The organism is Pseudomonas sp. CFBP2511 (assembly GCF_030209255.1).
Lineage (GTDB): Bacteria > Pseudomonadota > Gammaproteobacteria > Pseudomonadales > Pseudomonadaceae > Aquipseudomonas > Aquipseudomonas avellanae.
In genome coordinates, this window is record NZ_JARVSI010000014.1 from 1 (window position 1) to 57,671 (window position 57,671).

Sequence of the window (57,671 nt, forward strand, 5' to 3'; positions counted from 1 at the left end):
CAAATTGGTGCCACGCTGCCGACTCAAGACCGGACGCAGAGCGTCCAGAACGGCACACGACGCGGAGCGTCGCACGATAGTTACAGAACTATCACATCAACCAGATAGCCTTACGCCATGTCACGAGAGTAATACCGGGTATTTCCCGGGCCTGAACAGCTTCGCGTTGGCGGCAGGCATGGATCGTGGCACGATGGTGCGGTTATCGAACGGGACTTCCTGAACATGCCGCACTCCAAACCCAAGAATCTTTCACTGATCGCCGCTATCGACCTGGGCTCCAACAGCTTTCATATGGTTGTGGCTAAAGCCAATCAGGGCGAAATTCGCATTCTTGAGCGCCTCGGCGAAAAGGTGCAGTTGGCAGCGGGTATCGATGAAGAGCGTCAACTGACCGAAGAATCGATGCAGCGCGGTCTTGACTGCCTGAAACGCTTTGCGCAGTTGATCAACGGCCTGCCGCCCGGCGCCGTGCGTATTGTGGGCACCAATGCCCTGCGCGAAGCGCGCAACCGCAACGACTTCATTCACCGCGCCGAAGAAATTCTCGGCCATCCGGTAGAAGTGATTTCCGGCCGCGAAGAAGCACGCCTCATTTATCTGGGCGTCTCCCACACGCTGGCCGACACACCCGGCAAGCGCCTGGTCGCCGACATTGGCGGCGGCAGCACCGAATTCATCATCGGCCAACGCTTCGAGCCGCTGCTGCGTGAAAGCCTGCAGATGGGCTGCGTGAGTTTTACTCAGCGCTACTTCCGCGACGGCAAAGTAACACCCGCTCGTTACGCTCAGGCCTACACCGCTGCGCGCCTCGAAATCATGAGCATCGAACACGCGCTGCATCGCCTCAAGTGGGATGAAGCCATCGGTTCGTCCGGCACCATTCGAGCCATCGGCCTGGCGCTGAAAGCCAACGGCTATGGCGCAGGCGAGGTCAATGCCGAAGGGCTGGCGTGGCTTAAACGCAAGCTGTTCAAGATGGGCGACGTCGAGAAAATCGACTTCGACGGCATCAAACCCGACCGCCGTGCGATTTTCCCGGCCGGTCTGGCGATTCTGGAAGCGATCTTCGATGCGCTGGAACTCAAGCGCATGGATCACTGCGAAGGTGCCCTGCGTGAAGGCGTGCTGTACGACCTGATGGGCCGTCATCACCACGAAGACGTGCGTGAGCGCACCCTCAGCTCGCTGATGGAGCGTTATCACGTCGATCTGGAACAGGCCGCACGCGTCGAAGCCAAGGCGCTGCATGCGCTGGAGCAGGTTGCCGAGAGCTGGGAGTTGCAGCACGAGAGCTACGCCGAACTGCTGAGCTGGGCCGCCAAGGTGCATGAAGTCGGGCTGGACATCGCCCACTATCATTATCACAAGCACGGCGCGTATCTGATCGAGCACTCGGACCTTGCCGGTTTTTCACGCGAAGACCAGCAAATGCTCGCGCTGCTGGTGCGCGGTCATCGCCGTAACATTCCCAAGGACAAGTTCGCCGAGTTCGGCGCTGAAGGCATCAAGCTGATTCGCCTGTGCGTACTGCTGCGCTTTGCGATTCTGTTCCACCACATTCGCGGCACCCAGGAGATGCCACGGGTGACCTTGCGTGCCGACGGCCCGAATCTGGACGCCGAGTTCCCGCAGGGCTGGCTGGAAAACAACCAGCTGACTCAGGCCGACTTCGCGCTGGAAGCGGAGTGGCTGACCCGAGTCGGCATCGTCTTCAGCGTACGCTGAGAACCGGGTTGCTCAGGCGCTCCAGCAGGGTCGCCTGGGCGCTTCGGGCATTCTGATTGCCAGTCGGCGTGCTGCGCACGTAACGCCCGTCTGACTGCAGCAGCCAGCTGTGGGTGTTGTCGGTCAGGTAACTTTCCAGCTCCTTCTTCACGCGCAGAATCAACTTCTTGCCTTCCACCGGGAAACAGGTCTCGACACGCTTGTCGAGGTTGCGCTCCATCCAGTCGGCACTCGACAGGAACATCTGCTCGTCGCCGCCGTTGAGGAAGTAGAACACCCGCGTGTGCTCCAGGAAGCGGCCGATGATCGAGCGCACATGAATGTTGTGCGAGACCCCGGCAATACCCGGACGCAGGCAGCACATGCCGCGCACCACCAGATCGATACGCACACCGGACTGGCTGGCCTTGTACAGCGCGCGGATGATCTTCGGATCGGTCAGCGAGTTGAACTTGGCGATGATGTGCGCAGGCTTGCCGTCGAGCGCGAACTGCGTTTCGCGGGCAATCATGTCGAGCATGCCCTTCTTCAGCGTGAACGGCGCATGCAGCAGTTTCTTCATGCGCAGGGTCTTGCCCATGCCGATCAACTGGCTGAACAGTTTGCCGACGTCTTCGCACAGCGCGTCGTCAGAGGTCAGCAGGCTGTAGTCGGTGTAAAGACGTGCGTTGCCGGCGTGATAGTTACCCGTCCCAAGGTGCGCATAACGCACGATCTCGCCCGCCTCGCGACGCAGGATCAGCATCATCTTGGCGTGGGTCTTGAAGCCGACCACACCGTAGATCACCACCGCGCCCGCGGCTTGCAGGCGGCTGGCCAGTTGCAGGTTGGACTCTTCGTCAAATCGGGCACGCAACTCGATCACCGCAGTGACTTCCTTGCCGTTACGGGCGGCATCAACCAGCGCGTCGACGATTTCCGAGTTCGCGCCACTGCGGTACAGCGTCTGGCGCACCGCCAGCACGTGCGGGTCCTTGGCAGCCTGACGCAACAGATCGACCACCGGTGTGAAGGATTCGAAAGGGTGCAGCAACAGGATGTCCTGCTTGCTGACCACGCTGAAAACGTTTTCGCTGTTCTGCAGCAGCTTGGGGATGGCTGGCGTGAACGGTGGGTATTGCAATTCGGGGTGGCTGTCCAGGCCGGTGATGCTGAACAGGCGCGTCAGGTTGACCGGGCCGTTGACCTGATACAGCTCGGACTCGTGCAGGTTGAACTGCTTGAGCAGGTAGTCCGACAGGTGTTTAGGACAGGTATCGGCCACTTCCAGACGTACCGCATCGCCGTAACGACGCGAGAACAGTTCGCCACGCAGCGCGCGCGCCAGATCTTCCACGTCTTCCGAGTCCAGCGCCAGATCGGCGTTTCGGGTCAGGCGGAACTGGTAGCAGCCCTTGACCTTCATGCCTTGGAACAGATCGTCAGCGTGGGCGTGGATCATCGACGACAGGAACACGAAGTTGTCGCCCGGGCCACACACCTCTTCCGGCACCTTGATGACACGCGGCAGCAGACGCGGGGCCGGAATGATCGCTAGGCCCGAATCGCGACCGAAGGCATCGATACCTTCCAGCTCGACGATGAAGTTCAGGCTCTTGTTGACCAGCAGCGGGAACGGGTGCGTCGGGTCCAGACCGATCGGGGTGATGATCGGCGCGATCTCGTCACGGAAATAGCGACGTACCCAGGCCTTGAGCTTGGCCGTCCAGTGACGGCGGCGGATGAAGCGGACCTGATGCTTTTCAAGCTCCGGCAGCAGAATGTCGTTGAGGATCGCGTATTGCCGATCGACATGACCATGCACCAGCTCGCTGATCCTGGCCAGTGCCTGATGCGGCTGCAAACCGTCGGCCCCTGCCTGCTCGCGGGCAAACGTGATCTGCTTCTTGAGGCCTGCAACACGAATCTCGAAGAACTCATCGAGGTTGCTGGAAAAGATCAGCAGAAACTTCAGCCGCTCCAGCAACGGGTAGGACTCATCGAGCGCCTGTTCCAGTACCCGGATGTTGAACTGCAATTGCGACAGTTCGCGGTGGATATACAGGCTGCTGTCGTCCAGGTTCGGAGCGACGATGGCGGGCAACGAAGCGGCAGGCGCCTCGGTGGCCGGGATTACTTCGATATCAGGCTCGACCACCGGTGCAGCCTCCTGGACATCGACTTCAACAGCGGCTTCGATGAGTGCTTCGGTATTCATGAATGTTCCTGTGAGGCTATTGCCCCTTCAACAGTTGAGCAGCGCGGACGGCGAAGTAGGTAAGAATGCCGTCGGCACCGGCGCGTTTGAAGGCAGTGAGGGATTCGAGAATCACCCCTTCACTCAGCCAACCATTCTGGATTGCTGCCATGTGCATCGCGTATTCACCGCTGACCTGATAGACAAAGGTCGGCACCTTGAACTCGTCCTTGACCCTGTGCAGGATGTCCAGATAAGGCATGCCTGGCTTGACCATCACCATGTCGGCGCCTTCGGCAAGGTCGGCCGCCACTTCGTGCAGCGCCTCGTTGCTGTTGGCCGGGTCCATCTGATAGGAAGCCTTGTTGGCCTTGCCCAGGTTCAATGAAGAACCCACCGCATCGCGGAACGGGCCGTAATAGGCGCTGGCGTACTTGGCCGAGTAGGCCATGATCCGCACGTTGACATGCCCGGCCAGCTCCAGAGACTCGCGGATGGCCTGAATGCGGCCATCCATCATGTCCGACGGCGCGATCACCTGAGCGCCCGCATCGGCATGCGACAACGCCTGTTTTACCAGCGCGTCGACAGTAATGTCGTTCTGTACGTAGCCTTCTTCGTCGAGAATGCCGTCCTGACCGTGCGTGGTGAACGGGTCCAGCGCCACGTCAGTAATGACGCCCAGCTCCGGGAAGCGGTCACGCAGGGCGCGGGTGGCGCGCTGAGCGATGCCGTCCGGGTTCCAGGCTTCGGCGCCGTCCAGGGATTTTTTCTCCGGCGGTGTCACCGGGAACAATGCCAGCGCAGGAATACCCAGTGCGACCCAGTGCTCGGCTTCCTCAAGCAGCAGGTCAACGCTCAGGCGCTCGACGCCTGGCATGGAAGCAATCGATTCACGACGGTTTTCGCCATCGAGGACAAATACGGGAAGAATCAGATCATCAACGGTAACGACGTTCTCACGCACCAGACGACGGGAAAAGTCGTCGCGGCGATTACGGCGCAGACGAGTGAGAGGAAACAGGCGGTTGGCGGGGGTAAAGCTCACGGCGAGACTCCTGAGCCCGCTTACGCGGGCAAGCGCGACAGTTATAAGCCGCCATTATGACCAATGTGTGACAGTCATGGTTCGACCTGCGACTGCACGTCGCGGTCACGACATTGAAGTGGATGCAACCATTGTGGTTGTAAGAATCTTTAACGTCGAGACACATATCGACACTTTCATGATTGCGTTGGGCGCGTTAGGCTGCGCGTTCATTTCGCCAGCATCCAGACAATGCTCCAGAATTTCTTGAACGAATTCGGCTACTTTGCCCTTTTCCTCGGCACCTTCTTTGAAGGCGAGACCATTCTGGTTCTTGCCGGATTTCTGGCGTTCCGCGGATACATGGACCTCAATATCGTCATCCTCGTCGCGTTCTGTGGCAGTTATGCGGGTGACCAGTTGTGGTATTTCATGGGTCGCAAACACGGCCGCAAGCTCCTGGCGCGCAAGCCTCGCTGGCAACTCATGGGCGACAAGGCACTCAGGCTGGTGCGCAAACACCCCGACATCTGGGTGCTGAGCTTCCGCTTCGTGTACGGCCTGCGCACTGTCATGCCCGTGGCCATCGGCCTGTCCGGCTACCCACCCGCACGCTATCTGGTGCTGAACGGTATCGGCGCGGCGGTCTGGGCGGCGGCGCTGGGCTCGGCCGCTTACCACTTTGGCGCGATTCTCGAAGGCTTGCTGGGCAACGTGAAGAAATACGAGCTCTGGGTACTGGGCGCGCTGATACTGCTTGGCCTTTGCCTGTGGATCCGCAGACGCTTCAAGAACGCTCGCATTGCTCGTGAAGCGCGCGCAGAAAAGGACCGTTTCTGTGCATCGGCAGCCGCTTCCGACCTGGATATGCCCGCAGCAGTACCCGTCGATCTGACCAAAAAAACCGACGAGTAAAACGCTACTGCCTACCCCGGGTGCAGGCCGACAGGCCTCGCCCGGCGACAGCGCCCAGCCGCTGTCTGACCTCGCTGACGCCTTGTGCACCTGCTCACCTGAATGTACCAATGAAGTGCCGACTGAACACTCGGCCAGTAAAACGATCAATGCATAAACCAATCAAGACACGTTTCAGGCAGCTCACGCACCAAGGAGCCGAATCGATGCAAAAAAAAGTGGCTGTGATTCTCTCAGGATGCGGCGTCTACGATGGCGCTGAAATTCATGAAAGCGTATTGACCCTGCTACGCCTGGATCAACGTGGCGCGCAGGTCCAGTGCTTCGCGCCGGACATCGCTCAACAGCATGTGATCAATCACCTGACGGGCGAAGAAATGCCCGAATCGCGCAATGTACTGATCGAATCGGCACGCATTGCCCGCGGCGAAGTGAAAGACATTCGCGATGCCAACGCCGGCGATTTCGACGCACTGATCATCCCCGGCGGCTTCGGCTCGGCCAAAAACCTCTCGGACCTCGCCCTGCAAGGTCACGCCTGCCAGGTGGAAGCCGGGCTGCTGGAGCTGGCCGAGGCGTTCGCCGAAGCCGGCAAACCGGTCGGGCTGATCTGCATCACTCCGGCACTGGCCGCCAAGATCTATGGCCCCGGCGTCATTTGCACCATCGGCAACGACCCTGAAACAGCAGCTGCCATTACCAAAATGGGCGGCAGCCATGCGCAATGCGCTGTCGATGACATCGTCGAAGACCCCGCACGGAAACTGGTCAGCACGCCCGCCTACATGGTCGCCAAAAGCATTGGCGAGGCCGCATCAGGCATCAACAAGCTGGTTGACCGGGTATTGGAACTGACTCACGAAGGCGATGCCTGAAAGGACCGCACGCACGCCGCTCGTCAGCCGAGCGGTGTTTCAATGGTCTGTTGGGCGACACACCAAGGCACATGCTTTACTGTACGGATAAACAGTATCCGAGTAATGCCCGATGTCCAGCCCTGCCCCGGTTCGTGGTCGCGGTACCGCCAGCAATCCGCATAATCGTTTCGCGCCCAGCCAGTCTGTGGCCGAAGACGACGGCTGGTATCAGGAAGTCCCGCTGACGCAGGGCACCACCGTCACGCTGGAAACCGCCAAAAGCATCATCACCCGCAACACCTCGCCGGACATTCCGTTCGACCGGTCGATCAATCCTTATCGGGGCTGTGAACATGGCTGCATCTATTGCTTCGCCAGACCCAGCCACGCCTATTGGGACATGTCGCCGGGGCTCGATTTCGAGACCAGACTGATCGCCAAAAACAACGCGGCGACGCTGCTGGAGCAACAGCTCTCCAAGCCAGGCTACCGCTGCGCGCCCATTACCCTGGGGGCCAATACCGACCCGTATCAGCCTATCGAACGTGAACACCGCATCACTCGCGCCACGCTTGAGGTATTGCTGCGCTATCGTCATCCGGTGAGCATCATTACCAAAGGCTCACTGATCCTGCGGGATCTGGATCTGTTGGCAGAAATGGCCAGATTGCGCCTGGTATCGGTATTCATCAGCCTGACGACGCTGGATGACGAACTCAAATGCATTCTCGAGCCCAGGGCCGCAGCGCCCAAGGCCCGTTTACGGGCCATTCGGGTATTGCGTCAGGCGGGCGTGCCGGTCGGTGTGCTGTGCGCGCCAATGATCCCGATGATCAACGACCATGAACTGGAGGCGCTGTTGAGCGAGGCAAAGGACGCGGGTGCATTGAGCGCCAGTTACGTGATGCTGCGCTTGCCGCTGGAAGTCGCACCGCTGTTCGACGAATGGTTGAAAACGCATTACCCGCAGCGCGCCGAACATGTGATGAGCCTTGTTCGCCAAAGTCGCGGCGGCGCACTGTACGACAGTCGTTTTGGCTCGAGGATGCGTGGCGAAGGACCTTTTGCCGATCTGCTGGCGCAACGCTATGCCTTGGCAATCAAGCGGCTTGGATTGAACAAACGTGATGGCTTCACACTCGATTGTGATGCGTTTTGTCCGCCCGGACAACAAATGTCACTCTTGTAACGAACTTGGTACTATCGTGCAAACCCGCGTCCCAGAGCCATCGCATTCAGTTTCGCTTAAGCTTGGGCGATTAGTCTGTAACTCTGAGTGACAGCAGCGATAGCGCTCAAGGGATTTTTTCGTGATGCCCGTTACAGGTGATCACATCCGGCTCTGGTCAAACAGGCATGAAGAATCGACATCAATCCGTCAGAGAGGATGAAGACATGAGAGACACTGATAAACAGCATTCGGCTACGTCGTCCAGCACATCCAGCCACGCGGACAGCGCCGACGTAGCGTTGAAACATATCGTCGATGGCTTTGTTCATTTTCGTAAAGAAGTCTTCCCTCAGCAGGAAGAGCTGTTCAAGAAGCTGGCGACCGCGCAGTCGCCACGGGCCATGTTCATTACCTGCGCTGACTCGCGCATCGTGCCCGAATTGATCACTCAAAGCTCGCCAGGCGACCTTTTTGTGACGCGTAACGTCGGTAACGTTGTACCACCGTATGGCCAGATGAACGGCGGCGTGTCCACCGCACTGGAATATGCAGTGGTCGCCCTGGGCGTGCAGCACATCATTGTTTGCGGGCACTCCGACTGCGGCGCAATGCGTGCCGTGCTCAACCCTTCAAGCCTGGACAAGATGCCGACGGTAAAAGCCTGGCTGCGTCATGCCGAAGTGGCCCGCACAGTGGTCGAGCAAAACTGCAATTGCAGCGGCGAGCTTGAAACCATGCAGGTCCTGACTCAGGAAAACGTGATTTCCCAGTTGCATCACCTGCGCACCCACCCATCGGTCGCAGCGAAGATGGCAAGCGGTCAGTTGTTCATCCACGGCTGGGTCTACAGCATCGAAACCAGCGAAATTCTGGCCTACGACGCAGAGCGTGACACCTTCGTGCCGCTCGATGGCACCGGCCCGACGCCGATGGCTTCCCCGAAAGCACGCTTTTCAGCTGACTGATATCAGTCACTACTGACGGCAAGCTTCTTGTTTTAGCGGGTGGCGGCTACGCATGATGCGAGCCGCCCGCCTTGCTTCGTCTGAAAAATCCCGGAGAAGCGCCATGGGTATTAGAGAATTGAAATCTGCTTTACCGCGTGAGCTGCTGGCTTCCGTGGTCGTGTTCCTGGTTGCACTGCCGCTGTGCATGGGGATCGCGATTGCATCCGGCATGCCTCCGGCCAAAGGCCTGATCACCGGCATCGTTGGTGGCCTGGTGGTCGGCTGGATAGCCGGTTCGCCACTGCAGGTCAGTGGTCCGGCTGCGGGCCTGGCGGTATTGGTCTTCGAAGTGGTGCGCGAGCATGGCATGGCGATGCTCGGACCGATCCTGCTACTGGCAGGCTTGCTTCAGTTGCTGGCGGGTCGATTCAAGCTTGGCTGCTGGTTCCGGGTCACCGCACCTGCGGTGGTTTACGGCATGCTCGCCGGCATCGGCGTGCTGATCGTCCTGTCACAGGCGCACGTCATGTTCGACAGCGGGCCTAAACCTTCCGGGCTGGATAACCTGATCGGCTTCCCCGCCACATTGGTTCAGGCCATCGGGCCAGGCACCGGCATGCAAGCCGGTATGCTCGGTCTGGGCACCATGCTGATCATGTGGGGCTGGGAGAAACTCCGCCCACAATCCTTGCGCTTCGTGCCCGGCGCGCTGCTGGGTGTTGGTATTGCAACCGGTATCAGCCTGTTCATGGCCTTGCAGGTCAAACGCGTTGAAGTGCCCGATAACCTGGCCGACGCCATCGACTGGCTGCGCCCTGCGGACCTGATGAACCTGGCTGACCCGGCGATTCTGGTTGCCGCCATTGTCGTCGCCTTCATTGCCAGTGCCGAAACGCTGCTTTCTGCCTCGGCGGTGGACCGCATGCACAGTGGCGAACGTTCGGACTTCGACAAGGAACTGAGCGCTCAAGGCGTGGGTAATATGCTCTGCGGACTGCTGGGTGCGTTGCCGATGACTGGCGTGATCGTGCGCAGCTCGGCCAACGTGCAGGCCGGTGCCAAGACTCGTTACTCGACCATACTCCACGGTACGTGGCTGCTGGCGTTCGTCTTGCTGCTGTCGAGCGTATTGCAAAGCATACCGGTCGCAAGCCTTGCAGGCGTATTGGTCTACACCGGTCTGAAACTGGTCGATCTGAAAGCGTTTCGCGGTCTGGGCCGCTATGGCCGGATGCCGATGTTCACCTATGCGGCAACCGCCGTCGCGATCGTCTTTACCGACCTGTTGACAGGTGTGCTGATCGGTTTCGGCCTGACGCTGGTCAAACTGGCCTTCAAGGCATCGCGTCTGAAGATCAATGTGGTACCGCTGGCGGGCGAAAAAGAGTGTGAGCTGCGTCTGGTGGGCGCTGCGACCTTCCTCAAGGTGCCGGCGCTGACTCAGGCATTGGCCACTATCCCGCAAGGCAGCACCGTGCATGTGCCACTGGGCAACCTGTCTTACATTGATCACTCGTGCCTGGAACTGCTGGAAGAGTGGGGCCGCTCCAACGCCGCTAACGGAACCCGGCTGCTCATCGAGCCGCGTGGCTTGAAGCGTCGTCTTGAAGGGCGGGTCTACACGACCACGGGGATTGGTTCGGGCGCAACCTGATCGTCGCAACACAGGGTAATTGAAGGAGCCGGATGGGTCTTCGCGTAGCAGCGGAGCGATATCCGGCTCCTTCCGTTGCGGGCGAAGACAATGACGCGGGCGTCTGAATCAGACGATAGAGCGTTCCAGCTCCAGGCCGATGCCCAATTGACGTGACAGGCTTGGCCAGCGCTTCCAGGCTGCACCGGTTTCAGGGCTGCTCAGTTTCTCGCGATAGGCTTCGACAGAGTCCAGCGCAAAGCTTTCATCGTCGAGAAGCTGATCGACCGCATGATGCACCGCTTCGTCCAGCTCGTTGGCAAATTGCTCGCCGACCAACTGGTGGGCGATCACGCTGGCAACCGTGGTATTGGACGGTATCAGCGGCTGGCCGAAATGCTTGATGTACAGATCATTCACTTCCTCCACCAGCCGGTGCGCCAGGTAAGCCTCATCCAGCAGGCTTTCCAGCCCCTCGTGCCCGGCCATGACCGGCGGCGGCGCGGCAAAAAAGTGCTCGGCAATTTTCAGCACCGGTTTTATCTGCCCTTCGATCCCGGCTTCCACCGCAACCTCGTGAGCAACGTCCAGCAGGTCGGGCACCAGATCAATGTAAGCGGTTACGAAACGAGTCAGCACTTCTCTCGCATCGACATCCGGCAAGTGGATGGCGGGGTGAAGATGGGGCAGCTTTTGTTCCAACTGTTGCAACAGGTGGCCGGTCAGGGCCTCATGTTGATGGGCTCGTTGTATCTGCTCGCGCAATGCGGCGGTGTTCATGGCAGTTGGAACTCCTGAGGGCGTTACGCCCTGTACTGCAGTTAGTGAAGATCATACGTTAGCTCGGTTAACTAAATGCCTAAGACATTTTTGTCATAACCGATTCACATTTATATGTATTGGCTATATCAAAGGGGGTTTTGCCGGTTTTTTGATCATTTGGTCAAAAAACAATCATTGCCCGCACACACTGGGGTGCGTGAAGATCGACGCGCCGAGCACCTTGTTTTTGTGATAAGCCGACTACTCTGAAGGTGATCACCCTCTTCCCGACACATTGCCCGACGCAAAAGTGAGCCATTCATGACTCAGCCCATCGCCTCTGAACGGCTAGTTTTCCGCCTGCTCATGCTGGTGGCGATCATGTTTGCGTGTGGATTTGCGCTGACACCGATTTATCACTCGCTGCGTGACATTACGGACGAACAGCCGGTCGATACCGCGCGGCAGATCGAGGTGCAGTTTACGTCGTCCAATTCTGCCGGCATGGTCTGGGCGTTCTATCCCCGCGCAGGCCGCATGTATGTCCATCCGGGCGCGGTCAACGAAATGATTTTCGTGGCCCAAAACCCTACAGAAAGACCGATGAAGGCCCAGGCTGTGCCGGGTATTACCCCGGGAAAGGCGGCGCCCTGGTTTCACAAGACCGAATGCTTTTGCTTCACTCAGCAGACGTTACAGCCGGGCGAAAGCATCGAAATGCCGGTGCGCTTCATCGTGGATCAGGATTTACCTGACGATGTGAAGCATCTGACCCTGGCGTATACGCTGTTTGACGTCACCGCGCCCTAGGCTCGGTGCGCGATATAGGCGATCATCCCCGGCTGAATACCGATCATTACCTGCGTTGATGCCATGAACCGCACCCAGAAAACCGTTTTTATCGTCGCCGCCATTGTGGCCCTCGTTCTTGGCCTGGTCCTCAGCGGCCTGCTGCCTGGTAGCGGGCCGAGCAATCAGACTGCGCTTAATGAGGCAGGTATTGTCCTGCTGCCGAAAAGCCGTCAGTTGCCAGCGCTGAGCATGATCGACCAGAACGGTGCGGCGGTGGCCCTTGATGGCCTGAAAGACCAGTGGACGCTGATGTTCTTCGGCTACACGTTTTGCCCAGACATCTGCCCGACGACGCTGGCGCAGATAAAGCAGATTCGCAGTGAATTACCCACAGCAGCGGTCGAGCGAATGCGCGTGGTGCTGGTCAGCGTTGACCCCAACCGCGATACCCCGCAGCAACTCAAGGAATACCTGAGCTATTTCGACCCCCAGTACATCGGCCTGACCGCGCCGGTGGCCGACATCCAGAAACTGGCCAACAGCGTGAGCATCCCGTTCATACCCGCCGATACCAGCAAGCCGAATTACTTTGTCGACCACAGCGGCAACCTGGCCCTGATCGGCCCGGACGGCACCCAACGAGGCTTCATCCGCGCCCCGCTGAATAACCAGAAGCTGGTGAAGCAATTACCAGGGTTGCTGGCGAGGGATTAGGTGGGGCATTTTAACGGGCGGCATCGGGCTCTGATCCGCACAGCGATGAGCTGCGAAGCGGCCCCAAAACGGGCCACCTCGGTTGTGTCTGGCACTCCGAGGCGGCCGGCTTTGCGTGTATGACGCAGCGCAGTCAGATCAAAACGCCGGAACCACAGCGCCTTTGTATTTCTCGGCCAGGAAGGTTTTCACTTCGGGGCTTTGCAGGGCTGCGACCAGTTTCTTGATGGCGTCCGAGTCCTTGTTGTCCGGGCGGGTAACGAGGATGTTCGCGTAAGGCGAATCGGCACCTTCGATGACCAACGCATCCTTGGTCGGATCGAGCTTGGCGCTCAGCGCGTAGTTGGTGTTGATCAGCGCCAGATCGACCTGGGTCAGCACGCGTGGCAGCGTGGCAGCTTCCAGCTCGCGAAATTTCAGGTCTTTCGGGTTGTTCACGACATCCGACGGCTTGGACAGGATGTTGCTTGGGTCTTTCAGCGTGATCAGACCCGCCTTGGCCAGCAACAGCAAGGCACGGCCTTCGTTGGTGGCGTCGTTGGGCAGCGCGACGTTGGCACCGGCAGGCAGCTTGTCCAGCTCCTTGAACTTGTCCGAGTACGCGCCGAAGGGTTCCACGTGAACCTTGGCCACTGCGACCAGATCAGTACCTTTGCCCTTGTTGTACTCATCCAGATACGGCTGATGCTGGAAGAAGTTCGCGTCCAGACGCTTCTGCGACACCTGTGCGTTGGGCTGGATGTAATCGTTGAATACCTTGATCTCCAAGTCCACACCCTCTTTGGCGAGGGTTGGTTTTACGAACTCGAGGATCTCGGCGTGCGGCACGGCAGAGGCCGCGACGGTCAGTGTTTCGTTGGCCTGCGCGGACAAGGCGGTAACAGCGGCAAATATGGCCAATAACTTCTTCATGCAACAACTCCTTTGAGGCCCGCAAAAGGCGGGCCGATGCCAACTGATTCGGTCAACGGTGGGTGAAGTGTGCGACCAGTCTGTCGCCGATGGTCTGCAGAATCTGCACCAGTACCAGCAACAATACGACCGTCACGAACATCACATCGTTCTGGAAGCGTTGATAACCGTAACGAATGGCCAGATCGCCCAGCCCGCCAGCACCTACCGCACCCGCCATGGCGGTGAAGGACACCAGCGCGATGGCAGTGACGGTAATCGCCGCCAGAATGCCGGGGCGAGCTTCGGGCAGCAGTGCCTTGACGATTATTTGCCGGGTAGTGGCGCCCATTGCCTGTGTGGCCTCGATGATGCCGCGATCCACTTCGCGCAATGCAGTCTCCACCAGGCGCGCAAAAAACGGCGTGGCGCCGGCAATCAGCGGCGGCAGCGTGCCGAGAATGCCCAATGATGTGCCAGTGATGATTTCGGTCAGCGGCATCATCACGATCAGCAGAATGATGAACGGCAGCGCGCGCAGCATGTTCACGATCAAACCGACCGTGGCGTACAGCTGTTTATGCTCCAGCAACTGACGCGGCGATGTCAGGAACATCAGCACGCCCAGGGGCAGCCCGAGCAGGATGGTGAAGCCCAGCGAAATACTAAGCATGATCAGGGTATCGCCCGTGGCGAACCAGATCTCGTACCAGTCGACGTTGGAAAACAGGTTCAGGAAAGCGTCCATCAGCGCAGCACCTCCATATGAACATCGGCAGCGGTGAAGCGCGCAAAGGCAGCGTCCATATCGCCGCCGGTGATCGCCAGCGTCAGTTGCCCGTAAGGCGTGTCCTTGATGCGGTCGATGCGCCCGGCCAGGATGCTGTAATCGACGCCGGTTTCCCGCGCCACAGTGCCGAGCAAGGGCGCGTAGGTCGCGTCGCCCTGAAAGGTCAGGCGCACGATGCGGCCTTGCACATGGGCGAAGTCGTCACGCTGCTCGTTTTCATCAACCTGATCGTCTTCCTGCACAAAGCGCTTGGTCGTCGAGTGCTGCGGATGCAGAAACACGTCAGCGACCTTGCCCTGCTCGACGATCACGCCTGCGTCCATGACCGCGACCTGGTCGCAGACGCGACGAATCACGTCCATTTCATGGGTGATGAGCACGATGGTCAGCTTCAGCTCGCGGTTGATCTCGGCCAGCAGTTGCAGGACCGACGCAGTGGTCTGCGGGTCCAGCGCGCTGGTGGCTTCGTCACAGAGCAGAATCTTCGGCTTGGTCGCCAGCGCGCGGGCAATACCGACGCGCTGCTTCTGGCCGCCCGACAATTGCGCCGGGTACTTTTTAGCGTGATCGGACAGCCCGACCCGCTCCAGCAACTCGGCCACACGCTGGTCGATCTGCTTGCGGGGCATATCGCCCGCCAGGGTCAGCGGCATTGCCACGTTGTCGGCGACGGTCCTGGAGGCCAGCAGATTGAAGTGCTGGAAAATCATCCCCACCTGCTGCCGGAAGCGCCGCAGGCCATTGGCGTCGAGCGCGGTGACGTCTTCGCCATCGACCACGATCTGCCCGCCGCTTGGGGTCTCGAGGCGGTTGATCAGGCGCAGCAGCGTGCTTTTGCCAGCACCGGAATGGCCGATGATGCCAAACACCTGGCCGTCGTCGACGCGCAGGTAGGTGGGGTGCAGGGCCGGTATTTCCTTGCCTGCCACCCGATAGGTTTTGTGGACGTTATGAAACTCGATCACGGAGCGAACCTTGTGGGGGCGCGTTAAAAAATCAGCGCAGTGGCAGGACGCCACTTGCTTCGTTACCTCGGCCAGATTGAGCCGGGCGCGCATTTTAGCCTGTCCGGCCGACTGTGCTTAGCATTTATTTGCAGGCTGTCCTGTGCAACGGGCATAACGCGACCGCTGATGCCAACGACTGCAAATCCGACTGAACGGCTGTTTATACGGCCGGTCACTTTCTGGATACCGTGATTTCCCGCTTACGGCAGGGAAGTCGTATTCAGCGAACCCAACTCAACGATTGGGTCGAGATAAGGAGTTTCTGATGGCTAGCAAGAAAGCACCACCTGCGACCGATACGTCAAAAAGCCAGATGGCCGGCACTGATACACCGGACCGCGGCAACACCAACGCCAAGCTGGAGAGCCTCGAGCAATTTCGCTCGGACGCCACCGGCCAGGCGCTGCGCACCAACCACGGCGTAAAAATCTCCGATAACCAGAACACCCTTAAAGTCGGCAGCCGTGGACCTTCGCTGCTTGAAGACTTCATCATGCGTGAAAAAATCACGCACTTTGACCATGAGCGTATCCCGGAGCGTATTGTTCACGCCCGCGGCACCGCAGCCCATGGCTATTTCCAGACGTATGAAAACCACGGCGCACTCAGCAAAGCGGGTTTTTTGCGTGATCCGGCCGAGAAAACGCCGGTTTTCGTGCGTTTCTCGACTGTTCAGGGGCCACGTGGCTCGGGCGATACCGTGCGCGATGTGCGTGGTTTTGCGGTCAAGTTCTACACCGGCGAAGGCAACTTCGACCTGGTGGGCAACAACATGCCGATCTTCTTTATTCAGGACGCGATCAAGTTTCCCGACTTCGTGCACGCGGTAAAACCTGAACCGCACAACGAAATCCCGACTGGCGGCTCGGCGCACGACACCTTCTGGGACTTCGTCTCGCTGGTGCCGGAATCTGCACATATGGTGCTGTGGACCATGTCCGACCGCGCGATCCCGAAAAGCCTGCGCACCATGCAGGGCTTTGGTATCCACACCTTCCGCCTGATCAACACCGAAGGTAAATCCAGCTTCGTCAAATTCCACTGGAAGCCCAAGTTCGGCGTGTGCTCGCTGGTCTGGGACGAGGCGCAGAAGCTGGCCGGCAAGGACACTGATTTCCACCGCCGCGACCTGTGGGAGTCCATCGAGATGGGCGACTACCCGGAATGGGAACTGGGCGTGCAGATCGTTGCCGAGGAAGACGAGCACAAGTTCGACTTCGACCTGCTCGATCCGACCAAGATCATCCCGGAAGAACTGGTGCCGGTCACTCCGCTGGGCAAAATGGTGCTGAACCGTAACCCGGACAACTACTTTGCCGAGACCGAGCAGGTTGCCTTCTGCCCGGGCCACATCGTGCCAGGTATCGACTTCTCCAATGATCCGCTGCTGCAAGGTCGCCTGTTCTCTTACACCGACACGCAGATCAGCCGTCTTGGTGGGCCGAACTTCCACGAGATCCCGATCAACCGTCCGATTGCGCCGAACAACAACGGTCAGCGCGATGCTCAGCACCGCACCACCATCGACAAGGGCCGCGCTTCCTACGAGCCGAACTCGATTGATGGCGGCTGGCCGAAAGAAACCCCTGCTGCTGCAGTGGATGGCGGTTTCGAGACTTACCCTGAGCGCGTCGAAGCGCACAAGGTGCGTGAGCGCAGCGAATCGTTCGGCGACCACTTCTCGCAGGCTACCCTGTTCTTCCAGAGCATGAGCCACCACGAGAAAGAGCACATCATCGCGGCGTACAGCTTCGAGTTGGGCAAGGTCGAGCGCGAGTACATTCGTGCCCGTCAGGTCAACGAGATTCTGGCCAACATTGATCTTGAGCTGGCCAGCCGTGTGGCTGCCAACCTTGGCTTGCCTGCGCCGACTGCTGGAACCGTGCCTGTTCGTAACACCTCGGTAAAAGAGTCGCCGGCGCTGAGCCAGGTCAATCTGCTGTCGGGTGACATTGTTTCGCGCAAAGTCGCCATCCTTGTCGCCAATGGCGTGGACGGCAAAGCGGTCGAGGCCATGAAGAAGGAACTGACTGCAAAGGGCGCACATGCCAAGGTTCTCGGCCCGACGTCTGCACCCGTCAAAACTGCTGATGGCGCCAGCCTGCCGGTAGATGCTTCTGCTGAAGGCTTGCCTTCGGTAGCGTTCGACGCGGTGTTTGTGCCGGGCGGCAAGGACTCGGTGAAGGCGTTGAGCACCGATGGCGTGGCGCTGCACTTTATCCTGGAAGCCTACAAGCACCTCAAGGCCATCTCCGTTGCCGGGGAAGCCAAAGAACTGCTGACGTTGCTACGCCTGGAAGAAGATGCAGGCTTGCTGGTTGTGTCCGATAGCAAATCGTTCGAGGCGTTCTTCAACGCGATTGCGCAACACCGCGTCTGGGACCGAGAAGTGAAGGCCAAAGCTGTTCCGGCTTGATCTAAACGCCAGAGCCGGTCTCGTTCTGGCTGGATTATCGTCCCCACGCTCCAGCGTGGGGACGCATTTCTGGACGCTCTGCGTCCGATCTTGAGTATGCGGCGCGGCGCAGATTTGTGACGCGGAGCGTCACGCACGGCATTCCCACGCGGAGCGTGAGGAACGATAGCTGTCCAAAAGTCCGCTTTTGAAAAATCAGTTCAGGACCTGGCTGGCGTCAAAACGATGTGCGCTTTTTCATTGCGCTCGATTTCCCGACGCAGTTGCAATTCAAAATCCGGATTGGCCTTGACCACCCGTTTGGTCAGCAATGTGGCCAGCCACGGATAATCTTCGGTGCGCGGCACCACCAACAGCACGTCACAATTGAACGCCACGGTATCCGCTGCAATATCGTCCAGTTGGTGACGCAATGCGCGCATATCGCCGATTTTCAGCTCGATGGTCGTGCTTTCTGCCGACGGATCAACCAGTTTGGCCACCCTTCTGTCTTCAGCCGCTTTGAGGTCCGCTTCGGCTTTTTCAAGCTCCGCCTTGCGTGCATGAGCGATGGCACCGTTGACCCCGCTGGTCAGCGCTGGCGCTTTGGGCATCAGTGCGCGCGCACGCGACAATGCGCTGGCCGCCGCATTCATGTCGCCCTTCTGCAGGCTTATCTGGCTACGGCTCAGGTAGGCCTCTGCCAGACGTCGCTGAAAGGGCTCCAGGCGGATGTCGCCAGCATTGGCGGCCTGTAACGTTGCGAGTTGATCCTCGGCCGTCGCCAGCTCGTTGCTGGCGATGTTCTGTTCAAGCTGCGCAAAGGCATCGGGCTGAACCTGCGAGGCAGGCGTTTCTAACGTAGGCGCGCTCTGACAGGCACCCAACAGGATGGAAAATGCGACAAGCAGCAGATAGCGTGGGGCGAACGGCTTCATTCCTGCGATTCTCTAGTTTGCGCAAAAAACGAGCAAGTCTACACCGCTCGCCTGGGTAGAACAAAGCTGAGCAAGAACAGCGCAGCCGCAGATACCACTATAGACGGTCCGGCCGGGGTGTCTTTGAACCATGATAACGACAGCCCGACGCACACGGCTATCACGCCCAGCACGCTTGCGCCCAGCGCCATCTGCTCCGGCGAGCGGGCGTGACGTTGTGCCGCAGCGGCAGGGATGATCAGCAGCGAGGTAATCAGCAAAACCCCGACGATTTTCATCGCTACGGCGATTACCACGGCGATCAGCAGCATCAATGCCATGCGTAATGCGGCAACGGGCAGGCCTTCGACACGGGCCAGTTCTTCATGCACAGTCATTGCCAGCAGCGGCCGCCAAAGCGCCACGATCAACACCAGCACCAATGCGCTGCCGCCCAGAATCCAGGCCAGGTCGGTCGGGCTGATCGCCAGCAGGTCGCCGAACAGATAGGCCATCAGGTCGATACGCACTTCGTGCATGAAGCTGAGCACCACCAGCCCGAGCGACAGGGTGCTTGGCGCAAGGATCCCCAGCAACGTATCTGACGCCAGCGGCTGACGCTGCTGCAAGGTGACCAGCAACACCGCCAGCAGCAGGCAACCGCACGTCACCGCGATGGTCGGGCTGATATCCAGCAAAAAGCCCAGCGCCACGCCGAGCAATGCGGCGTGGGACAGCGTGTCGCCGAAATACGCCATGCGCCGCCAGACCACAAAAGACCCCAACGGGCCGGCAACCAGCGCCAGGGCAACGCCTGCGAGCAAGGCATACAGTAGAAAATCAGCCATGCTTGCAGCTGTCTCCATGAACATGAGTGTGAGGGGGCGAAGCCGTTGGCGCGTCGTTCACTACCGCGCCATGCAGGTCATGCGCGTGGTCGTGATGGTGGTGATAGATCGCCAGGCTCTGCGCATTCTTGCCGAACAGTTCGACGAACGCCGGGTCATGGCTGACCTGCTCGGGATGACCGGAGCAGCAGACGTGGCGATTCAGGCACACCACCTGATCGGTGGTGCTCATGACCAGATGCAGATCGTGGGACACCATCAGCACGCCGCACTGGTGGCGGTCGCGCAAACGGGTGATGAGGCTGTACAACTCGGCCTGCCCGGCGACATCGACGCCCTGCACGGGTTCGTCGAGCACCAGCAGCTCAGGCTTGCGCAACAAGGCGCGGGCAAGCAGTACGCGCTGCATCTCGCCACCGGAAATACCCTGTAGCGGGCTGTCGATGACCTTTTCAGCGCCGACTTCTTCAAGCGCCGACTGCGCGGCTACGCGGTCCACACCCGGCACCAGGCGCAGGAAACGCAGCACCGACAGCGGCAGGGTCTGATCCACATGCAGCTTTTGCGGCATGTACCCGACACGCAGCTTCGGCTTGCGCCAGACCGTTCCCGAGTCTGGCTTGAGCAAGCCCAGCACGGCACGCACCAAGGTGGTCTTGCCAGCGCCATTGGGGCCGATCAGCGTGACGATCTCGCCGGGGCGCACGCTCAGCTGGATGTTGTCCAGCACGCTCTGCCCCGATAACGTGACGGCGACCTGTTCCAGGCGTATCAGTGCTTCGGCCATCAGGCTGCCTTGCAACCAGCGCACACGCCGACGATTTCGACCGTCTGGCCTTCGACCGCAAAACCAACGCCGGCAGCCGCATCGACGACGGCATTACTGATCGCTGGGTGCTGCAATTCGATGGCGGCGTGACACAGGCGGCAGATCAGGAACTGGCCCTGATGCGCGTGGGTCGGGTGATTGCAGCCGGTAAATGCGTTGAGCGACGCGATGCGGTGCACCAGGCCGTTTTCCAGGAGAAAATCCAGAGCCCGGTAAACGGTGGGCGGCGCAGCACGACGACCGTCTTCTTCACTGAGCACTGCAAGGATGTCGTAGGCACCCAGCGGCTTGTGGCTTTGCCAGACCAGTTCCAGCACGCGGCGGCGCAATGTGGTCAGGCGCAGACCCTGTTGTGTGCACAGCGTTTCAGCTTCGGCGAGGGCCGAATGCACGCAGTGCGAATGATCATGGGGGCGACTGGCCAGGGGAGTATTGGGCATGAGCAGCGACGATATTGGCTAGAGACGTTATTATGTTACCTGTTCCTGGCTTATATGAGTGATTCGAGTGCGCCGTCTTTTCAATCTTGTTGCTGTTTTCTGGGTCAGCCTGCTGATCATCGCCCCTGCCCAGGCCGAGGTTCGGGTGCTGACCAGTATCAAGCCATTGCAGCTGATTGCAGCGGCTGTGCAGGACGGCGTGGGCAAGCCCGAGGTGCTTTTGCCGCCAGGTGCTTCCCCCCACAACTACGCGCTGCGCCCATCCGACGTACGGCGCGTGGGGGAAGTCGAGTTGCTTTACTGGATCGGCCCGGACATGGAAACCTTTCTGCCGCGCGTCATCAAAAGCCGCACACTGCCTTCGGTGGCTGTGCAATCGCTGCCGGGCATGCATTTGCGTCACTTTGGCGGAGACAACGCCTCGCATGATGATCACGAGCATGACCACGATGCCGACGAGCATGACCACGATCACCGCCCCGGCAGCCTGGACTCGCACCTGTGGCTGTCAACCGTCAACGCACGGGTCATCGCCGCAAAAATGGCCGCTGACCTGAGCGCTGCGGACCCTGCCAATGCAGCCCGCTACGCCAGCAACGCCGATGCCTTCAGCAAACGTCTGGACGCACTGGACGCGCGCATCAAGGGCCGCGTCAGTGTGGTTGCCGGCAAACCGTACTTCGTGTTTCACGAGGCGTTCGATTACTTCGAAGAAGCGTACGGGCTCAAGCACGCAGGTGTATTCGCCATCGCCGCCGAGATCCAGCCCGGCGCGCAGCACGTGGCCGCAATGCGGGAGCGCTTGAAGGCTGCAGGCAAGACCTGCGTCTTCAGCGAACCACCCCTGCGCCCCCGCCTGGCAGAAACGCTGAGCGCAGGCCTGCCGGTGAAACTCGCAGAACTCGACGCACTGGGCGGCTACACCCCGGCCACCGCGCAAGGTTACGAGCAGGTACTGGAAAAGCTGGCTAATGACCTGACGGGCTGCCTGAGCAGTCTTTGAGTGCCCACAACTATCGTGCGACGCTCTGCGTAGGGAACGATAATCTCAATCACGCCCCCTATCGTGCGACGCTCCGCGTCGCATGCCGTTCTGGACGCTTCGCGTCCTCTTTTGAGGCAGAGCGTCACCTACTGCATTCCCACACGCGTGAGGAACAATAAGTGCGCTCTGCGCCCAGCCCCTGTCAACGCACCAGATGCAGAAACTGCATATGCCGTTCGTACTGGTCGAGCACGTCGTTGATGACTTGCTCCTTGGTGTAGCCCACCAGGTCGTAGTCCTGACTGCCTTCGCTGAGGTGAACCTCGGCGCGGTAGTAGCGGCGGTTGTTCAACTGTTTGGAACCCATGCCGCCACGCGCAAACGACGGGGTGAAGAAGCCTTTCATCTGCACCTGGTAGATGAACGGGCGCTCTTCCCCGTGGCCGATTTCCAGGGTCACCGAGTCGTTGGACGGGTCGGGAACGTTGACCACGTTCAAGCCCTTCTCGACAAACACCGCCGTCACTTCATCAATGGCCGGACGCACGGTCTGGTCGAGGAAGCGATACACCTCGTCTCGCGACGGGTAATGCACGGCCTGGCTCAGGCGCTGACGCCAGCCGCCACGTCGTGAGCCGGACACTGGCGCCAGCGAATACAGCTGCGCAATCTGGCGCTGGGATTCCATGACGAACGCCTTGTGCAGGCCCCACATCATCAGCAGCAGGATCAGCGAAAACGGCAGCGAGGTCAGCACCACCGCCGATTTCAACGCATCGATACTGCCCGAGAACAACAGGCCGCTGGTGATCAGCGCCGTCGCCACACCCCAGAACACGCGCAGCCATTTCGGGCCGTCTTCGTCGGGGTTGCCGCCTTTGGCCGAGAGCGTCGACAGCACCACAGTGCCCGAATCGGCCGACGTAACGAAGAACACGAAGCTGATGAACACCGTGACCGCGATGACCGTCTTGCTCCACGGGTAGGTTTCCAGCAGCAGGTACAGCGTCATCGACGGGTCATCGATAGCCGACTGGCCCAGCGCAGCCATGCCGTGGTTGAGCACCTGATCGATGGCGCTGTTGCCGAAGATCGACATCCACGCCAGGGTGAAGCCCAGCGGAATCAGCAGCACACCGAAAACGAATTCACGGATGGTGCGGCCACGGGAAATACGCGCGATGAACAGGCCCACGAACGGTGCCCAGGCAATCCACCAGGCCCAATAGAACACGGTCCAGCCGCCCAGCCAGTCACTCGGCTTGTTATAGGCGTAGACGTCGAAACTCTTGCTCGGTAGCGCGCCCAGGTAGTCACCGATATTCTGCACCAGCGTGTTGAGCAAATGCTGAGTGGGACCTGCAAACAACACGAACAGCAGCAGCGCACAGGCCAGCAGCATGTTGATGTCGGACATCACGCGCACGCCCTTGTCGACACCGGCGATGGCAACCAGAATCGCCGCGCCCATCATCAGGGTGATCAGGCCGACCTGAATCCATTGAGTGTGCGGTACGCCAAACAGGTAATCGAGACCGGAGTTAAGGTGCAGCACCCCGAAACCCATGTCTGCACCAAGCCCGAAGATGGTCGCGATGATGCCGAAGCCATCGACGGCGTAGCCGATAGGGCCGTTGATGCGCTTGCCGATCAGCGGGTACAGCGCCGAACGCAGGGCCAGCGGCAGGTTGTGGCGATAGGCGAAGTAGGCCAGCGCCATACCGACAAAAGCAAACACGCCCCAGCCATGCAGGCCCCAGTGCAGAAACAGCAGTTGCATGCCCTGGCGCGCAGCCTCAGCCGTGCCCCCTTCACCCTGCGGCGGTTGCAGCAAATGCGTCAGCGGCTCTGAAACGCAGAAGAAGAACAGCGTGATGCTGATCCCGGCGGCGAACAGCATGCCGGCCCATGACAGGTAACTGAACTCGGGTTCGTCGTGGTCGGCACCGAGCTTGATCTTGCCGAAGCCCGACAAGGCGGTGACCACCACGAAGACCAGGTACAGGGTCATGACCATCATGTAATACCAGCCGACCGTGTTGGCCGCCCAGTTCTGCGCGGCCAGCAGCCAGGCGCCGCTGGCTTGCGGGAAGGCGATGACAATGATGCCGAAAATCAGGATGAAACTCGCAGCGAAGTAGAACACTGGAGCGTTCATGCGGACGGTGCCACTTGAAGAAGTACTCGGAGAACTCATCGTTTACAGACCTCCGGACTGATAAAACCAACTGCAAAAAGCGGATACGGCAAAGGTAAGCCTCCTGTTGTGAGCGGGCAGCGAACCACCGGTTTAACTTGAACGAGCGTTCAATTTAAACATGAAAGTGCCCGCAAAGACTAATCGCCGGCCAGTGAATGCTCGCTCAGGCCTGGGTATGACGCTTGCTTGAGCGGGATCGTTCCCATCCCCAGGCAAGACAATCCAGGCCCTTCAGGCGACGATTTTTGCAGGTGTCGATGAACCCATGATGTTGCCTTGCGACCCTGTGCACATTTCCCGCACCATTCTGTTACCTGCTGCCCCAAAAGCGCGCAAGCCACGCCTCAGGTAACAATGTTCACCTCGCCTTACACGCCATACGCCTGTCACGCAAAGTCCGCAGCACCCCCGAAAATACAGGGCCTCCGAGCCTTCGAGTGCCCAATAAATCGCTGTTCGGCAAAGTTGGTCTTTTGATTGCATATGCTTGTATGTACAAGTAGAGACAGGCTAGACACGCTGTCTTCTGTCGGACTGAACCAGCCTGCTTCGCCAGGCGCTGCTCGCCCGCCATCGGGCTGGTTGGGATTGATCGCTGAGGATTTTTTTGTGACCGAGAATAATCAAGACCTGAAGCAGAACTGGACCCGCCACCGCGAAGGCGTCGTGCGGGCTGCTCGCGGCACTCAATTGACGGCCAAGAGCTGGATGACCGAAGCGCCGCTGCGCATGTTGATGAACAACCTCGACCCGGAAGTCGCCGAGAACCCCAATGAACTGGTGGTTTACGGTGGCATCGGTCGCGCAGCGCGCAACTGGGAATGCTACGACAAGATCGTCGAGAGCCTCACCCGGCTCAATGATGATGAAACCCTGCTGGTGCAGTCCGGCAAGCCGGTCGGCGTGTTCAAGACCCACAGCAACGCCCCGCGCGTGCTGATCGCCAACTCCAACCTGGTGCCGCACTGGGCCAGTTGGGAGCATTTCAACGAACTGGATGCCAAGGGCCTGGCGATGTATGGCCAGATGACCGCTGGCAGCTGGATCTACATCGGCAGCCAGGGCATCGTTCAGGGCACCTACGAAACCTTCGTCGAAGCCGGTCGCCAGCACTATGACGGCAACCTCAAAGGTCGCTGGGTGCTGACCGCAGGCCTGGGCGGCATGGGTGGCGCACAACCGCTGGCCGCGACACTGGCCGGGGCCTGCTCGCTGAACATCGAATGCCAGCAAAGCCGTATCGACTTCCGCATCAAGACCCGCTATGTAGACGAGCAGGCGGCTGATCTGGACGACGCACTGGCACGCATCGCCAAATACACCGCCGAAGGCAAAGCCATTTCCATCGCTCTGTGTGGCAACGCAGCAGACATTCTGCCGGAAATGGTCCGTCGCGGCGTGCGCCCGGACATGGTCACCGACCAGACCAGCGCCCACGATCCGCTCAATGGCTATCTGCCCAAAGGCTGGACCTGGGACGAATACCGCGCCCGCTCGGTGAGCGAGCCGGCCGAAGTGGTCAAGGCTGCCAAGCAGTCGATGGCCGAACACGTCGAAGCGATGCTGGCGTTCCAGCAAGCGGGTATTCCGACCTTCGACTACGGCAACAACATTCGCCAGATGGCCAAGGAAGTCGGCGTCGCCAATGCCTTCGACTTCCCCGGTTTCGTTCCGGCCTACATCCGCCCGTTGTTCTGCCGTGGCATCGGGCCGTTCCGCTGGGCCGCGCTGTCGGGTGACCCACAGGACATCTACAAGACTGACGCCAAGGTCAAAGAGCTGATCCCGGACGACGATCACCTGCATAACTGGCTGGACATGGCCCGCGAGCGCATCAGTTTTCAGGGCTTGCCAGCACGTATCTGCTGGGTCGGCCTGGGTCAGCGCGCCAAGCTGGGCCTGGCGTTCAACGAAATGGTCCGCAGCGGCGAGCTGTCGGCACCGGTGGTGATCGGCCGCGACCACCTGGATTCCGGCTCGGTCGCCAGCCCCAACCGCGAAACCGAATCCATGCGTGACGGCTCCGACGCCGTCTCCGACTGGCCACTGCTCAACGCCCTGCTCAACACCGCCAGCGGCGCGACATGGGTGTCACTGCACCACGGCGGCGGCGTCGGCATGGGCTTTTCGCAGCATTCCGGAATGGTCATCGTCTGTGACGGTACGGACGAGGCCGCCGAACGCATCGCCCGCGTCCTGCACAACGACCCGGCCACCGGCGTGATGCGCCATGCCGATGCCGGTTACGACATTGCCATCGACTGTGCCAAAGAGCAGGGCTTGAACCTGCCGATGATCGGACGTTAAGGGGTCTGCGGTTATCAAACCGACAGACTCGGGGAACGGGCATGAGCATGCCCACGGGCCGGATGCCTGATTGAAGCTGCCGTCATCCATTTCAAGCTTGGGAGCATCGACAATGAATATGAAAAAGGCCCTGTTGACCACCTTGGTATCCGCAGGCTTGCTCGCCAGTGCAGGCGCAAGTCAGGCTGCCGGCTGGTGCGAATCAGGCAAGCCGGTGAAGTTCGCTGGCCTGAACTGGGAAAGCGCGATGCTGCTGACCGACGTGCTGCAGGTCATTCTGGACAAGGGTTACGGCTGCGCCGTGGACGCCCTGCCCGGCAACTCCATCGCCATGGAGAACGCCCTGAGCACCAACGACATTCAGATTTTCGCCGAAGAATGGGTCGGCCGCAGTGAAGTCTGGAACAAGGCCGCCGCTGCCGGGAAAGTGGTGGGTGTCGGCGCGCCTATCGTCGGCGCTGTCGAAGGCTGGTACGTGCCGCGTTACGTGATTGAGGGCGACGCCAAGCGCAAGCTGGAAGCCAAGGCACCCAACCTGAAATCCATCAGCGATCTGGCTCAATATTCCGCGGTGTTCAAGGATCAGGAAGAGCCCGGCAAAGGCCGTTTCTATAATTGCCCGGCGGGCTGGACCTGCGAGCTGGAAAACAGCGAAATGCTCAAGAGCTACGGCCTGGAAAACAAATACACCAACTTCCGCCCCGGCACCGGCCCTGCGCTGGATGCGGCTATTCTGTCCAGCTACAAACGTGGCGAGCCGATCCTGACCTACTACTGGTCGCCAACGCCGTTGATGGGCCAGGTGGATCTGGTGCGTCTGGAAGAGAAAGCCGGGGTCAACAAGACCATCGACATCAAAGTCGGTGTGTCCAAAGTGTTCCACGAACAGGCACCCGAGCTGATCGCGATACTGGAAAAGGTCAACCTGCCGATCGATTTGCTCAACCAGAACCTGGGGCGCATGGCCAAGGAACGCATCGAATCGCCGAAGCTGGCGAAGATTTTCCTTAAAGAGCACCCGGAAGTCTGGCACAAATGGGTCAGTGAAGACGCCGCGAAAAAGGTGGACGCCTCGCTGTAAACGACGGGGCAGCCAGCCTGACGAGCCGTCTGCCCTGACCGTTGACCCGACACACCTCATTTGAGAGCCGCTTATGTTTCCTGAAAGCTTCACTTTCTCGATCGCCAACTGGGTAAACGACGGGGTCGACTCGCTGGTGACTCAGTATGGCGACGTGTTCCGGCACATCTCCGAGACCCTGCTGTGGGCCATCGTCAACCTCGAAGGCCTGCTGCGCATGGCCCCGTGGTGGCTGATGCTGATCATCGTCGGCGGTATCGCCTGGCACGCGACGCGCAAAATCATCACGACGCTGGTGATCGTCGGCCTGCTGTTTCTGGTCGGTGCGGTCGGGTTGTGGGACAAGCTGATGCAGACCTTGGCGCTGATGCTGGTCGCCACGATCATTGCGGTGCTGATCGGCATTCCGCTGGGCATTCTCTCGGCGCGCAGTAATCGCCTGCGCTCGGTGCTGATGCCGCTGCTGGACATCATGCAGACCATGCCCAGCTTCGTTTATCTGATTCCGGTGCTGATGCTGTTCGGTTTGGGCAAGGTCCCGGCCATCTTCGCCACCGTGATCTATGCCGCGCCGCCGCTGATTCGCCTGACTGATCTGGGCATTCGTCAGGTCGATGGCGAAGTGATGGAAGCGATCAACGCCTTCGGCGCCAATCGCTGGCAGCAACTGTTCGGCGTGCAATTGCCGCTGGCCATGCCGAGCATCATGGCCGGTATCAACCAGACCACCATGATGGCGCTGTCGATGGTGGTCATCGCCTCGATGATCGGCGCACGCGGGCTGGGCGAGGATGTGCTGGTGGGCATTCAGACCCTCAACGTCGGACGCGGGCTGGAAGCCGGCCTTGCCATCGTCATTCTGGCGGTCGTCATCGACCGAATCACGCAGGCCTATGGCCGCCCACGGCATGAGGCGCACAAATGAGCAGCGTGGAACCGAACAAAATCGTCGTCAAAAACGTGTTCAAGATTTTTGGCAACCGCTCGAAGGAAGCGCTGGCGCTGATCAAACAGGACCAGAGCAAGGATCAGGTACTGGCGCAGACCGGCTGCGTGGTGGGGGTCAACGACCTGTCGCTGTCGATCGGCAGTGGCGAGATTTTCGTCATCATGGGCCTGTCCGGCTCCGGCAAATCGACGCTGGTGCGCCACTTCAACCGGCTGATAGACCCGACCAGCGGTGAAATCCTGGTCGATGGCGAAGACATCCTGCGCTACGACATGGAGGCGCTGCGCCAATTCCGTCGGCACAAGATCAGCATGGTGTTTCAGAGCTTCGGCCTGCTGCCGCACAAGACTGTGCTGGCCAACGTCGCGTACGGCCTGAAAGTGCGCGGCGAGAGCAAGGCGCTGTGCCAGGAACGCGCGCAGCACTGGGTCACGACCGTTGGCCTGAAGGGCTACGAAAACAAATACCCGCACCAGCTTTCCGGTGGCATGCGCCAGCGCGTCGGCCTGGCGCGAGCACTGGCGGCCGACACCGATATCATTCTGATGGACGAAGCGTTCAGCGCCCTCGACCCGTTGATTCGCGCCGAAATGCAGGACCAGTTGCTGGAACTGCAAGCCAGTCTGCACAAGACCATCGTGTTCATCACCCACGACCTGGACGAAGCGGTACGCATCGGCAATCGCATTGCGATCCTCAAGGACGGGCGATTGATTCAGGTCGGTACGCCGAAAGAAATTCTTCACTCGCCCGCCGACGATTACGTGGACCGTTTCGTTCAGCGCCGCGTGGCCACCCTTTAAGGACTGTTGCAGATGTCGCGAGCAGAACAGATCGTCTTCGGTGAAGCCCCGTCGGGCTGGCAGGACGTGGTCGCAGTGGCCCGACATGGCGCGCAAGTGCGCCTGTCAGACGCCGCCTGGGCGCGGATCGATAACGCCCAGGCCATCGTCCGGCAAATCGTCGCCAGCGGCGAACGCGCGTATGGCGTGAACACTGGGCTCGGGGCGCTGTGCAACGTTTCACTGCAAGGCGACCAGCTCAGCCGTCTGTCGCGCAATACCCTGCTCAGCCACGCCTGCGGTGTCGGCGCGCCGTTGGCCGACGAACAAACCCGCGCAATCATCTGCGCCGCAATCCTCAATTACAGCCAGGGCAAATCGGGCATTCACCGGCAGGTGGTCGAGGCGCTGCTGGCCTTGCTCAACCGGGGCATTACTCCGCAAGTGCCGTCGCAGGGGTCGGTGGGTTACCTGACGCACATGGCGCACGTCGGTGTCGCGTTGCTGGGCATCGGCCAGGTCAGCTATCGCGGGCAGATCGTCGCGGCTGAGCAGGCCTTGAACGATGAAGGTCTGGCTCCGGTCATTCTCGGTGCCAAGGACGGCTTGTGCCTGGTCAACGGCACGCCGTGCATGACTGGCCTGAGCTGCCTGGCTATCGCCGATGCCGAGCGTCTGAGCCAATGGGCCGATGTGATCGGCGCCATGACTTTTGAAGCCCTGCGCGGCCAGCTGGACGCGTTCGATGAAAGCATTCTCGCGCTCAAGCCGCATCCGGGCATGCAGCAGGTGGGCAAGAACCTGCGCACGTTATTGGCGGGCAGCGACGTGCTGGCCAGCAGCCAGGGCATTCGCACGCAGGACGCGCTAAGCATTCGCTCGATTCCCCAGGTGCACGGCGCAACCCGCGACCAGTTGGCCCATGCCACTCGCCAGATCGAGACCGAACTGAACTCGGTCACCGATAACCCGATGCTGCTCGGCACGCCCGATGCCTGGCGCGTGGTGTCCCAGGCCAACCCGCATGGCCAGTCGGTGGCGATGGCGGCGGATTTGCTGTGCATGGCGATGGCCGAACTGGGCTCGATCGCCGAGCGTCGGCTGGATCGCCTGATCAACCCGATGGTCAGCGGCCTGCCGGCGTTTCTGGTCAGCCAGCCGGGCGTCAACTCGGGAATGATGATCGTCCAGTACGTCGCCGCCTCGCTCTGCGCCGAAAACCGCCAGTTGGCGCAGCCCGCAGTGGTCGACAACTACGTCACCTCAGGCCTGCAGGAAGATCACCTGAGCCTGGGCACCAGCGCCGCGCTCAAGCTGCACAAGGTGCTGGGCAATGCCACGCAGATTCTGGCCATCGAATATTTGCTGGCAGCCCAAGCGTTTGAATTTCTCAAGGCGCAGCGTTTTGGCGTCGGTACGGACCTGGCCTGGCGGTTGCTGCGCGAGCGGGTTCCGGCCTACGAAGAAGACCGCTGGCTGGCCCCCGACATCGCCAGCAGCGCTGCCCTGCTCAAAGACGAAACATCGCTGGAAAGGGTTTTCCAGCACTGTCGCGATCACGCGGCAAACCTATAAAAGCAGCTGACGGCCACACGCCGTTGCTGACATCAATCAAGGAGTAGCTGCATCGTGACCACCTTATCTGCCAAGACGCTGAACCTGATCCCTGGCCAGTTGACCCTCGCGCAATTGCGCGCCATTCACCAACAGCCGGTCAGCCTGACGCTGGACAGCAGCGCCAACCAGCAGATCGACGACAGCGTAGCCTGCGTCGAGCGCATTCTGGCCGAGAACCGCACCGCGTACGGCATCAACACCGGTTTCGGCTTGCTGGCCTCGACGCGAATCGCCAGCGAGGACCTGGAAAACCTGCAGCGTTCGCTGGTGCTGTCGCATGCGGCCGGTGTCGGCCAACCGATCAGCGATGATCTGGTGCGCTTGATCATGGTGCTCAAGGTCAACAGCCTGAGCCGCGGCTTCTCGGGTATTCGTCGGGTGGTGATCGATGCGTTGATCGCGCTGATCAATGCCGAGGTCTATCCGCATATTCCGCTCAAGGGTTCGGTCGGCGCTTCGGGTGACCTGGCTCCGCTGGCGCATATGTCGCTGGTGCTGCTGGGCGAAGGCAAGGCACGTCACAAGGGCGAATGGCTCAACGCTGTCGATGCACTTGCCGTTGCTGGCCTGAAACCGCTGACCCTCGCCGCCAAGGAAGGGCTGGCACTGCTCAACGGCACCCAGGTTTCCACCGCGTATGCACTGCGCGGCTTGTTCGAGGGCGAAGACCTGTTTGCCGCTGCGCTGACCTGCGGTTCGTTGACCGTCGAAGCGGTGCTCGGCTCACGCTCGCCGTTCGACGCACGTATTCATGCCGCGCGCGGTCAGCGCGGGCAGATCGATGCGGCGGCCTGCTACCGCGAATTGCTGGGCGAAAGCAGTGGCGTGTCGGAGTCGCACCGCAACTGCGACAAGGTTCAGGACCCCTACTCGCTGCGCTGCCAGCCACAGGTGATGGGCGCGTGCCTGACCCAGTTGCGTCAGGCCGCCGAGGTGCTGGAAGTCGAATCGAATGCGGTGTCCGATAACCCGCTGGTGTTCGCCGCCGAGAACGACGTCATATCCGGTGGCAATTTTCACGCAGAGCCGGTCGCGATGGCGGCGGACAATCTGGCGCTGGCCATCGCCGAGATCGGCTCGCTCAGCGAGCGCCGTATTTCGCTGATGATGGACAAGCACATGTCGCAACTGCCGCCCTTCCTGGTGGCCAACGGAGGCGTCAATTCCGGCTTCATGATCGCGCAGGTCACGGCCGCCGCGCTGGCCAGTGAAAACAAGGCATTGGCCCATCCGCACAGTGTCGACAGCCTGCCGACCTCCGCCAATCAGGAAGACCATGTGTCGATGGCACCGGCTGCTGGCAAGCGGTTATGGGAAATGGCAGAAAACGTTCGCGGGATTCTTGCCGTAGAATGGTTGGCTGCCTGCCAGGGGCTGGACTTGCGTGAAGGCCTGAAAACCTCCGCGAAGCTGGAGCAAGCCCGCAGCCTGTTGCGCAGCAAGGTCCCGTTCTATGAAAAGGACCGCTTTTTTGCACCGGACATCGAAGCTGCCAGTCAGCTGTTGTCCTCCACTTGCCTGAACCCGCTGGTTCCTGCACGTCTGCTACCGAGTCTGTGATGCACCGCGAGCCTGGCAGGGCTCGCTTTGGTCATCGCTGCGGGAAGCCGGATGCAGGCGTCCTCGCGGCTTTTGCCATACCTGTAATGAAATGGACCTGAAATGACGTCACAAGATGGTTTGAAACGCGGGTTATCCGCCCGCCACATCCGCTTCATGGCCCTGGGCTCTGCCATCGGCACAGGGTTGTTCTACGGCTCGGCCTCGGCGATTCAACAGGCCGGTCCCGCTGTATTGCTGGCGTACCTGATCGGCGGCGCGGCGGTGTACATGGTAATGCGCGCACTGGGCGAAATGGCTGTTCACGACCCGGTGTCCGGTTCGTTCAGCCATTACGCCACACGCTACATGGGGCCGCTGGCCGGTTTCGTGCTGGGCTGGACCTACGCGTTCGAGATGATCATCGTCTGTCTGGCCGATGTGACAGCCTTCGGCATTTACATGGGCTTCTGGTTTCCGGAAGTGCCGCGCTGGATCTGGGTGCTGGGCATCGTGTTCCTGATCGGCGCGCTCAACCTGTGCAACGTCAAAGTTTTCGGCGAAACCGAATTCTGGCTGTCGATCCTCAAGGTCAGCGCCATCGTGGCGATGATCGTTGCAGGCTTCGGCATCATGATCTTCGGCATCGGCAGCTCGACCAGCGGCACTGAAATCGGCATCAGCAACCTGTGGGCGCATGGCGGCTTCATGCCCAACGGTGTCACCGGCCTGATCGCTTCGTTTGCAGTGGTGATGTTTGCTTTCGGCGGCATCGAGATCATCGGCATCACGGCCGGTGAGGCAAAGGACCCGCAACGCAGCCTGCCGCAGGCAATCAACGCGGTGCCGCTGCGTATTCTGCTGTTCTACGTGCTGACCCTGTTTGTGCTGATGTGTATTTATCCGTGGCCGCAAATCGGCACCCAAGGCAGCCCGTTCGTACAGATTTTCGACAACCTGGGCATTGCCTCGGCGGCGACCATTCTCAACATCGTGGTGATCTCGGCGGCGGTGTCAGCTATCAACAGCGACATCTTCGGCGCAGGCCGCATGATGTACGGCCTGGCCCGCGACGGTCAGGCGCCGGCGAGCTTTGCACGCCTGTCGCGTCAGGGCGTGCCGTGGATGACCGTGCTGGTAATGGGCGTGACGCTGCTCGGTGGCGTGCTGCTCAACTACCTGATCCCCAAAGACGTGTTCCTGCTGATCGCGTCGCTGGCAACCTTCGCCACGGTCTGGGTCTGGCTGATGATCCTGCTGACTCAGGTCGCCATGCGCCGCTCGATGAGCCGCGAAGAGGTCACACAGCTCAAGTTTGCGGTGCCGTTCTGGCCTTACGGGCCTGCCGCCGCCATTGCCTTCATGCTGTTCATCTTCGGCGTTCTGGGCTATTTCCCGGACAACCGTGCAGCCTTGATCGTCGGCGCAATCTGGATTGTGCTGCTGCTCATCGCCTACGGGTTGTGGGTCAAGCCAAAGGCGCTCAACAAAACCCATTGATCAAAGAGGCCCGGAATGAAAACGCTCTGGAAACACTGTCACATCGCAAGCATGGCACACGGCAAATACTCGATCATCGAGGATGCCGCCATCGTGACCTCCGGAGCGCTCATCGAGTGGATCGGGCCTCAGGCTGATCTGATCGAGCCGGAACATGACAACTGCATCGATCTGGGCGGCGCGTGGGTGACGCCCGGCCTGATCGACTGCCACACGCACACGGTGTTTGGCGGCAACCGCAGCGGCGAGTTCGAGCAGCGTTTGCAGGGTGTGAGTTATGCCGAGATTGCCGCAGCAGGTGGTGGTATCGCCAGCACGGTGCGCGCGACCCGTGCCGCCAGTGAAGATGAACTGTACGCCAGCGCCGAGCGTCGTCTGCGGCATTTGCTTAAGGACGGCGTCACCACCGTCGAGATGAAATCGGGCTACGGGCTGGACCTGGAAAACGAGCGCAAGATCCTCCGCGTGATCCGCCGTCTGGGCAATACCCAGCCGGTCACCGTGCGCGCCACCTGTCTGGCCGCCCATGCGTTGCCACCGGAATACGCTGACCGTGCCGATGACTTCATCAACCACATCTGCAACGAGATGCTTCCGGCACTGGCGGCCGAAGGGCTGGTGGACGCGGTAGATGCGTTCTGTGAATACCTGGCGTTCTCGCCTGAGCAGGTCGAGCGGGTATTCATCACGGCAGGGCAATTGGCGTTGCCGGTGAAACTGCATGCCGAGCAGCTTTCTTCGCTGGGCGGGTCGAGCCTGGCAGCGCGCTACAACGCGCTGTCGGCGGACCATCTGGAGTTCATGACCGAAGACGACGCCATTGCCATGGCCGCTGCCGGAACCGTCGCCGTGCTGCTGCCGGGAGCGTTTTATTTCCTGCGGGAAACTCAATTGCCGCCGATGGACGCGCTGCGCAAGCATGGCGTGCCGATTGCCATCTCCACCGACCTGAACCCCGGCACCTCGCCTGGCCTGTCGTTGCGCCTGATGCTCAACATGGCCTGCACGCTGTTTCGCATGACGCCTGAAGAAGCGCTGGCGGGCGTTACGTTCAATGCCGCCAAGGCACTGGGCATGAGCGCGACTCACGGTTCGCTGGAAGTAGGCAAGGTGGCGGATTTCGTCGCCTGGAACATCGAACGACCGGCTGACCTGGCCTACTGGCTAGGCGGCGATCTGGACAAACGCATCGTGCGCCACGGCGTCGAATCATCGATCTGAAGGAGTCTGCCCTGTGGATAACGTTCTGACATTCAAAGGTGGCCGCGTCCCGCTGCTGATCAGCATGCCGCATGCAGGCCTGAAGCTGACACCGGTGGTCGAGGCGGCGCTGGTGGACGAGGCGCTTAGCCTGCCGGACACCGACTGGCACATCCCGCGCCTGTATGACTTTGCTGCCGAACTGGGCGCGAGCACCCTGGCCGCCGAGTATTCGCGTTTTGTCATCGATCTCAATCGGCCATCAGACGACAAGCCGATGTACGTGGGCGCGACCACCGGATTGTTCCCGTCGATCCTGTTTGACGGCGTGCCGTTGTTCAAGGAAGGCCAGACGCCGAGTGCCGAAGAACGTGCTCGGTATCTGCAGCAGATCTGGACGCCCTATCACCAGACGCTGGAGCAGGAGCTGCAGCGGATGCGCGATGAGTTTGGCTATGCGCTGCTGTTCGACGCCCACTCGATTCGCGGGCACATTCCGCACCTGTTCGAGGGTCGCTTGCCGGATTTCAACCTGGGCACTTTCAACGGGGTCAGTTGCGACCCGGAACTCGCCAGCCGAATGGAGCAGGTCTGCGCAGCGGCCAAGGATTACAGCCATGTGCTGAACGGACGCTTCAAGGGCGGCCACATCACCCGCCACTACGGCGACCCGGCCAACAACATCCACGCGGTGCAACTGGAACTGGCGCAAAGCACCTACATGGACGAGTTCGTGCCCTTCCACTACCGCACGGACCTGGCCGAACCGACCCGCGCCGTGCTCAAACCGTTGCTGGAGACCTTTATTGCCTGGGGGCAGGAGCGGTTTGGCTGATGAAGGCGGACGCAGAGCGTCCAGAAAGGCGCTACCACGCAAAGCGTGGGAGCCATAGCCGATAGCCGCGCCGATTATCGTTCCCATGCTCCGCGTGGGAACGCCGTTCTGGACGCTCCGCGTCCGCCCCTCAAGGTTCCCGACTGATCACTTCTTGAGCAATCGCAAGCCGTTGAACACCACCAGCAGGCTCACGCCCATGTCGGCAAATACGGCCATCCACATGGTCGCCAGGCCCGCGAAGGTGATGCCGATGAACAGCACTTTGGTCGCGATGGCCAGGATAATGTTTTGCTTGAGCACCGCCGAGGTCTGACGGGACAGTCGAATGAACGTCGGGATCTTGCGCAGATCATCGTCCATCAGGGCGACATCTGCCGTTTCGATCGCCGTGTCAGTCCCCGCAGCCGCCATCGCAAAGCCAATCTCGGCCCGAGCCAGTGCCGGGGCATCGTTGATGCCGTCACCCACCATGCCCACTCGACGGTTGCGCGCGTAAAGCGCTTCGATGGCACTCAGCTTGTCGGCAGGCAGCAGGTTGCCCTGCGCTTCATCGATCCCGACCTGATCGGCAATTGCCTTGGCGGTGTGCGGGTTATCACCCGTCAGCATGACAGTCTTGATGCCCAGTTCATGCAACTGAGCAATGGCTTCACGGCTGGTTTCCTTCACGGTGTCGGCTACCGAAAACAGCGCGATCGGACCGGACGCATCCAGCAACAGCACTACAGTCTTGCCCTGCATTTCCAGCGCATCAAGCCTGGCTTCCAGCGCTGGCGAGCACAGGCCCAGCTCTTCGACCAAGCGGTGGTTGCCCAAATGGTACATCTGGCCGTTCACTTCGCCCTTCACGCCACGCCCGCCCAAGGCCTCAAACGCTGTGACCTCGTACAGCGTCAGGCTGTTATCAGCGGCTTTGGCAATCGCCTGAGAAACAGGGTGATCGGAGCGCCCGGCAAGGCTCGCGGCAATCGCCGGCGCGCTGTCGGCGACTGTGGGGTCCAGCGGCACGTAGTCGGTCTGCACCGGCTTGCCGTGGGTCAGGGTGCCGGTCTTGTCGAGGGCCAGGTAATCAAGCTTCTCGCCCATCTCCAGATAAACGCCGCCCTTGATCAGAATGCCTTTGCGCGCCGCTGCTGCCAGGCCGCTGACAATGGTCACCGGCGTAGAAATCACCAGCGCACACGGGCACGCGACGACCAGCAACACCAGCGCCCGGTAGATCCAGTCAAACCATTGCCCGCCAAAAAACAGCGGCGCAATCAGCGCCACGCCCAACGCGACAACGAACACTACTGGCGTATAGATGCGCGAGAAGCTGTCGACGAAACGCTGAGTCGGCGCGCGTGAACCCTGGGCCGCTTCCACCGCATGAATGATGCGCGCCAGCGTCGAATTGTTCGCCGCAGCGGTGACGCGATACTCCAGCGACCCTGCCTGGTTGATAGTGCCCGCGAAAACTTTATCGCCAATGGTTTTCTCGACCGGCAGGCTTTCGCCCGTGATAGAGGCCTGATCAATGGTCGAGTTACCAGACACCACTTCACCGTCCAGCCCGACCCGCTCACCCGGCTTTATCCTGACGATAGCGCCCAGTTCGACATTTTTGGCTTCAATTTCCTGCCAGCTGCCATCAGCCTGCTTCACGGTCGCCAGTTCCGGCGTCAGTTGCATCAGGCCGCTGATCGCGTTGCGGGCGCGGTCCAGGGATTTGGCTTCGATCAACTCGGCCACGGTAAACAGAAACATCACCATCGCCGCTTCAGGCCACTGACCGATCAGAATCGCGCCGGTCACCGCAATGCTCATCAGGGCATTGATGTTCAGGTTGAAGTTCTTAAGCGCGATCCAGCCCTTTTTATAGGTGGTCAACCCACAACTGAAGATCGACACCAACGCCAGCAGCGCAACGACCCAAGTCGGGCCGAGTGAAGCCAGATGGACCACTTCGGCACCCAGCGCTGTGACGCCGGACAATGCCAATGGCCACCAGTGTTTCGCCGGCGCAGGAACCGATGCAGCAGGCGCAACACCCTCCTCGACCGGCTCGGCCTGCATGCCCAGCGAGCTGATGGCCTCGCGAATCGGATCGGTGGACGGCAGGTCATGCCAGACGCCCAGCAGGCGGTTGATCAGGTTGAACTCGAGCTTCTGCACACCGGCCAGCTTGCCGAGCTTGTTCTGGATCAGGGTCTGCTCGGTCGGGCAATCCATCGCTTCGATACGGAAGTTGCTCAAGCGGCTACCGGATGTCGGCGCGTCGGCAAACGTCACCACGGCAGGTTGCGCATCACTGGAGCAGCACGAATGCGCAGGCTCTGGGGATTTATGCTCGTGTTCGTGCGCCCCGTGATCATGGTCATGATCGTGGTCATGTGCGGAGGGATTCTTGATTGTCGTGCCCATTCGTTGTGCTCCAGGATTCTGCTTGTTGCCAAGTGAACACCCTGTAGCCACTATAGGGTCAAGCACTCAATCGAGATGAGCCCACATGAAAATCGGCGAACTGGCAAAACTGACCGATACCCAGGTCGAAACCATCCGTTATTACGAGCGCGAAGGCCTGCTGCCCGCCCCCGCCCGCAGTGATGGCAACTACCGGCTGTACACCCAGGCGCACATGGAACGCCTGTCGTTCATCCGCAATTGCCGCAGCCTGGACATGACCCTCGAAGAGATTCGCAACCTGCTCAACCTGCGCGACAGCCCGCAGGACCAGTGCGAAAGCGTCAATGCGCTGATCGACGAGCACATCGAACACGTCAACGCCCGCGTCGCGAGCCTGCAAGCGCTCCAGGAGCAACTGCTCGACCTGCGCCGCCGCTGCAGCGATGGCGTGGCGGACCACTGCGCGATACTGGAGAGGCTGGAAGTGACAGGCGCTGTTGCGGCGCCCGAGGGTGAGCCCTCGCATGTGGGCAGGAGTCATGGGCATTGAGGTGGGTTTGACATCTCTCGTTTAACGCTGCGCAGCCTGCACCACCGCCACAAGCTCAGTGATCGCCTTTACGAGCTGATCTTTGGCAGCTTTCTCTTTCGCAGCATCTTCACCCGCCCGCTCAGAATCAACGCGCTTGAACGCTTCGTGTACTTCCTCGCTGAATACGCTGATCGAGACGATATTTTCCTGCCGAAAACCAATAGGCCTGAGCGGTGTATCGCTTGGATAATCGGTCGGACAGTAAGAAAAGCCCATAGGGCTGGCATCACAAAGGTCAGTAAACCTGACAAGGCATCGTGGGATCCTTCAGGCACACCAAAAAACCGCTGACGAGTAGTGGCAACAGAAGTAAAAAAGCCATTTATCAGGATTCGTTTTGCGCAGTGACCAGTTTTTTAGCCTTGTCGCGGGAGGAGCGAACCAAATCTTCGATTTCTTTGGCGTCCATGGACATGCGACCACCCCTTACCACAAGAGTGTCGATGCTCTTGATTGCCTGCATGAGGGCCGCGTCTTCAGCCTTCTTCGTATCACTACGATGTCCAATCCGATTGAAAAACATAGTCGATTCCATTGAACAGGGTCAGGGGGTGTGCGCTGAAACTATAGCACAGCGCTAGATTCGCTCCCTTACGGGCTCAGACCGCCATCGGCGCGGTCATCGCCGGGTGATGCTGATAGCCTTCCAGCGAAAAGTCCGACGGCTCGATCAGCTCCAGCCATTCAGGCTGATAAACGCCGGTCTTGGCAAACTCCGGCACGCGGTCGGAGATCACCAGTTTTGGCATCGGATACGGCTCGCGGGTCATTTGCTCGTTGAGCATGTCCAGGTGGTTCTCGTACACATGGGCATCGCCGATGAAGTAGGTGAACCAGCGCGGCGTGTAGCCGGTCAGGCGGCCGATCAGGCTCAGTAGTGCCGCGCCTTCGGTCAGGTTGAACGGCGTGCCGAGTCCATTCCTGCGATGCTTTTTTTGCACACTCAGTCGTTTTTACTGGCTTCCAGGGAACAAATCCCTATGTGCGATTTGGATTATGCACATTTCGAGAGGCGATGTCTATCTTCCTCATATAGGTCAGCCACTTAGCTCCCCTCCCGCTTACTGCGCGGCCTGCGGCACGTACGCCCAGGCAGCCACGCCAAAACATTCGTGAAGCAGATACACTCGACTATCGGCGATCAGCCATCACGACTATCAGATTTCGCAACGGACTCAACATGGACTACAGACGCATCAGAGGCATGGATTCAGGACAGCGCCTCGCCTTTGAGGAACTCGTATGCCAGCTTGCAAGGCGTGAACCACCAGGCGCTGATGCGGAATTTAGGCGAATAGAAGGTGCCGGGGGCGACGGAGGTATTGAGGCGTACTGGTTGCTAAGTGACGGCAGTGAGGTCGGATATCAAGCCAAATACTATCTAAAAACAGGCGAGATAGATTGGGCCAATATCGACGATTCTGTTAAGCGCGCCCTGCAGTCACATCCAACGCTGACAAAGTATGTTGTGGCCTTAGCTTGTGACCTGACTGATAAAACCGGCAAACAAGGTGGAGGCAAAAGAGGCTGGGAGCACTGGGAGACGCATAAGGCAACTTGGACGTCTTATGTTGCACCGGGCCATACAGTCGAATTCATTCCTTGGACAGCTTCCGACCTAACTAATCGGCTATCCCACACAAATGCCGAAGGGCTGAAAAGGTATTGGTTTGGGGACGTCGAGTTCTCCCCAAACTGGTTGTCAGAAAACGTAGATTGGGCCGTAAGGTCACTCGACGAAAGATATCATCCTGACGATCATGTGGAGGTCGAAATTGAAAAGCTGTTCAAAATAATATTGCGCGACCAAGGCATCATCTCAGAACTTCAGGCCAAGATAGATGAGCTACGTGCCCTGGCCAAAATCAAAGATATAAAAAAGCTACTTGGAGATGCCAGTACCGCCCTGACAGAAAAAATTACGTCTCAGGTAACAAATCTTGGAGGACTGAGACATAAACTTACCACTGATGCCTGGCTTAGTTGGCCGCTGACAGAGTGCCTTGACTGTATTGAGAAAATTTCGGACGACGTTCACTCTTTAGAAAGGCTTGCTTGGAAACTAAAGGAGGAAAACCGAAAGAAAAAAACGCTAGATGACAACTCTATAGAATATCTACGACATCAGCTGAGCAAGCTGAGTGACGCATCCTACGTATTCAGATCATTACTCCAGGACAGATACTTCACCGCAGAGCCTAGCCGCAGCTTCTTTCTTTTCGGAGAGGCTGGAATTGGAAAGTCTCACTTACTCGGCAGTATTGCGCAGCAAGCGATATCGGACGACAGAGTTGCCATCCTGATACTAGGGCAACACCTAGCCGATGATAATATCTGGGATCAGATCACCAGTCGACTAGGCCTTGCCGATATTGACCCTGACGTTTTCCTTCAAGCGTTAAGCGCTGCTGCTGAGGCTACCGGGAAGCGCGGGCTGATTTTGATTGATGCATTGAATGAAGGGGCCGGTTTAACTCTCTGGCGTAAAGAGCTTGCAGCGTTCATCGGTAGGATTGAAAAGTACAAAAACCTGATCGTTATATTCAGTTGCAGATCAGAATATACTGCATACGTTATACCTGCCAACATCCATGAGCTAACCCCATCATTTAAAGTTCACGGATTCGTGACTCGTGAAGAGCAAATCCGCGCCGCGCGTATATACCTTGGGAAACGAGGCATTTCACAACCCAACGTTCCTTGGTTGGCAGCTGAATTCGTCAATCCGCTATTCTTGAGAAGTGCCTGCATCACACTTGAGAAAGAGAATCAAAAATGGTTCCCCAGAGGCTTAACAGGTACAAAGCAGGTTTTTTCTTTCTACCTGAAAAGTATCGCTCGAAACTTAGGTGCAGGAAGAGATGGAAGTGATGACCTTGTAAAGCCAACCAACCAAGCACTTCTTTCAATTGCTACAGAGATGGCGGCAAAGAGGCAAGACTATGTTCCACACTCCGAAGCCATCCGGATCGTTGCTGAAAAATTTCACGCCTTTCCGGCTCCACTTGGAACAACCTGGTTTGAGGTACTTCAGCGAAATGGCTTGTTCCGGATGGATCCACCCCTAAGAAGTCGTGATGCTGACCCGTTTGACTCAGCCGAAGACATTGTTCGCTTTAGCTTCCAAAGACTGCAGGATTACTTGATGGCTGCAGGGCTCTTGGATGAAGTTCAAGACCTCGCTGAAGACTTGAAAAGCGGTGTTCTTCAGTTCATTCACAGTGGAAAGTGGGTGCATAGTCAGTGGGTCGGACTGACAGAAGCGCTATCGGTACAGTTACCTGAACGCTTCGGACAAGAGTTGCTGGACGTCCTGCCTGGGGGTGCGGATCGCTGGAAAAATGAGCATTCGGTAAGCGGCGCGTTCATCGAGAGCCTTCGGTGGCGGGCTAACGACTCCTTCACCAATCGCACACTGGAGCTCTTCAACACTTTCCTGTCGGAAAGCGAAGAGCATTTCGACATCATCCTTCAAGTCAGCGTAAGTGCTGGCCACCCATGGAATGCGAAATCCCTACACAGCCGACTCGTAGCGCTCAGCATGCCCAAACGGGACTCTACGTGGACTGCTCAACTGAATTTCCTGTCCATGGACGAAGAAGATACGGCTCGGCGATTAATCGAGTGGAGCGCCTTTGAACAGACAGAACAAACTGATCCGGAGGTTCAGTATCTCTGCGCGATAACGTTGACGTGGTTTTTCACCAGTTCCAATCGGGAGTTACGAGACAAGGCCACCAAAGCGCTTACGTCGCTAATGATTTGGAACCCCACCTTATATGGGATGCTCTGTAAGGACTTCCGCGCCGTAAACGACCTCTACATCCTCGAGCGCCTACACACAGCCGCCTTCGGAGCATGCTGCATCGATCCAGAGCAGCATCGACTGCGCACCTATTCGGAGGTCGCGTACAACGAGGTCTTCGACAGAGAGGATGTTCCGCTCTCGATTCTACTCAGGGACAGCGCGCTGGGCATTATCGAGCACGCACTGCTAAATGATCACCTGCCCAAACAGGTCGATATCGTGAAAGCAATGCCGCCTTATCAGTCCAAAAACATCAGGCTGTCAGTGTCCGAAGAGGCCCTCGAAAAAGTGGCGAAGCGGGCTGGAGACTCGCAGATCCAAGATTCTTGCGCAGGATGGGGTGGCGATTTTGCCAGTTATGAGATCCAGCCGAGGGTCAGCTCATTCTTGAATGTAGCACTGGATTTGCCTGAGCCTCTGAGCGCCACACAGGTATATGAGCGGTTCGAGGATGAGGTCATTAATCACTCCGACCTACGGATCGACATCCTCAAATTGATGAACGATTTCAGGCCTAATGCCTTCAGGGATCTCAGGCTCAAGCTTTCTGAGCAAGATGTTACTGAGCGCTCAACCTACTTCACGAGAGCTGAAAACCTGCTGCTGGATGTTTTGAGCCCTGAAGAGCGGGCAAGATATAGAAAGGAGTATAAAAAACGTTTCAAACCCTCGGCGGCTGGGGTTGAAAGGCTACCTCACGTCGACATACAGGCGGCACAGCGCTGGGTGGCCAAACGAGCATATGGGCTGGGTTGGACAAAAAAACTGTTTCCAGATGATCGTTCGGGTCGGTCTGACTACAGTCGCAATCGACCATTGATCGAGCGCATCGGGAAAAAATACCAGTGGCTTGCCCTCGATGAGCTTCTCTGTAGCCTTGCCGACAACAAGTGGTTATCTGAGACGAGTGAACAGGGGGCACGTCGTTATGCCAGCCCTCTAGACATCGGCACTCATCGCGACATAGATCCAACCATCCTGCTCACTGACCAGCACAGCCGTGCTGATGTACGCCATCCGGTGATCGATGAGTTTCGGATATCCATACGGGAGACCGTCGAAAACGACGTGGGGAAATGGCCATTCGAGGAGGAACCCTCCGACGGCATGGCAGACCTGGTAATCCGTACTGATTCAACCCATGCGGCATGGGTAGTCCTACACGAACATCGCTCTGTGACAGTGAAGTATCCAGAGAAAGAAAGCGGTGATCACGGCTCCAGGCAACAACAGTGGCGGTTCCTGTTGCCGGTGTTGGTGAGGCGGGAGGACGAACAACAGCTTCTCGATTACATTCGGGAAAAGCAAAAGCTGGACGTGGACTCATGGACAGCCCGTGGTTTCACGAACGATGGCTATCTCAGAGAGGCGCCATGGCGCTCGACATGGGCTCAAGAGCAATGGTCAACCTACGAATTTTACGACTTAGGTGAAGTAAATGTTGCCTATCCGTGCTTTCGCCACTATTGGGAATCTCACTTGGATGTCTCAATGCCCGAAGGCGCTCAAGCTTTGATACCGGCGCCTTGGTTTGCACTGAGGCTCAACTTAAAGCCCCATCGTGAAGATCCAAACATTTATGTGGATCAAGCAGGGGAAACGCGCTTCGTGTGCGGCAGAAGCCCAGGTGATGGCTCACACGCGTTTATCGACCAGCAGCTTTTCCAGACACTTCTGGAGGAAGACGGGCTTGCTTGCGTATGGGTTTTTGTGACGGAACGTAGCGCATGGCCGGGCGGTGATAATGAACATGCATCCCGGCGACGTTCAGAAGGTGTGGTGTGGCAAAAGCACGGCAAAACGCAGATGGTTCAGTGGAGCGATGATTGGGCCAGGGGCAGATCAGAGCGTTATGTTCCAGTAAAATCGTAGCCGCTGGCTCAGTAGGGGTGGGCTGAAATTGGGCCCTCCCCTCAATAAATCCGGCCCACCTCAAGGCTGCCAGCAACCTTGCTAGTTCTTAAAATAAGCGGCCAATTCCTAGCATGGTAAGTCGGCTTCTTCCATTTGCGAGAGAATTTGCTTTTTGAAGTGGCTTCGCCGTGTTGTGTCGTGCATGTATATGTCGATGAGTCTCTCTGCGATCCTGGGAGTATTGTTCAGCACGTGCTTCACTATCTCCCGCATTTCACCCAATGGCTTGCCTTTTTGGGCAAGGTACTTCTCAAGCACCTTGCGCAAATTCGCTTTAGATAATTGAGGCTGCTCAGCTACCAGCGCTTCAGGGTTAAGCCGCATGAAGGCTACCGGCCCGACCATTCTCGCCGCATGGTCGTACTCGTTGAAACTTGAAATCTCCAGAGGGCGGGAGTTTAGAACTTGGCCTCCATCGTTAATCAGCGATTCGTAGATGATCTGTGTTTCATCCTCGACTACCGAAGTGAGCACCTCGTCCTTGTAGCCAAAGTAGAACCCGAAGGGTAGTTTTCCATCCTCATTTGCTGCCGTCGCGATGAACGCAAATGAGTGGCAGAATCCTGCGACCACCGTTAGCTCGCCACGGGCCGCGTCCATAATCGCCCGCAGATCCTGACCATACTGTTGCCAGCCAATAAAGCCGCCACTCGGCATGGCCAAGCCTTTCTCGGCATCCCCATGGCCATCAATGAAAACCAACGGAAGCATCCCCACCTTGCAAGAGTCCCGGATCGTTTTCATGGCGGCAGACCAATTATCTCGATGCTTGCATTGCACGTGATAGACGCGCGATGTGTCATGGATAATGTTTTGCGCCGACAGAGCCATCAATGAGTCGCAGATCCCTTCATGGCGAGTACGAGCAGATTGCTTATCATCCTCTTTGAGGCAATCGATGAGAAAGATGGTGTTGGCGTCGGAGGCGATCTTCTGGTCGTAGTTAAGCGTTATCTCTTCCATCACAGAGGCCCTCATAGGCAGGTGGGCGCTTAGCATGGCCCACCTGCATCATGGCAGCACTGCCTTACAAAGTGCGATAGCAAGAAGCCACTTAATCCCGTGACACTGCGCCAGAGCTGAGGCAGGATTATCGCGCGCAAGCACCATCGTGCTCGCCCTACGAGGCGGGGCCTTGGAACGCACGGAGCGCTCAATTCCCAGCAGTTGTACGCGTAAATGGAGTTCACATGGCTGTAACACTGAAAAAATCGCATCTTCAAACCAACGTTTACACATACATCTGGACTCGAGACGATGACGACCAGCCATACGCAGGCCTGGAAGATCGTAGGCAGGTTGATAAGGATGAAGGGTACGAAGTTCTGTATTTCTTGGAAAAGCTGCTGAACAAGCACGACAAGAAAACGCTACCCGATGTAAATGCTGCCGAGGATGCGCTTCATAGCGAAGATCTGAGCGACGTCACTGACCGAGTTAAACTCACTACTGCGGTCGAAAAAATTCTGGGCTGGTAAAGAGAGCGGCCTTGTCAGATTGGCATGACTGATGCCTTTGTGGCTCGCAGCTTGAAAGGGGCTCAAGGTATATCTGTTTTGGGCTTGCCTCGGCTGTCGTAAACCAAACCCTGGCTTCGCCAGGTTTTGGCCCTCCGGGCTTCCATCCTCAAGCCTTTGGCCCACAGGGCCGGCGCGCTCCGCTTGCGTCAGGAGTTTACCTTGCAAGAAATCAGGAACGGCAGGCTGAGACACTGAAGGAAGAAATGATCGCGCGCTTGGGCACCTGCCGTTGTCTCAGAAAATTAAATCGGATTACTTGCACGATATACATCGCGTGATCGAAGAATATCTCAGGGCAGTATCAATGCACACAAACCCAGAGGTTTTCTATGATCCGTAAATCCGCTTTCACTGGCTGGTCTGCCCTTAAAGACTCCTACCACCTCCAACAGGCTCGCCAGAACCACTCTGAGCCCGACTACCTGAACGCCCTCGCTCAGGCGATCCAAGAGGTGAAACCCGAAACCTGTTTCCGTGAAGCCATGCGCCAAGCCATTACCGTGGATGAGTACACTGTTGGCGTACTCGGCAACCAAGAGTTAGGTAAACGCACTCGTGCAATCCTCGAAGCGCAGCCTAACGCCGTGCCTGCCCGTTAACCCGAAATGGAAGAGAACATGAACGACAAAGGACAAGAGAGGCTTGACGAAGGTTTTCTGGCTCGTAGAGATCGAGCTCTACAAAGCATCCAAGAAATCCTAGGGCTCGACAAGCAAGCGTATCAAGACTGGCTAGATGGCATGACCTCGGAAGAACGCTCTACCCACGACCATGAAGTCGGACGGTATATGGAGCTCTGCACGATCATGTATACCGAGCATATTCAGTGGTCAAGCCAGCTTCTACTTACCGCGCCAGAGGTCTCATCGGGGAACGGGCAGTCTAGCTACATTGGCCCGCTGGGAAAATTTCTGCAAGGGGCCATCAAGGATGGTAAACCTCTTGCTCAGCATCTGCGTGATGCGGCTGATCAAATCTCCAAGCTGAATGGCGCGAGGCGGCGCTTCCTCGTCGAGCTTTTTGATCAGTTGCGTCCGGAGGAGCGGCGTGATTACGGCGATCTATTACGCGATTGCGAGGCCATGTTGAGTGCCTTACCTAACATCAAGCTCTGGGACACCTTGGAACGGCTGGATCTGTGCTGGAAATTTCGCTACGAAGAAATTAACGAACTCATGGAACACGTGCCGGTCTTTGATCGCATGGCTGAAGCCAAATGGAGACACCAGCGGGTCACTGATAAAAGTAACAAAGCTGTTCGCCACATTCTGAAAGAAGTCATAGAAAGTAGCGACTCCCTAGCTGCAAAGTTAATGCTAGCCAGCATGGTCAATCGCTATCACTGGGAATTTTTGGAACTCGAGCGTTTTGAGGATATCGCTGTACCAAGCCTGCTGCGCTTGATACGGGGGCTTCATTCGGCAGGCAATGGTCGTGTTCCAGCTGACCTTCATGAAGAAGCTTTCAGGGACTGGATGATGGATCACCTTTCAGGCCCTACCTTCGGGGAGGAGCATGCTTGGCGTCCACTGAAATCTGTGCATTTAAATAGAGTCTACGCGCAAGCAAAGTGGATTTTGAGCTGGGAGAGAATCGACTTCGTAGCGCACGAGGCCACCGAGAACGAGCTGCAGAATATATGCGCGTTGAACCTCGCCTGGAGCTACTGCACTCGCGAGAAGCACGACATCAGAATTGCTGACATCAAGGATTACGATCTGGTGAATTTGCGAGAAATCCAGACCGGCGAGCAGGTGCCGCTGACCAGGATCAAATACCAACAGAGGCAGCTGAACACAATGCTCCGGAGCCTGCAGCATCAAGCGCTGGATCCCGAAAAGATAAGGATGCAGACCGAAAGCAACAGGGACTTGCGCAACCACCGGATGCAGTTCATTCGGTCAAATTTCAAGAACACTACTTTAAGCCAGTGGAAAGCATTGACTACCGGTGTTTTCAAAATTGTATTCCCTCAGCTTTCCGGGTTTTGACTCCTGAGCTGCATCACGCTGATTCGGCTCCACTCACCAGGGGCAGCCATTGAGCTGCCTCGGGGCTAATGGACGCAAAATGGATCTGGCGTATGGGCAGATAAGCACGGCTTAGCAACCTACATTCGTGCCTCTGCCCATACTGCCGACATTTGCCAAACCGTATTAAGCGGTAGCTAAAAAGCCGAACTTTGAATAGCCCATTGTCTTGATCTCATTGAAAAGACGTAGGTCGCCTTCCTTGCCCTCAGGATGAGGTGCGAGTGTTAAATAGTGGTTCTGGTCATTATGCTTAGCGAAGACAATCCATTCGCCAGTGAGCTGGGAGTTAGCTTCCCGCTCCAAAAAAGCGTCTGTGGTGATCGCCTCCACTAAGTCATTGAGCATCTTGGGGGTAATGATTGGCTCAGAGGGATCACAAATTCGGTCAACAGTTTCGGAGACTCGTTTAGGCGTCATATGTGCAGCTATATTTTTTTCAGTAAATCTTGACGCAAAAAAGTGCTGGTGCCACAGGCCCTTCAGGGGCTCCCTTGTAAACTGAGTTGGTGGCTTGGTGAAGGGTGCCGAATTGTTCAGCCCTTCAAGCGCCTTGATTTCCTCAAGGATAAAGTCTGGCTCGACACCATCGAATTCAGTAAAAAGAAAAAACTTGAACACGAACAGATCCGTGTATCGGCCAGGCGCGATTTTATCTAGACCTAGGTCAGAGGCATATTTCAAAAGGGCTGTGTCATCCATCTCAAACGGGCGCCCATCGGACATCTCAGTCTTGTAGACAGCCATTACATCTCCTCAGAATTTATCGATTGAATCGCCAGACCAGCTAGAGTTAACCCCTGCCAAACGTATCGCTGCCTGGTAATCAGAATTTAGCTGGCGGCATTAATTTACCACGTCGATAAGCCGTATCGCAGGTTTGAGCGCTGAGGGAGAGACAGGCAGCGACTACCGAGCCAATTGCGACGGTGCAGTGGTGGAGCCGGCACTGTGCTAGGCCTGCTCGCCTTGGCAGTAGCCCGCAGGTTGGACTTTAAAGCAGATCAGCTAGCAGAGCTCTCGGCCACACAGAAACTAGCCAGCTTTATTCAGCTAGGCTCCGGTGCTTGCGTTTGGGCTTAGGCGCCGCCTGGGGAGATAAGGCTCTACTAGGGCGCCTGCAAAGGTCTGGGGTAAGCTAATTCCATGCAGCCATTGAAAATCAGTAGCATGGCGGCAGGTGAATTAGCCTTAAGCGACCGCTGTCGGGCGTCCGGCTCGCTGCACAAATGCATCAATGCGGCGACGGATTTGCTTCATCTTCTCCGGGCTGAATTTCTCGCCCCCCTCTCCGAACATGTCAGAGTGATCGAGCATGAAGCGAATACTGGCGACGTGGGTCACTTTACCGTCCTCATCCTGCTGCTCAAAGACCACCACAATTAGGGGATCATGCTCATCGTTATTAACAATTCGAGCATGATAGAGGCCGGTATACCAAGGGGTAGAGCCGGGCACCGAGTTAGAATCCTTGATCCGCCCCCATTTTCGATCCGCAGTCTCGGAATAAATCTCGATGAACCCCTGGTTCGACCAGAGTTCGATCAGATCTGCGAGGTGTTCTAGGTAGGTCTCAGCAATTTCGGCGGTGTAGCCGATTTCTTCGCTGATAACGAGGAACAAATCGTGGAGGTAGACGCCCGTGATGAGCTGCTTGGTGACGCGAGAATCAGTTGGGTACGCAGGCATACTGGAGAGAACGTTCCTTCGAAATAGCGAATGCTTTCCGGAGGTTCTCTCTAATAGCAGCTCGATCCGGTGCGCTGACTTTTGTGCCGCCCACACCATTACCCAGTTCAACCAGGGTCATCACCTCAGGTCGCAGTGTCTCGGTACGGTTGGTCATAGCGGTTAACCTCTCAAAAGGGAAATTAAAATCTGGCCCTTACCCTTTAAAACTATCAAATTTGATTAACGGATGCAATTAAATCGGATTTCTTGAGCGACTGACTAGCGCTGAATTTGTCAGCTGATGGCCGGCTTGAACACCGTGCCTGCTACCCGCAACCTCGCTCTGGCGTCCGTAGCTGGCCAACCTTCGTCGTAGAGCTCTGGCTCATCAGGTCTACGCACATATCCAGGTGCGACAGGGACGGCGGCTAAACGAAGACAGCCTTAACGGCATCAGGCTCCTTCCAGGCGAATCAGACAGAGCGAAGGATTGTGATGGCCAAATAACACCAAAAAGCCAGTTAGCGCCTACGCTCAGGAATTCCCCCGTGAGATGAGCACACCATGACTAAGATTGAGGCTGGGCCGGCAGTAGCTGATGATTTCGAGACATGGCTGAATGCGCGCCCCAAATGGTTGCAGACTGCAGCTCGAATGATCATCGACTCGAAGCGGCAACTGAACAAGGACGAGATCAAAACGCTAGCTAGGCTTTGCAAGCTCGAAGCCAAGGATGAAGCTGATCCAGGTTTTTTGACCGTAACCCCCGGCACGTTATCGCAGGTTGCCAATAGACCGTTGCTCCGGATTGAAGAGATCCTGGATGTGCATGGGCTGAATGCCATCAAGGCTGGCGCCAACCTCCCGTTTGGCAAGAGCAATCTCTCGGTGATCTACGGGCAGAACGGAACTGGCAAGAGCGGATTTGCGCGGCTGTTGAAGGAAATCTGCGGATCACGCTCCAAGGACGAGATACGCAGCAACGTCTTCGATCCAACGCCCACGCCCTGCCGTGCTCATTTCAAGGTGTCTATAGACGGTACGCCAGCGGATGTTCACTGGGACGTCCCAAGCGGCCCTCACAAAGCTTTACGGCACGCACAGGTGTTCGATAGCAAGGCCGCGCAGCAGTACATGGGCAGGACTGAGGCATGCTATGAGCCCAGTCGGATGAAGTTTGTATCGGCACTGATCGTCACAGCGGACGCTGTTAGCGCAGAGCTTTCAACAGAGAAGGCGCTACTCAGCAAAGCGTTACCTGCCATCCCAGAAACGCTAAGTCACACCGCCGAAGCAAAATGGCTTCAGGGCCTGAAGAGTACGACTACTGCCGCGAGTATTGATAAGGAATGTCTGTACACGGATCTGCTTGATCGGGAGCGCATAGAGAAGGAGGCCCTACTCGCAGAGAAGGACATTGCAGGCCGACTGCTGAGCATTAACAAAGAAAAAACTGCGCTGAAGAGTATTGAAACAGCAATGTCGACTCTTCAACAGGGATTGAACGATGCGACGGCAGGTACGCTAGAGACCCTGAAAAACGCCGCTGTTAAGGCCAGGAATTCGAGCGAAGAAGCAGCGGCAGCGATTTTCGGTAAAGCCGAGCTCGACGGTGTTGGCTCTGCGACCTGGCAGGATATGTGGGAGCACGCACGCGCATACTCCAACGGCACGGCCTACACAGAATCTCAGTTTCCCAATATTGCAGCTGACTCACGCTGCGTGCTTTGCCATCAAAGCCTTGATGAGGATGTCAAAGCCCGCCTGGCTGGATTTGAGAAGTTCGTCACTGACGGCCTTGAGACAGCCGCCAAGAAGGCCGAAAAAAGTTTTACTGATCAGAAAACCTTGTTGCCAGCTCTTCCTGGGGAAACAAGCTGGATCGTTCACATGTCCACCTTAGGCTTCGAGGAAACAGATGCGATCACCTGGCTTGGCATACTTAAAATGAGGCGTGATCAAGTCGTAATGGGAAGCCCTGTCGGCACCTTGCAAGCTTTCGACTGGACGAGCATCAATGAAGCGGTAAAAACGAAGTCTGCAGACTTGATTGCCGAAGAAGAGAGCCTGTCTGCCCTGTTACAGGATGAACATCGTCAGGCAGTGCAGAACCGAGTCCAGCAACTCCAAGCCAAGCAATGGCTTTCACAGAACAAAGCGTCAATCACTGCTGAAAGGGCTAGGTTGATCACTGTTGCGGCAATAGACAAAGCCTCCCGTTCAGCCGCTACCAACTCCCTGACCTCCAAGAAAAATGAGTTGGCCAAGACTGAGCTGGACGCTGGTTATCAGACCCGATTCCTAGAGGAGCTGAAGCTTTTGGGCGGCCACCGCATGCCAATTGCTCCGCAGAGTAAATCGGGTGGTAAAGGGAAGATCACCTTCGGTTTGAACCTCGTAGGTGCGCATGGCTCACATGGCCTGGATTACATCTTGAGCGAGGGTGAAACTAGAATTGCTGCACTGGCTGCGTTTCTAGCGGACACCACTGGCTCGAACCAACTTGCCCCCTTCATTTTTGATGATCCAATTTCGTCGCTTGACCAAGATTTTGAGGAGAGAGTCGTCGAGCGTTTGGTGTCCTTATCAGCGACGCGACAAGTCATAATTTTTACTCATAGGCTCTCTCTAGTGTCATTAGTCGACGCAGTGACGGAGAAATGGAACAAGATGCCAGGGATGCCATCCGTCAAGCCGACCCTGACCTCGCTTAGGAGAATGGACAAAGTGGCAGGCATTGTCGCCACCGCTAGCGCTCGAGACCTGAAGCCTGAGAGTGCTGTTCGCGGATTGATCGACAACACGATTACGCGGCTTAAAAAACACCAGGAAAAGGCAGAGGTCGACGATTACGAGACGCTCGGTAAAAGTGCATGCAGTGACTTCAGGGTGATTGTCGAAAAGACGATTGAGCACATTCTATTGGCGGATGTGGTAGGCCGGTTCAGACGTGCAATCAACACCCAAGGCAAGCTCCATAAGGTCGCCAAGGTGACGAATGAAGACTGCGTGTTCATTGATGACCTGATGACTCGCTACTCAGTGTTTGAACATGCGCAGTCCGATGAGAAGTCCAGCGGCACTCTTGAGCTCGATGTCTTAGAGGCCGACGCCGTGGCCTTGCAAAAATGGATAGCCGAGTTCGGATCAAGAACCAGCTAACGTGCTTTATTGAGCAAGGGTCAGGATCCAGTCGAGCACTCTGGTTCTGACCCGCCCCAACACTCGAATCGAACCGAAATGACGACGTTAATACGGCCTTATCACTCCTCTTCCTGATGACTCAGGAAATCAAAGGTTGTCAGCGTGTCGCAATTTAGGCAGTGATACATACTCGATGCGTCTTGCAAGTGCATGCCGCAGAAGCTTCCGCAGAAAGGGCAGCACTCGTTCCATTCCAGGTTGCCCCAACTCCAGACGCCGAGATACTCGGGCACGCCATCTCGATCATTGCCGATGACTTCGAAAGAATCGCCGGTGGTACCGACAAACCCATCGATCCCGAAATGCTCGAGGATCGGCAAGATGTCCGCAGGATCCAAATCGAACCATTCGCCAGTACCGCGAAGGTGGGAGAAGTTCTGATGGATCTCTTTCTCCAGTCGTACGTCATCATCCGTACGAATCCAACCCAGAAGTAAAAGCTTCCTTGGATTCCCAGTTTGAAGGCCTTTTCTGCGGCGCTCGATGTCCTTAGCCCGACCTATCTTCACCTGCTCATTACTGTCTTCAATAAAGAAGTAGATCATCGCCGCGCTTCTCGTACATCCACCATCCTGTGTCCATTCAGTAAACAGCCAATGTATCGTCTGCCTTGATGACGTAGCCGTAATTGCCGGGGTAGCCAACCAACTGAGATAAATAGCAGGTGGTATCAGGCTACTGGCCGCGAGCCTCAGCCAGATCACTGCTTGAACAACTCATCCAGCGGTACGAACGCAGCGCCTGTCTCTGCGGCAGCCCTTACCTTGCGCTCAATCACATCGGCGATGGGAATCCGCTTACCGAGCGCCTTGTAGATATCTTCACCGGAAATGCAGATCACTTTTCGGCCCCTGCCAAACGCATGAAGGCCCTCCTGTGTGAAACCTCCATAACTGATGAAAACCCCACGCGCCCAGGCGGCCTTTTGATCCAACTTGCCGTGGAACGTATGTAGCTCAGCTGCGCCGATTGGATCTCTGACCCATTTTGCCTCGACCAAATAGGTTTCGTTTCCGAGTTGGAAGCTACCATCGATTTGTTCGCCGACCAGTCGAAATGGCGACCTCGCCTGCAGCTTGGACGAGTCAAAGAGATCCTTGAGAAAGACCTCAAACTCATAGCCACGTTTATGGGGCGGTAGGCTGCGCAGCGCCTTCAGCCGCTGCTTCATAGCATCACAAATTTGCTCCTGATCAACAATTGCTGCCGCCGCGAATGGATTTACTACAACTTCTGCGGGCTGCCCTGGCGATCTTACAGACTCGAGCAGGGAGAGGAATCGCCCCTCAGCGTTAACGACAGCTTCCTCAGCCTTGGTCTCCTCCCGCATAGATTGCCGGTACTTCCAGAGAGCTTCGAGCACTCGAGCTACCGTAGGGTGATCGGCGTTTTGGAGGAGGTATCTGACACGTCTGGCCTTGGAGGTTCCGTCTTTGGAAAACATCTCGTGCGAGATGTCGATTTCAAGCTCCTCCATGAAGAACTCGTCCATCGTCCGGTTGGAAAAGTCGAGAACGTAACCTCCACCCATGTCGAAGATCGAGTCTAGAAACCGCATCTCAGTCGATTTAAAGTTCGCCACGCTTTTCCTCAATTTTCACTTGCCCGATATCTGATACCGAGCCCAAATCCAGAAGAAAAAATCAGCTGCCAATATGCCCTATAAAGTGTGGTCACGCAGTTCCCTGATCGATGAACCAGTCCAATATCTCGGAACTTTCGTAGACGCTTCGCAGATTGCCATGCTAATTTCGCCGCCTCTGATCTGCCTGGATCAAACGGTCGGCTCGTGAAGGCTCAAACGCCACAGGTTGCAACACCCTCTTTATCGCACGCATTTCGACGATAGTCAGCGGGCAGCCGACACCCTGACGCTACCGGAGAATTGCTATGCGCGTCCCTGTCTACCCACGAGACTTGATCCGGAATCGTGGCTTCAAAAGCCTGTCCAAGCAGTTGCAAGAGCGATGGTTTGGCTCGACCCCAATCTCGCTTGCAGATGCTCAGAAAGCGCTCGCGCGAGGTCTGGGCTATCAGAACTTCCACGATCTCAGCGAAACCTCAAAGGTCTGCCAACCAGATGAGCCTGTGCCGCTTGAGGCCGACGTTAGGAAGGCAATTCGTTCAGCGATTAAAGGTTCGCTGCAGCCGGAAGCATGGCTGTCTACAGATCAACAGAAGCTGGAACAGCTCGTAACCGATCTTCCCCTAACAAACCTTGTAGCTTTCAAGCGTGTGCAGGCTTCTCCCGATGCTGGTCATAGCACCTTACTTAAAGTGGTTAGGAGGGATCAGCCGGGATTGACCAAAGAACATGTTTGGAAACTGGAAAACCTCCTAGCCAAATCTGACAACTTAAGGGATCGGGCACTGTTCGCATGCATGCTGGGAGCGCTGCGGCGAAGTGAGCTCCTTTCGGCGAGAATGCGGGGCGGTACTGCGGTTTTTGGGGTGAAGGACATCTACGCTGCTACCAACGTTCATGAAGCGATCCCTCCTAGCCACCGTTCAATTTATAAGCAGTATGTGTTGGCCTCCAAGCTGTCGGACGGGGACTATCTTTTCCATGCTGCTAATGACCGTAAAAGCCCACTGTCAAACGCCGCGCTGAGTAGGATTTGTGCCTCTTGGGCTCGCGAAGCGAGTATCAATGTGAGTCTGCTTACACCCAACGGTATCCGCAAAACCACGGATAATTATGCGGATTGGATGCGCCTCATAAGCGAGAGAATGGGGCACCATCCAAGAAACATTTCCTTGGCATACGTAGTCGGATTACCGACGACCAAGATCCCTTAATTTAACCAACCGATAACCAATTCAACGCGCGCAATGTTCGCATCCAACTGCTGTTCGGCCCTCAGGGAATGCTGATGGCAACCAGCACACGAACGAGTTCATAGCCAGAATATGATCGATCTACACGGCAGCCTGCACCCGCGCCGGTGAATCGGTTTTGGGCCGACGTGAACGATGGCTCGCACGTCAGACGCCCCGCCAAAAAATGTAAGCCGAACTGAGCCTCCGAAACGGTCAATGTCGCGAGAAAGTGCGACTGGGGGGTTGTTACCAGTTCTCTTGGCAACAACCCTTCTCCGCCATCAGGCCTCTAGAATCGTAGGCTTCAACCTGGGGACTTCATCCGCCAGGATCTGGGTGAACATTAGCTCACCAAACGAGAGGTTATTGCCCTGCCTTCTGATCGAATCAAAATGCCCATTGATATAGGTTATCTCGTACGGCGCCACCATTCCTTCTCCATACAACTCAACAGAGCCCGTCGCAGTAGTGAGGCTGCCGTCTACCTTGAAAAGTTTCGGGGCGATCAATAGCGATGTGTCGGCGAACGATAAATGCAGCGAGCTACCTTCTCGTTCCTCCTCCCGACCACTGCTGTCAGTGACGAGGTACGCGGATGTCTTCGCCTCAGCACTGAAACCATCTAGGTCATACAGCGGCTGTATCCATTCTTCGATGCTTTTCATCAAGCCGCTCAGTTGTGCTTCCCAAGTGAGAAGCGCATTACCCGATGCAGTATTGGCTTGATTCCGATATTCGATCTGTTTTTGGGCGGCGTTTTTGAGAGCGTTCTGGATGGCGTTCACTTATATGTCCCTGTGAGAAGTAATGAGTATCCTGCTAGCAAGGCTTCACTCTTGCAGAACGCACAGCGGTACAGCGGCCAGCCACCCAGTTGATCAGCGGCAAGGAATCAAAGCTCATCTTCACCGCGAATCCAATGGTGGTCAGGCACGATCATAGTTCCGATAATCCCATCTGTCTGCTTACTCAAGATTTCCTCCTGCTGAGAGATTGCAAGCGCGAGCATCTGAATTGCAGACCTAGCGACCCGAAGCGCACCTAGGGTCTCGTTAATAAAATCCGAGCGGTTTAGGTGCTCGATTGCAGGAGCCTGCCTAGCCTGAGAAGGATCCCCAAGGTCATGAAGCACTACGAATCTGTGCGTGCCAGAATTGCGCAATTCTTTCTGTGAGCGGAGGATTCCATCTATGCCGTCATAATCTTCTGCCAGCTCGGCCAAGCCATAGAGTGCGTGTACACCTGAACGAATCAGCCCTTGTACTTTTTTTGTGAGCGGAGAGCCTGTTTTCTTGTCTGCGGAATCTCTCCATAGCCTCCCGAAACCGACCTTGTTTGGAGCGACTCCTAGCTCGAAATAGTGGTTTGCCGTTACGGCTACCTTGTCGAGCAGGTCGAGGGCTGTTCGATGCGCCAATATGAGTGCCGAGGTATCAGGGCCGTACATTGCGTAGTCGAGCGTGTCCGCATACTGGCCTGTTCTCGGCCAAACGCTTTCATCTCTTGCACGCCATGCCAAATCCCGTGCGAGGACAAAATCGCTCTTCAGCATATTGAACATGGCAAACAACGGCGGCGGTCTGCTACCCACCTCTGGTTCACGCTCAAGAATACCTGGAAGGGTAAGCCAATCGAGCTTGCCCAAGGATGGGTCGACAAGCTCTACAGCAGGGGCAAGCGTGAGGCGTTCCTCTTCAACCCATCTGATGAAAGGATTGGTGTGATTAGACCTTAAAGGCGGATCGCTTAATTCGCTGGCGAGCGCTTCGACCTTCGCTGCGACGTTTACACCAGCGTACTGGACTATTCGCTCCTTATTTCGAAGTGCCTGCCTGGCTAGCATCACGGCCTCCATGCGGGTCAACTCCGAGCAGCCGCCTCGTTGAAAAA

46 protein-coding genes and 2 pseudogenes (1 of these 48 running past the window's edge) are annotated in these 57,671 nt (G+C 57.7%); 26 read left to right on the forward strand and 22 right to left on the reverse strand.

Annotation, left to right across the window (positions count from 1 at the left end):
• The first annotated feature begins 225 nt into the window (after positions 1-225).
• Positions 226-1,728: an exopolyphosphatase gene (gene ppx / locus QRN38_RS11635; protein ID WP_005621407.1), complete on the forward strand. Its 1,503-nt coding sequence runs from the start codon at positions 226-228 to the stop codon at positions 1,726-1,728.
• On the opposite strand, the gene ppk1 is transcribed toward ppx, so the two are convergent.
• Both ppk1 and hemB read right to left on the reverse strand, forming a co-directional pair.
• Positions 1,715-3,925, reverse strand: coding sequence for a polyphosphate kinase 1 (gene ppk1 / locus QRN38_RS11640; protein WP_057419286.1), 2,211 nt, complete (start codon positions 3,923-3,925; stop codon positions 1,715-1,717). The two genes, ppx and ppk1, sit on opposite strands and share 14 nt — an antisense overlap.
• Positions 3,926-3,941: 16 nt before the next feature.
• The gene (gene hemB / locus QRN38_RS11645) at positions 3,942-4,952 is read right to left on the reverse strand and encodes a porphobilinogen synthase (protein ID WP_005768432.1); all 1,011 of its coding nucleotides are present in this window, start codon (positions 4,950-4,952) and stop codon (positions 3,942-3,944) included.
• 231 nt (positions 4,953-5,183) lie between these two features.
• On the opposite strand from hemB, the gene QRN38_RS11650 reads away from it, so the two are divergent.
• The 5 genes from QRN38_RS11650 (at position 5,184) to QRN38_RS11670 (ending at position 10,475) form a co-directional block, all read left to right on the forward strand.
• Positions 5,184-5,846, forward strand: a complete 663-nt coding sequence (locus tag QRN38_RS11650) for a DedA family protein (protein ID WP_005768434.1) — start codon at positions 5,184-5,186, stop codon at positions 5,844-5,846.
• 206 nt (positions 5,847-6,052) lie between these two features.
• Positions 6,053-6,721: an isoprenoid biosynthesis glyoxalase ElbB gene (gene elbB, locus QRN38_RS11655; protein ID WP_057419287.1), complete on the forward strand. Its 669-nt coding sequence runs from the start codon at positions 6,053-6,055 to the stop codon at positions 6,719-6,721.
• Positions 6,722-6,833: 112 nt separating this feature from the next.
• Positions 6,834-7,892, forward strand: a complete 1,059-nt coding sequence (locus tag QRN38_RS11660) for a PA0069 family radical SAM protein (RefSeq protein ID WP_044390413.1) — start codon at positions 6,834-6,836, stop codon at positions 7,890-7,892.
• A gap of 206 nt (positions 7,893-8,098) precedes the next feature.
• Positions 8,099-8,839 (forward strand): carbonic anhydrase, encoded by a 741-nt coding sequence (locus QRN38_RS11665; RefSeq protein ID WP_003380033.1) that lies wholly within the window; start codon positions 8,099-8,101, stop codon positions 8,837-8,839.
• Between the two features lie 103 nt (positions 8,840-8,942).
• Positions 8,943-10,475, forward strand: a complete 1,533-nt coding sequence (locus QRN38_RS11670) for a SulP family inorganic anion transporter (protein ID WP_011105392.1) — start codon at positions 8,943-8,945, stop codon at positions 10,473-10,475.
• Positions 10,476-10,583: 108 nt separating this feature from the next.
• Here QRN38_RS11670 and QRN38_RS11675 read toward each other — a convergent pair whose 3' ends face one another.
• Complete coding sequence (locus QRN38_RS11675; protein ID WP_057419288.1) at positions 10,584-11,234, reverse strand: hypothetical protein; 651 nt, start codon at positions 11,232-11,234, stop codon at positions 10,584-10,586.
• 303 nt (positions 11,235-11,537) lie between these two features.
• Here QRN38_RS11675 and QRN38_RS11680 point away from each other — a divergent pair, with 303 nt between their 5' ends.
• Together QRN38_RS11680 and QRN38_RS11685 are read left to right on the forward strand one after the other, a co-directional pair.
• A complete protein-coding gene (locus QRN38_RS11680) occupies positions 11,538-12,026 on the forward strand; it encodes a cytochrome c oxidase assembly protein (protein ID WP_054090263.1) in 489 nt (162 codons plus the stop codon).
• 63 nt (positions 12,027-12,089) lie between these two features.
• The gene (locus QRN38_RS11685) at positions 12,090-12,722 is read left to right on the forward strand and encodes an SCO family protein (RefSeq protein ID WP_057419289.1); all 633 of its coding nucleotides are present in this window, start codon (positions 12,090-12,092) and stop codon (positions 12,720-12,722) included.
• A 138-nt stretch (positions 12,723-12,860) separates the two neighbouring features.
• Here the strand turns inward: QRN38_RS11685 and QRN38_RS11690 are convergent, their stop codons facing one another.
• Genes QRN38_RS11690 through QRN38_RS11700 form a run of 3 tightly spaced genes read right to left on the reverse strand, consistent with a single transcriptional unit; the run spans position 12,861 to position 15,368 of the window.
• Positions 12,861-13,634 carry a MetQ/NlpA family ABC transporter substrate-binding protein gene (locus QRN38_RS11690; protein ID WP_057419290.1) on the reverse strand — a complete coding sequence of 258 codons (774 nt, stop codon included), beginning with the start codon at positions 13,632-13,634 and terminating at the stop codon, positions 12,861-12,863.
• A gap of 52 nt (positions 13,635-13,686) precedes the next feature.
• On the reverse strand, positions 13,687-14,361 hold the full coding sequence (locus tag QRN38_RS11695; protein WP_057419291.1) for a methionine ABC transporter permease: 675 nt from the start codon (positions 14,359-14,361) through the stop codon (positions 13,687-13,689).
• Complete coding sequence (locus QRN38_RS11700) at positions 14,361-15,368, reverse strand: methionine ABC transporter ATP-binding protein (protein ID WP_057419305.1); 1,008 nt, start codon at positions 15,366-15,368, stop codon at positions 14,361-14,363. Before QRN38_RS11700 ends, QRN38_RS11695 begins: the two co-directional genes overlap by 1 nt.
• A gap of 307 nt (positions 15,369-15,675) precedes the next feature.
• Between QRN38_RS11700 and katE the strand changes: the two genes are divergently transcribed.
• Positions 15,676-17,826: a catalase HPII gene (gene katE / locus QRN38_RS11705; protein ID WP_007247041.1), complete on the forward strand. Its 2,151-nt coding sequence runs from the start codon at positions 15,676-15,678 to the stop codon at positions 17,824-17,826.
• A gap of 200 nt (positions 17,827-18,026) precedes the next feature.
• Here katE and QRN38_RS11710 read toward each other — a convergent pair whose 3' ends face one another.
• From QRN38_RS11710 to QRN38_RS11725, 4 genes are read right to left on the reverse strand one after another with little or no spacing between them, the layout of a single operon-like run.
• A complete protein-coding gene (locus QRN38_RS11710; protein WP_057419292.1) occupies positions 18,027-18,743 on the reverse strand; it encodes a PA5502 family lipoprotein in 717 nt (238 codons plus the stop codon).
• Positions 18,744-18,781: 38 nt separating this feature from the next.
• A complete protein-coding gene (gene znuB / locus QRN38_RS11715; protein WP_007247039.1) occupies positions 18,782-19,570 on the reverse strand; it encodes a zinc ABC transporter permease subunit ZnuB in 789 nt (262 codons plus the stop codon).
• Positions 19,563-20,357 carry a zinc ABC transporter ATP-binding protein ZnuC gene (gene znuC / locus QRN38_RS11720; protein ID WP_005768460.1) on the reverse strand — a complete coding sequence of 265 codons (795 nt, stop codon included), beginning with the start codon at positions 20,355-20,357 and terminating at the stop codon, positions 19,563-19,565. Before znuC ends, znuB begins: the two co-directional genes overlap by 8 nt.
• Positions 20,357-20,839 (reverse strand): Fur family transcriptional regulator, encoded by a 483-nt coding sequence (locus tag QRN38_RS11725; protein ID WP_007247038.1) that lies wholly within the window; start codon positions 20,837-20,839, stop codon positions 20,357-20,359. The genes znuC and QRN38_RS11725 overlap by 1 nt, the downstream gene beginning before the upstream one ends.
• 67 nt (positions 20,840-20,906) lie before the next feature.
• Here QRN38_RS11725 and QRN38_RS11730 point away from each other — a divergent pair, with 67 nt between their 5' ends.
• On the forward strand, positions 20,907-21,842 hold the full coding sequence (locus QRN38_RS11730; RefSeq protein ID WP_057419293.1) for a zinc ABC transporter substrate-binding protein ZnuA: 936 nt from the start codon (positions 20,907-20,909) through the stop codon (positions 21,840-21,842).
• A gap of 184 nt (positions 21,843-22,026) precedes the next feature.
• On the opposite strand, the gene betT is transcribed toward QRN38_RS11730, so the two are convergent.
• Positions 22,027-23,982: a choline transporter BetT gene (betT, locus tag QRN38_RS11735; RefSeq protein WP_010211761.1), complete on the reverse strand. Its 1,956-nt coding sequence runs from the start codon at positions 23,980-23,982 to the stop codon at positions 22,027-22,029.
• Between the two features lie 651 nt (positions 23,983-24,633).
• Here betT and hutU point away from each other — a divergent pair.
• The 9 genes from hutU (at position 24,634) to hutG (ending at position 35,834) form a co-directional block, all read left to right on the forward strand.
• Positions 24,634-26,331, forward strand: a complete 1,698-nt coding sequence (gene hutU / locus QRN38_RS11740) for a urocanate hydratase (protein WP_024666042.1) — start codon at positions 24,634-24,636, stop codon at positions 26,329-26,331.
• A gap of 112 nt (positions 26,332-26,443) precedes the next feature.
• Positions 26,444-27,412, forward strand: coding sequence for an ABC transporter substrate-binding protein (locus QRN38_RS11745; RefSeq protein WP_010218951.1), 969 nt, complete (start codon positions 26,444-26,446; stop codon positions 27,410-27,412).
• A gap of 73 nt (positions 27,413-27,485) precedes the next feature.
• Complete coding sequence (locus QRN38_RS11750) at positions 27,486-28,337, forward strand: ABC transporter permease (RefSeq protein ID WP_003380009.1); 852 nt, start codon at positions 27,486-27,488, stop codon at positions 28,335-28,337.
• A complete protein-coding gene (locus QRN38_RS11755; protein ID WP_005768470.1) occupies positions 28,334-29,164 on the forward strand; it encodes a quaternary amine ABC transporter ATP-binding protein in 831 nt (276 codons plus the stop codon). Before QRN38_RS11750 ends, QRN38_RS11755 begins: the two co-directional genes overlap by 4 nt.
• A gap of 12 nt (positions 29,165-29,176) precedes the next feature.
• Positions 29,177-30,718, forward strand: a complete 1,542-nt coding sequence (locus QRN38_RS11760) for an HAL/PAL/TAL family ammonia-lyase (protein ID WP_057419294.1) — start codon at positions 29,177-29,179, stop codon at positions 30,716-30,718.
• Positions 30,719-30,772: 54 nt separating this feature from the next.
• Complete coding sequence (gene hutH, locus QRN38_RS11765) at positions 30,773-32,320, forward strand: histidine ammonia-lyase (RefSeq protein WP_011105400.1); 1,548 nt, start codon at positions 30,773-30,775, stop codon at positions 32,318-32,320.
• Between the two features lie 102 nt (positions 32,321-32,422).
• On the forward strand, positions 32,423-33,799 hold the full coding sequence (locus QRN38_RS11770) for an L-histidine transporter HutT (RefSeq protein ID WP_005768475.1): 1,377 nt from the start codon (positions 32,423-32,425) through the stop codon (positions 33,797-33,799).
• 15 nt (positions 33,800-33,814) lie between these two features.
• On the forward strand, positions 33,815-35,020 hold the full coding sequence (hutI, locus tag QRN38_RS11775) for an imidazolonepropionase (RefSeq protein ID WP_005768476.1): 1,206 nt from the start codon (positions 33,815-33,817) through the stop codon (positions 35,018-35,020).
• Positions 35,021-35,033: 13 nt separating this feature from the next.
• Complete coding sequence (hutG, locus tag QRN38_RS11780) at positions 35,034-35,834, forward strand: N-formylglutamate deformylase (protein ID WP_057419295.1); 801 nt, start codon at positions 35,034-35,036, stop codon at positions 35,832-35,834.
• A 147-nt stretch (positions 35,835-35,981) separates the two neighbouring features.
• On the opposite strand, the gene QRN38_RS11785 is transcribed toward hutG, so the two are convergent.
• Positions 35,982-38,240, reverse strand: coding sequence for a heavy metal translocating P-type ATPase (locus QRN38_RS11785; protein WP_057419296.1), 2,259 nt, complete (start codon positions 38,238-38,240; stop codon positions 35,982-35,984).
• Between the two features lie 85 nt (positions 38,241-38,325).
• Here QRN38_RS11785 and cadR point away from each other — a divergent pair, with 85 nt between their 5' ends.
• Positions 38,326-38,772: a Cd(II)/Pb(II)-responsive transcriptional regulator gene (gene cadR / locus QRN38_RS11790; RefSeq protein ID WP_005768479.1), complete on the forward strand. Its 447-nt coding sequence runs from the start codon at positions 38,326-38,328 to the stop codon at positions 38,770-38,772.
• Between the two features lie 21 nt (positions 38,773-38,793).
• On the opposite strand, the pseudogene QRN38_RS11795 reads toward cadR, so the two are convergent.
• The 3 genes and pseudogenes from QRN38_RS11795 to QRN38_RS11805 all read right to left on the reverse strand — a co-directional run.
• Positions 38,794-39,009, reverse strand: a pseudogene (locus tag QRN38_RS11795) (hypothetical protein); the annotation flags it as partial.
• A 130-nt stretch (positions 39,010-39,139) separates the two neighbouring features.
• Positions 39,140-39,337 (reverse strand): hypothetical protein, encoded by a 198-nt coding sequence (locus QRN38_RS11800; protein ID WP_010203904.1) that lies wholly within the window; start codon positions 39,335-39,337, stop codon positions 39,140-39,142.
• 76 nt (positions 39,338-39,413) lie between these two features.
• Positions 39,414-39,731 (reverse strand): annotated as a pseudogene (locus QRN38_RS11805) (thymidylate synthase); the annotation flags it as partial.
• Positions 39,732-39,994: 263 nt separating this feature from the next.
• Between QRN38_RS11805 and QRN38_RS11810 the strand changes: the two are divergent.
• Positions 39,995-44,494 carry an ATP-binding protein gene (locus tag QRN38_RS11810; protein ID WP_057419298.1) on the forward strand — a complete coding sequence of 1,500 codons (4,500 nt, stop codon included), beginning with the start codon at positions 39,995-39,997 and terminating at the stop codon, positions 44,492-44,494.
• 108 nt (positions 44,495-44,602) lie between these two features.
• Here QRN38_RS11810 and QRN38_RS11815 read toward each other — a convergent pair whose 3' ends face one another.
• Complete coding sequence (locus tag QRN38_RS11815) at positions 44,603-45,499, reverse strand: hypothetical protein (RefSeq protein ID WP_144433600.1); 897 nt, start codon at positions 45,497-45,499, stop codon at positions 44,603-44,605.
• A 227-nt stretch (positions 45,500-45,726) separates the two neighbouring features.
• Between QRN38_RS11815 and QRN38_RS11820 the strand changes: the two genes are divergently transcribed.
• From QRN38_RS11820 to QRN38_RS11830, 3 genes are all read left to right on the forward strand, one after another.
• Positions 45,727-46,014: a hypothetical protein gene (locus QRN38_RS11820; protein WP_057419300.1), complete on the forward strand. Its 288-nt coding sequence runs from the start codon at positions 45,727-45,729 to the stop codon at positions 46,012-46,014.
• A 371-nt stretch (positions 46,015-46,385) separates the two neighbouring features.
• A complete protein-coding gene (locus QRN38_RS11825; protein WP_057419301.1) occupies positions 46,386-46,655 on the forward strand; it encodes a hypothetical protein in 270 nt (89 codons plus the stop codon).
• A gap of 18 nt (positions 46,656-46,673) precedes the next feature.
• Entirely contained in the window at positions 46,674-48,047 is a 1,374-nt protein-coding gene (locus tag QRN38_RS11830; protein WP_057419302.1) for a hypothetical protein, read from the forward strand.
• 165 nt (positions 48,048-48,212) lie between these two features.
• Here QRN38_RS11830 and QRN38_RS11835 read toward each other — a convergent pair whose 3' ends face one another.
• Positions 48,213-48,833, reverse strand: a complete 621-nt coding sequence (locus QRN38_RS11835) for a hypothetical protein (protein ID WP_057419303.1) — start codon at positions 48,831-48,833, stop codon at positions 48,213-48,215.
• 444 nt (positions 48,834-49,277) lie between these two features.
• Positions 49,278-49,775 (reverse strand): hypothetical protein, encoded by a 498-nt coding sequence (locus QRN38_RS11840; protein ID WP_057419304.1) that lies wholly within the window; start codon positions 49,773-49,775, stop codon positions 49,278-49,280.
• Positions 49,776-50,321: 546 nt separating this feature from the next.
• Between QRN38_RS11840 and QRN38_RS11845 the strand changes: the two genes are divergently transcribed.
• A complete protein-coding gene (locus QRN38_RS11845; RefSeq protein WP_057418602.1) occupies positions 50,322-52,919 on the forward strand; it encodes an AAA family ATPase in 2,598 nt (865 codons plus the stop codon).
• Positions 52,920-53,020: 101 nt separating this feature from the next.
• Here QRN38_RS11845 and QRN38_RS11850 read toward each other — a convergent pair whose 3' ends face one another.
• Together QRN38_RS11850 and QRN38_RS11855 are read right to left on the reverse strand one after the other, a co-directional pair.
• On the reverse strand, positions 53,021-53,506 hold the full coding sequence (locus QRN38_RS11850) for a GIY-YIG nuclease family protein (RefSeq protein ID WP_057418601.1): 486 nt from the start codon (positions 53,504-53,506) through the stop codon (positions 53,021-53,023).
• Positions 53,507-53,661: 155 nt separating this feature from the next.
• Complete coding sequence (locus QRN38_RS11855) at positions 53,662-54,543, reverse strand: restriction endonuclease (RefSeq protein ID WP_235814747.1); 882 nt, start codon at positions 54,541-54,543, stop codon at positions 53,662-53,664.
• A 308-nt stretch (positions 54,544-54,851) separates the two neighbouring features.
• Here QRN38_RS11855 and QRN38_RS11860 point away from each other — a divergent pair, with 308 nt between their 5' ends.
• Positions 54,852-55,760 carry a site-specific integrase gene (locus tag QRN38_RS11860; protein ID WP_057418600.1) on the forward strand — a complete coding sequence of 303 codons (909 nt, stop codon included), beginning with the start codon at positions 54,852-54,854 and terminating at the stop codon, positions 55,758-55,760.
• 302 nt (positions 55,761-56,062) lie between these two features.
• On the opposite strand, the gene QRN38_RS11865 is transcribed toward QRN38_RS11860, so the two are convergent.
• Together QRN38_RS11865 and QRN38_RS11870 are read right to left on the reverse strand one after the other, a co-directional pair.
• Positions 56,063-56,566 (reverse strand): hypothetical protein, encoded by a 504-nt coding sequence (locus QRN38_RS11865; RefSeq protein ID WP_057418599.1) that lies wholly within the window; start codon positions 56,564-56,566, stop codon positions 56,063-56,065.
• Positions 56,567-56,673: 107 nt separating this feature from the next.
• Positions 56,674-57,671, reverse strand: the 3' portion of a protein-coding gene (locus tag QRN38_RS11870) for an LA2681 family HEPN domain-containing protein (RefSeq protein WP_057418598.1). Its footprint extends 541 nt past the window's final position; the window shows 998 of its 1,539 coding nt (coding positions 542-1,539); the start codon falls outside the window, past its right edge; the stop codon is at positions 56,674-56,676.

Excerpts from the sequence above, each read along its gene's own strand:
- QRN38_RS11750 (WP_003380009.1), top strand. The coding sequence starts at position 27,486 with ATGTTTCCTGAAAGCTTCACTTTCTCGATCGCCAACTGGGTAAACGAC.
- ppk1 (WP_057419286.1), bottom strand. The coding sequence starts at position 3,925 with ATGAATACCGAAGCACTCATCGAAGCCGCTGTTGAAGTCGATGTCCAG.
- QRN38_RS11755 (WP_005768470.1), top strand. The coding sequence starts at position 28,334 with ATGAGCAGCGTGGAACCGAACAAAATCGTCGTCAAAAACGTGTTCAAG.
- QRN38_RS11810 (WP_057419298.1), top strand. The coding sequence starts at position 39,995 with ATGGACTACAGACGCATCAGAGGCATGGATTCAGGACAGCGCCTCGCC.
- znuC (WP_005768460.1), bottom strand. The coding sequence starts at position 20,357 with ATGGCCGAAGCACTGATACGCCTGGAACAGGTCGCCGTCACGTTATCG.
- QRN38_RS11770 (WP_005768475.1), top strand. The coding sequence starts at position 32,423 with ATGACGTCACAAGATGGTTTGAAACGCGGGTTATCCGCCCGCCACATC.
- QRN38_RS11710 (WP_057419292.1), bottom strand. The coding sequence starts at position 18,743 with ATGAAGCCGTTCGCCCCACGCTATCTGCTGCTTGTCGCATTTTCCATC.
- QRN38_RS11660 (WP_044390413.1), top strand. The coding sequence starts at position 6,834 with ATGTCCAGCCCTGCCCCGGTTCGTGGTCGCGGTACCGCCAGCAATCCG.
- elbB (WP_057419287.1), top strand. The coding sequence starts at position 6,053 with ATGCAAAAAAAAGTGGCTGTGATTCTCTCAGGATGCGGCGTCTACGAT.
- QRN38_RS11650 (WP_005768434.1), top strand. The coding sequence starts at position 5,184 with ATGCTCCAGAATTTCTTGAACGAATTCGGCTACTTTGCCCTTTTCCTC.
- QRN38_RS11670 (WP_011105392.1), top strand. The coding sequence starts at position 8,943 with ATGGGTATTAGAGAATTGAAATCTGCTTTACCGCGTGAGCTGCTGGCT.
- QRN38_RS11785 (WP_057419296.1), bottom strand. The coding sequence starts at position 38,240 with ATGGGCACGACAATCAAGAATCCCTCCGCACATGACCACGATCATGAC.
- QRN38_RS11685 (WP_057419289.1), top strand. The coding sequence starts at position 12,090 with ATGAACCGCACCCAGAAAACCGTTTTTATCGTCGCCGCCATTGTGGCC.
- QRN38_RS11725 (WP_007247038.1), bottom strand. The coding sequence starts at position 20,839 with ATGCCCAATACTCCCCTGGCCAGTCGCCCCCATGATCATTCGCACTGC.
- hutI (WP_005768476.1), top strand. The coding sequence starts at position 33,815 with ATGAAAACGCTCTGGAAACACTGTCACATCGCAAGCATGGCACACGGC.
- QRN38_RS11675 (WP_057419288.1), bottom strand. The coding sequence starts at position 11,234 with ATGAACACCGCCGCATTGCGCGAGCAGATACAACGAGCCCATCAACAT.
- QRN38_RS11835 (WP_057419303.1), bottom strand. The coding sequence starts at position 48,833 with ATGGCTGTCTACAAGACTGAGATGTCCGATGGGCGCCCGTTTGAGATG.
- QRN38_RS11860 (WP_057418600.1), top strand. The coding sequence starts at position 54,852 with ATGCGCGTCCCTGTCTACCCACGAGACTTGATCCGGAATCGTGGCTTC.
- ppx (WP_005621407.1), top strand. The coding sequence starts at position 226 with ATGCCGCACTCCAAACCCAAGAATCTTTCACTGATCGCCGCTATCGAC.
- QRN38_RS11845 (WP_057418602.1), top strand. The coding sequence starts at position 50,322 with ATGACTAAGATTGAGGCTGGGCCGGCAGTAGCTGATGATTTCGAGACA.
- QRN38_RS11690 (WP_057419290.1), bottom strand. The coding sequence starts at position 13,634 with ATGAAGAAGTTATTGGCCATATTTGCCGCTGTTACCGCCTTGTCCGCG.
- QRN38_RS11820 (WP_057419300.1), top strand. The coding sequence starts at position 45,727 with ATGGCTGTAACACTGAAAAAATCGCATCTTCAAACCAACGTTTACACA.
- QRN38_RS11695 (WP_057419291.1), bottom strand. The coding sequence starts at position 14,361 with ATGGACGCTTTCCTGAACCTGTTTTCCAACGTCGACTGGTACGAGATC.
- QRN38_RS11850 (WP_057418601.1), bottom strand. The coding sequence starts at position 53,506 with ATGATCTACTTCTTTATTGAAGACAGTAATGAGCAGGTGAAGATAGGT.
- znuB (WP_007247039.1), bottom strand. The coding sequence starts at position 19,570 with ATGGCTGATTTTCTACTGTATGCCTTGCTCGCAGGCGTTGCCCTGGCG.
- QRN38_RS11665 (WP_003380033.1), top strand. The coding sequence starts at position 8,099 with ATGAGAGACACTGATAAACAGCATTCGGCTACGTCGTCCAGCACATCC.
- QRN38_RS11680 (WP_054090263.1), top strand. The coding sequence starts at position 11,538 with ATGACTCAGCCCATCGCCTCTGAACGGCTAGTTTTCCGCCTGCTCATG.
- katE (WP_007247041.1), top strand. The coding sequence starts at position 15,676 with ATGGCTAGCAAGAAAGCACCACCTGCGACCGATACGTCAAAAAGCCAG.
- QRN38_RS11830 (WP_057419302.1), top strand. The coding sequence starts at position 46,674 with ATGAACGACAAAGGACAAGAGAGGCTTGACGAAGGTTTTCTGGCTCGT.
- cadR (WP_005768479.1), top strand. The coding sequence starts at position 38,326 with ATGAAAATCGGCGAACTGGCAAAACTGACCGATACCCAGGTCGAAACC.
- QRN38_RS11760 (WP_057419294.1), top strand. The coding sequence starts at position 29,177 with ATGTCGCGAGCAGAACAGATCGTCTTCGGTGAAGCCCCGTCGGGCTGG.
- QRN38_RS11745 (WP_010218951.1), top strand. The coding sequence starts at position 26,444 with ATGAATATGAAAAAGGCCCTGTTGACCACCTTGGTATCCGCAGGCTTG.
- QRN38_RS11800 (WP_010203904.1), bottom strand. The coding sequence starts at position 39,337 with ATGTTTTTCAATCGGATTGGACATCGTAGTGATACGAAGAAGGCTGAA.
- QRN38_RS11840 (WP_057419304.1), bottom strand. The coding sequence starts at position 49,775 with ATGCCTGCGTACCCAACTGATTCTCGCGTCACCAAGCAGCTCATCACG.
- betT (WP_010211761.1), bottom strand. The coding sequence starts at position 23,982 with ATGAACGCTCCAGTGTTCTACTTCGCTGCGAGTTTCATCCTGATTTTC.
- QRN38_RS11815 (WP_144433600.1), bottom strand. The coding sequence starts at position 45,499 with ATGGAAGAGATAACGCTTAACTACGACCAGAAGATCGCCTCCGACGCC.
- QRN38_RS11825 (WP_057419301.1), top strand. The coding sequence starts at position 46,386 with ATGATCCGTAAATCCGCTTTCACTGGCTGGTCTGCCCTTAAAGACTCC.